This window comes from Streptomyces sp. NPDC025793, assembly GCF_055558375.1.
Map to the genome: position 1 here is coordinate 1 of NZ_JBVHMR010000006.1, position 55,994 is coordinate 55,994.

Annotated in this window: 51 protein-coding genes and 3 pseudogenes (1 of these 54 running past the window's edge); 16 read left to right on the forward strand and 38 right to left on the reverse strand. The window is 73.1% G+C overall.

The window, feature by feature from the left end; all coding sequences use genetic code 11:
* Together ACZ4MF_RS14310 and tatA are read left to right on the forward strand one after the other, a co-directional pair.
* Window positions 1–447: LytR C-terminal domain-containing protein (locus tag ACZ4MF_RS14310; protein ID WP_467492308.1), on the forward strand; the 447-nt coding region annotated here is incomplete at its 5' end.
* 83 nt (window positions 448–530) lie between these two features.
* Complete coding sequence (gene tatA, locus ACZ4MF_RS14315) at window positions 531–737, forward strand: Sec-independent protein translocase subunit TatA (protein ID WP_467492309.1); 207 nt, start codon at window positions 531–533, stop codon at window positions 735–737.
* Between the two features lie 20 nt (window positions 738–757).
* Here tatA and ACZ4MF_RS14320 read toward each other — a convergent pair whose 3' ends face one another.
* Window positions 758–991 carry a hypothetical protein gene (locus ACZ4MF_RS14320; protein WP_467492310.1) on the reverse strand — a complete coding sequence of 78 codons (234 nt, stop codon included), beginning with the start codon at window positions 989–991 and terminating at the stop codon, window positions 758–760.
* Between the two features lie 60 nt (window positions 992–1,051).
* Window positions 1,052–1,222: a twin-arginine translocase TatA/TatE family subunit gene (locus ACZ4MF_RS14325; RefSeq protein ID WP_467492311.1), complete on the reverse strand. Its 171-nt coding sequence runs from the start codon at window positions 1,220–1,222 to the stop codon at window positions 1,052–1,054.
* Window positions 1,223–1,455: 233 nt separating this feature from the next.
* On the opposite strand from ACZ4MF_RS14325, the gene ACZ4MF_RS14330 reads away from it, so the two are divergent.
* Window positions 1,456–2,520, forward strand: coding sequence for a LacI family DNA-binding transcriptional regulator (locus ACZ4MF_RS14330; RefSeq protein WP_467492568.1), 1,065 nt, complete (start codon window positions 1,456–1,458; stop codon window positions 2,518–2,520).
* Here the strand turns inward: ACZ4MF_RS14330 and ACZ4MF_RS14335 are convergent.
* From ACZ4MF_RS14335 to ACZ4MF_RS14350, 4 genes are read right to left on the reverse strand one after another with little or no spacing between them, the layout of a single operon-like run.
* On the reverse strand, window positions 2,483–3,868 hold the full coding sequence (locus ACZ4MF_RS14335) for a glycoside hydrolase family 32 protein (protein ID WP_467492312.1): 1,386 nt from the start codon (window positions 3,866–3,868) through the stop codon (window positions 2,483–2,485). The two genes, ACZ4MF_RS14330 and ACZ4MF_RS14335, sit on opposite strands and share 38 nt — an antisense overlap.
* The gene (locus ACZ4MF_RS14340) at window positions 3,865–4,719 is read right to left on the reverse strand and encodes a carbohydrate ABC transporter permease (RefSeq protein ID WP_467492313.1); all 855 of its coding nucleotides are present in this window, start codon (window positions 4,717–4,719) and stop codon (window positions 3,865–3,867) included. Before ACZ4MF_RS14340 ends, ACZ4MF_RS14335 begins: the two co-directional genes overlap by 4 nt.
* Before the next feature lie 14 nt (window positions 4,720–4,733).
* Window positions 4,734–5,681, reverse strand: coding sequence for a carbohydrate ABC transporter permease (locus tag ACZ4MF_RS14345; protein ID WP_467492314.1), 948 nt, complete (start codon window positions 5,679–5,681; stop codon window positions 4,734–4,736).
* Window positions 5,678–7,087 (reverse strand): extracellular solute-binding protein, encoded by a 1,410-nt coding sequence (locus tag ACZ4MF_RS14350; protein WP_467492315.1) that lies wholly within the window; start codon window positions 7,085–7,087, stop codon window positions 5,678–5,680. The genes ACZ4MF_RS14345 and ACZ4MF_RS14350 overlap by 4 nt, the downstream gene beginning before the upstream one ends.
* Before the next feature lie 159 nt (window positions 7,088–7,246).
* On the opposite strand from ACZ4MF_RS14350, the gene ACZ4MF_RS14355 reads away from it, so the two are divergent.
* A complete protein-coding gene (locus ACZ4MF_RS14355) occupies window positions 7,247–8,827 on the forward strand; it encodes a glycoside hydrolase family 32 protein (protein WP_467492316.1) in 1,581 nt (526 codons plus the stop codon).
* Here the strand turns inward: ACZ4MF_RS14355 and ACZ4MF_RS14360 are convergent.
* On the reverse strand, window positions 8,817–8,966 hold the full coding sequence (locus ACZ4MF_RS14360) for a hypothetical protein (protein ID WP_467492317.1): 150 nt from the start codon (window positions 8,964–8,966) through the stop codon (window positions 8,817–8,819). The two genes, ACZ4MF_RS14355 and ACZ4MF_RS14360, sit on opposite strands and share 11 nt — an antisense overlap.
* A gap of 368 nt (window positions 8,967–9,334) precedes the next feature.
* Between ACZ4MF_RS14360 and ACZ4MF_RS14365 the strand changes: the two genes are divergently transcribed.
* A complete protein-coding gene (locus tag ACZ4MF_RS14365; RefSeq protein WP_467492318.1) occupies window positions 9,335–9,895 on the forward strand; it encodes a hypothetical protein in 561 nt (186 codons plus the stop codon).
* A gap of 156 nt (window positions 9,896–10,051) precedes the next feature.
* Here the strand turns inward: ACZ4MF_RS14365 and ACZ4MF_RS14370 are convergent.
* Window positions 10,052–10,162, reverse strand: a pseudogene (locus ACZ4MF_RS14370) (cold-shock protein); the annotation flags it as partial.
* 7 nt (window positions 10,163–10,169) lie between these two features.
* Between ACZ4MF_RS14370 and ACZ4MF_RS14375 the strand changes: the two are divergent.
* Window positions 10,170–10,607 (forward strand): hypothetical protein, encoded by a 438-nt coding sequence (locus tag ACZ4MF_RS14375; RefSeq protein ID WP_467492580.1) that lies wholly within the window; start codon window positions 10,170–10,172, stop codon window positions 10,605–10,607.
* A gap of 292 nt (window positions 10,608–10,899) precedes the next feature.
* Here the strand turns inward: ACZ4MF_RS14375 and ACZ4MF_RS14380 are convergent, their stop codons facing one another.
* The 4 genes from ACZ4MF_RS14380 to ACZ4MF_RS14395 form a co-directional block, all read right to left on the reverse strand.
* Window positions 10,900–11,502, reverse strand: a complete 603-nt coding sequence (locus ACZ4MF_RS14380; RefSeq protein WP_467492319.1) for a GNAT family N-acetyltransferase — start codon at window positions 11,500–11,502, stop codon at window positions 10,900–10,902.
* Between the two features lie 45 nt (window positions 11,503–11,547).
* Window positions 11,548–12,417 (reverse strand): class II glutamine amidotransferase, encoded by an 870-nt coding sequence (locus ACZ4MF_RS14385; RefSeq protein WP_467492320.1) that lies wholly within the window; start codon window positions 12,415–12,417, stop codon window positions 11,548–11,550.
* A 166-nt stretch (window positions 12,418–12,583) separates the two neighbouring features.
* Window positions 12,584–13,498, reverse strand: a complete 915-nt coding sequence (locus ACZ4MF_RS14390; protein WP_467492321.1) for a TIGR01777 family oxidoreductase — start codon at window positions 13,496–13,498, stop codon at window positions 12,584–12,586.
* A 108-nt stretch (window positions 13,499–13,606) separates the two neighbouring features.
* On the reverse strand, window positions 13,607–14,554 hold the full coding sequence (locus tag ACZ4MF_RS14395) for a TIGR01777 family oxidoreductase (protein WP_467492322.1): 948 nt from the start codon (window positions 14,552–14,554) through the stop codon (window positions 13,607–13,609).
* A 169-nt stretch (window positions 14,555–14,723) separates the two neighbouring features.
* Here ACZ4MF_RS14395 and tpg point away from each other — a divergent pair, with 169 nt between their 5' ends.
* Complete coding sequence (gene tpg / locus ACZ4MF_RS14400) at window positions 14,724–15,278, forward strand: telomere-protecting terminal protein Tpg (protein WP_467492323.1); 555 nt, start codon at window positions 14,724–14,726, stop codon at window positions 15,276–15,278.
* 39 nt (window positions 15,279–15,317) lie between these two features.
* Here the strand turns inward: tpg and ACZ4MF_RS14405 are convergent, their stop codons facing one another.
* Entirely contained in the window at window positions 15,318–17,312 is a 1,995-nt protein-coding gene (locus tag ACZ4MF_RS14405) for a HEAT repeat domain-containing protein (protein WP_467492324.1), read from the reverse strand.
* A 129-nt stretch (window positions 17,313–17,441) separates the two neighbouring features.
* Entirely contained in the window at window positions 17,442–19,988 is a 2,547-nt protein-coding gene (locus ACZ4MF_RS14410) for a glycoside hydrolase family 127 protein (RefSeq protein ID WP_467492325.1), read from the reverse strand.
* A gap of 180 nt (window positions 19,989–20,168) precedes the next feature.
* Between ACZ4MF_RS14410 and ACZ4MF_RS14415 the strand changes: the two genes are divergently transcribed.
* On the forward strand, window positions 20,169–20,912 hold the full coding sequence (locus ACZ4MF_RS14415) for a class I SAM-dependent DNA methyltransferase (protein ID WP_467492326.1): 744 nt from the start codon (window positions 20,169–20,171) through the stop codon (window positions 20,910–20,912).
* Window positions 20,913–20,987: 75 nt separating this feature from the next.
* Here ACZ4MF_RS14415 and ACZ4MF_RS14420 read toward each other — a convergent pair whose 3' ends face one another.
* Complete coding sequence (locus tag ACZ4MF_RS14420) at window positions 20,988–22,154, reverse strand: PucR family transcriptional regulator (protein WP_467492327.1); 1,167 nt, start codon at window positions 22,152–22,154, stop codon at window positions 20,988–20,990.
* A 157-nt stretch (window positions 22,155–22,311) separates the two neighbouring features.
* On the opposite strand from ACZ4MF_RS14420, the gene ACZ4MF_RS14425 reads away from it, so the two are divergent.
* The gene (locus tag ACZ4MF_RS14425; RefSeq protein WP_467492328.1) at window positions 22,312–23,799 is read left to right on the forward strand and encodes a long-chain-fatty-acid--CoA ligase; all 1,488 of its coding nucleotides are present in this window, start codon (window positions 22,312–22,314) and stop codon (window positions 23,797–23,799) included.
* 90 nt (window positions 23,800–23,889) lie between these two features.
* Window positions 23,890–24,333: a DNA-binding protein gene (locus tag ACZ4MF_RS14430; RefSeq protein ID WP_467492329.1), complete on the forward strand. Its 444-nt coding sequence runs from the start codon at window positions 23,890–23,892 to the stop codon at window positions 24,331–24,333.
* Between the two features lie 47 nt (window positions 24,334–24,380).
* Here the strand turns inward: ACZ4MF_RS14430 and ACZ4MF_RS14435 are convergent, their stop codons facing one another.
* Window positions 24,381–27,536, reverse strand: coding sequence for an amidohydrolase family protein (locus ACZ4MF_RS14435; RefSeq protein WP_467492330.1), 3,156 nt, complete (start codon window positions 27,534–27,536; stop codon window positions 24,381–24,383).
* Window positions 27,537–27,703: 167 nt separating this feature from the next.
* Window positions 27,704–29,050: a hypothetical protein gene (locus ACZ4MF_RS14440; protein WP_467492569.1), complete on the reverse strand. Its 1,347-nt coding sequence runs from the start codon at window positions 29,048–29,050 to the stop codon at window positions 27,704–27,706.
* A 161-nt stretch (window positions 29,051–29,211) separates the two neighbouring features.
* On the opposite strand from ACZ4MF_RS14440, the gene ACZ4MF_RS14445 reads away from it, so the two are divergent.
* On the forward strand, window positions 29,212–30,444 hold the full coding sequence (locus ACZ4MF_RS14445; RefSeq protein ID WP_467492331.1) for a molybdopterin-dependent oxidoreductase: 1,233 nt from the start codon (window positions 29,212–29,214) through the stop codon (window positions 30,442–30,444).
* 328 nt (window positions 30,445–30,772) lie between these two features.
* Here ACZ4MF_RS14445 and ACZ4MF_RS14450 read toward each other — a convergent pair whose 3' ends face one another.
* From ACZ4MF_RS14450 to ACZ4MF_RS14460, 3 genes are all read right to left on the reverse strand, one after another.
* Entirely contained in the window at window positions 30,773–31,537 is a 765-nt protein-coding gene (locus ACZ4MF_RS14450) for a class I SAM-dependent methyltransferase (protein WP_467492332.1), read from the reverse strand.
* A gap of 136 nt (window positions 31,538–31,673) precedes the next feature.
* Complete coding sequence (locus tag ACZ4MF_RS14455) at window positions 31,674–32,291, reverse strand: TIGR04282 family arsenosugar biosynthesis glycosyltransferase (protein WP_467492333.1); 618 nt, start codon at window positions 32,289–32,291, stop codon at window positions 31,674–31,676.
* Window positions 32,288–32,989, reverse strand: a complete 702-nt coding sequence (locus ACZ4MF_RS14460) for a glycosyltransferase family 2 protein (RefSeq protein ID WP_467492334.1) — start codon at window positions 32,987–32,989, stop codon at window positions 32,288–32,290. Before ACZ4MF_RS14460 ends, ACZ4MF_RS14455 begins: the two co-directional genes overlap by 4 nt.
* A gap of 104 nt (window positions 32,990–33,093) precedes the next feature.
* Here ACZ4MF_RS14460 and ACZ4MF_RS14465 point away from each other — a divergent pair, with 104 nt between their 5' ends.
* The 3 genes and pseudogenes from ACZ4MF_RS14465 to ACZ4MF_RS14475 all read left to right on the forward strand — a co-directional run.
* Window positions 33,094–33,825: a response regulator transcription factor gene (locus tag ACZ4MF_RS14465; protein ID WP_467492335.1), complete on the forward strand. Its 732-nt coding sequence runs from the start codon at window positions 33,094–33,096 to the stop codon at window positions 33,823–33,825.
* 2 nt (window positions 33,826–33,827) lie between these two features.
* On the forward strand, window positions 33,828–34,940 hold the full coding sequence (locus tag ACZ4MF_RS14470; RefSeq protein ID WP_467492336.1) for a sensor histidine kinase: 1,113 nt from the start codon (window positions 33,828–33,830) through the stop codon (window positions 34,938–34,940).
* Between the two features lie 112 nt (window positions 34,941–35,052).
* Window positions 35,053–36,141, forward strand: a pseudogene (locus tag ACZ4MF_RS14475) (MFS transporter); the annotation flags it as partial.
* A 221-nt stretch (window positions 36,142–36,362) separates the two neighbouring features.
* Here ACZ4MF_RS14475 and ACZ4MF_RS14480 read toward each other — a convergent pair.
* Complete coding sequence (locus ACZ4MF_RS14480) at window positions 36,363–37,364, reverse strand: NAD-dependent epimerase/dehydratase family protein (protein ID WP_467492570.1); 1,002 nt, start codon at window positions 37,362–37,364, stop codon at window positions 36,363–36,365.
* 94 nt (window positions 37,365–37,458) lie between these two features.
* Window positions 37,459–39,300 carry a hypothetical protein gene (locus tag ACZ4MF_RS14485; RefSeq protein WP_467492337.1) on the reverse strand — a complete coding sequence of 614 codons (1,842 nt, stop codon included), beginning with the start codon at window positions 39,298–39,300 and terminating at the stop codon, window positions 37,459–37,461.
* A gap of 319 nt (window positions 39,301–39,619) precedes the next feature.
* Between ACZ4MF_RS14485 and ACZ4MF_RS14490 the strand changes: the two genes are divergently transcribed.
* Window positions 39,620–40,492 carry an SGNH/GDSL hydrolase family protein gene (locus ACZ4MF_RS14490; protein ID WP_467492338.1) on the forward strand — a complete coding sequence of 291 codons (873 nt, stop codon included), beginning with the start codon at window positions 39,620–39,622 and terminating at the stop codon, window positions 40,490–40,492.
* An 18-nt stretch (window positions 40,493–40,510) separates the two neighbouring features.
* Here ACZ4MF_RS14490 and ACZ4MF_RS14495 read toward each other — a convergent pair whose 3' ends face one another.
* Window positions 40,511–41,308 (reverse strand): SDR family NAD(P)-dependent oxidoreductase, encoded by a 798-nt coding sequence (locus ACZ4MF_RS14495; protein ID WP_467492339.1) that lies wholly within the window; start codon window positions 41,306–41,308, stop codon window positions 40,511–40,513.
* Between the two features lie 87 nt (window positions 41,309–41,395).
* On the opposite strand from ACZ4MF_RS14495, the gene ACZ4MF_RS14500 reads away from it, so the two are divergent.
* On the forward strand, window positions 41,396–42,247 hold the full coding sequence (locus tag ACZ4MF_RS14500; RefSeq protein WP_467492340.1) for a helix-turn-helix transcriptional regulator: 852 nt from the start codon (window positions 41,396–41,398) through the stop codon (window positions 42,245–42,247).
* 28 nt (window positions 42,248–42,275) lie between these two features.
* On the opposite strand, the gene ACZ4MF_RS14505 is transcribed toward ACZ4MF_RS14500, so the two are convergent.
* The 15 genes and pseudogenes from ACZ4MF_RS14505 to ACZ4MF_RS14575 all read right to left on the reverse strand — a co-directional run.
* Window positions 42,276–43,100, reverse strand: coding sequence for an NADase-type glycan-binding domain-containing protein (locus tag ACZ4MF_RS14505; RefSeq protein WP_467492571.1), 825 nt, complete (start codon window positions 43,098–43,100; stop codon window positions 42,276–42,278).
* Between the two features lie 552 nt (window positions 43,101–43,652).
* A pseudogene (locus ACZ4MF_RS14510) lies at window positions 43,653–43,778 on the reverse strand (zinc-ribbon domain-containing protein); the annotation flags it as partial.
* Window positions 43,723–44,286 (reverse strand): phage tail protein, encoded by a 564-nt coding sequence (locus tag ACZ4MF_RS14515; protein WP_356024055.1) that lies wholly within the window; start codon window positions 44,284–44,286, stop codon window positions 43,723–43,725. The pseudogene ACZ4MF_RS14510 and the gene ACZ4MF_RS14515, both read right to left, overlap by 56 nt.
* The gene (locus ACZ4MF_RS14520; protein ID WP_467492341.1) at window positions 44,283–46,244 is read right to left on the reverse strand and encodes a putative baseplate assembly protein; all 1,962 of its coding nucleotides are present in this window, start codon (window positions 46,242–46,244) and stop codon (window positions 44,283–44,285) included. The genes ACZ4MF_RS14515 and ACZ4MF_RS14520 overlap by 4 nt, the downstream gene beginning before the upstream one ends.
* The gene (locus ACZ4MF_RS14525) at window positions 46,244–46,666 is read right to left on the reverse strand and encodes a GPW/gp25 family protein (protein WP_356024060.1); all 423 of its coding nucleotides are present in this window, start codon (window positions 46,664–46,666) and stop codon (window positions 46,244–46,246) included. The genes ACZ4MF_RS14520 and ACZ4MF_RS14525 overlap by 1 nt, the downstream gene beginning before the upstream one ends.
* The gene (locus ACZ4MF_RS14530) at window positions 46,666–46,983 is read right to left on the reverse strand and encodes a PAAR domain-containing protein (RefSeq protein WP_467492342.1); all 318 of its coding nucleotides are present in this window, start codon (window positions 46,981–46,983) and stop codon (window positions 46,666–46,668) included. Before ACZ4MF_RS14530 ends, ACZ4MF_RS14525 begins: the two co-directional genes overlap by 1 nt.
* Before the next feature lie 77 nt (window positions 46,984–47,060).
* Window positions 47,061–48,884 carry a VgrG-related protein gene (locus ACZ4MF_RS14535; protein ID WP_467492343.1) on the reverse strand — a complete coding sequence of 608 codons (1,824 nt, stop codon included), beginning with the start codon at window positions 48,882–48,884 and terminating at the stop codon, window positions 47,061–47,063.
* Window positions 48,881–49,603, reverse strand: coding sequence for a CIS tube protein (locus tag ACZ4MF_RS14540; RefSeq protein ID WP_467492572.1), 723 nt, complete (start codon window positions 49,601–49,603; stop codon window positions 48,881–48,883). Before ACZ4MF_RS14540 ends, ACZ4MF_RS14535 begins: the two co-directional genes overlap by 4 nt.
* Window positions 49,600–50,025: a phage tail protein gene (locus ACZ4MF_RS14545; protein ID WP_358656505.1), complete on the reverse strand. Its 426-nt coding sequence runs from the start codon at window positions 50,023–50,025 to the stop codon at window positions 49,600–49,602. The genes ACZ4MF_RS14540 and ACZ4MF_RS14545 overlap by 4 nt, the downstream gene beginning before the upstream one ends.
* 24 nt (window positions 50,026–50,049) lie before the next feature.
* The gene (locus ACZ4MF_RS14550; protein ID WP_467492344.1) at window positions 50,050–52,902 is read right to left on the reverse strand and encodes a hypothetical protein; all 2,853 of its coding nucleotides are present in this window, start codon (window positions 52,900–52,902) and stop codon (window positions 50,050–50,052) included.
* A 118-nt stretch (window positions 52,903–53,020) separates the two neighbouring features.
* Window positions 53,021–53,179: a DUF6760 family protein gene (locus tag ACZ4MF_RS14555; protein ID WP_356024072.1), complete on the reverse strand. Its 159-nt coding sequence runs from the start codon at window positions 53,177–53,179 to the stop codon at window positions 53,021–53,023.
* Window positions 53,176–53,676, reverse strand: a complete 501-nt coding sequence (locus ACZ4MF_RS14560; protein WP_467492345.1) for a hypothetical protein — start codon at window positions 53,674–53,676, stop codon at window positions 53,176–53,178. The genes ACZ4MF_RS14555 and ACZ4MF_RS14560 overlap by 4 nt, the downstream gene beginning before the upstream one ends.
* A complete protein-coding gene (locus ACZ4MF_RS14565) occupies window positions 53,673–54,113 on the reverse strand; it encodes a phage tail protein (RefSeq protein WP_071376035.1) in 441 nt (146 codons plus the stop codon). The genes ACZ4MF_RS14560 and ACZ4MF_RS14565 overlap by 4 nt, the downstream gene beginning before the upstream one ends.
* Window positions 54,114–54,148: 35 nt before the next feature.
* On the reverse strand, window positions 54,149–55,708 hold the full coding sequence (locus ACZ4MF_RS14570) for a phage tail sheath family protein (protein ID WP_467492346.1): 1,560 nt from the start codon (window positions 55,706–55,708) through the stop codon (window positions 54,149–54,151).
* Window positions 55,709–55,918: 210 nt separating this feature from the next.
* A protein-coding gene (locus ACZ4MF_RS14575; RefSeq protein WP_467492347.1) for an ATP-binding protein crosses the window boundary here: on the reverse strand, window positions 55,919–55,994 show its end. Its footprint extends 2,006 nt past the window's final position; 76 of the gene's 2,082 nt are visible here — the last part of the coding sequence; its start codon lies beyond the right edge, outside the window; its stop codon occupies window positions 55,919–55,921.

Below are 55,994 nucleotides of genomic sequence, written 5' to 3' on the forward strand. Positions count from 1 at the left end.
AACGGCACCGCGGTGACCGGCCGCGCCTCGCAGATCGCGACCGCCCTGACCGACCAGGGCTTCAGCTCCGCCACCACCACCGCCAACGCGCCCAGTCTTGCGGCGACGACCACGCTGACGTACGGCGGCGGCGAGAAGGGCGAGGCACAGACAGCCGCCAAGGCGCTCGGCCTGTCCTCCGCGCACCTGAAGCAGGGCACCGGCACGGGCCTGACCTTGGTGATCGGATCGGACTGGCCCACCGGCACCTCCTTCCCCGGCGGCAGCTCCCGCCCCGCGCCCGCGGACACCCACGCCGCCGTCTCCAACGCCCACGCCTCCACCGCCGACGACTCCAAGACCTGCGCCAAGGTCAGCCAGTACAGGACGGTCAGTCTCAACGGTGTCTCGATGACGCCGGCGCAGGCGTACGCCGCGGCACGCGATGTCCCCGACTCCGACTCCTGATCGGCGCCGGGGGGACTTGCGCACGGTCGTATAGTTGCGCAAAACGGAAATCGGGAAAACGTATCTGGAGAGGGGCGGGCGTCATGCTGCGCAACGGACTGGAACCCTGGCACCTGCTGATCGTCGCGATCGTCATCATCGTGCTGTTCGGCTCGAAGAAGCTGCCGGAGGCGGCGCGCGGGCTGGGCAAGTCCATGCGCATCCTCAAGAGCGAGGCCAAGGCCATGAAGGACGACGGTGCGACTCAGCCGGCCACCGCCCCCGTCACCGAGGCGCGGCCGGCCGACTGAGCCATGCCCGCCCGCGCCGGTCAGGGACTGGCGATGTCGAAGCCGTACAGCAGGGGCTCGGCGGTCACGCCGTAGTCGCGGCGGTACAGGTACACGGCTTCCGCCCGTACGCCGTCGGGGGAGGCGGCCTCCACCTTGCAGGGGTACGTCACCTGGATCACACGGGGCCGGTCGGAGACCTTCATCCGCAGCCCGTCCGCCGGCCCGCCCGCGAGCACGGCGGTCTCCCAACCCGTCACTTCGGTAGTGTCCACGGCGCACAGTTTAGAGGTTGCGCAAGTTTTGATCCGGTGAGCCGGGTCACTCCGGTCTCGTCACCGATGCGTACGGCGCTCCGCTGTGTCCTCGCCCCTCAGCGCACTGGCCTCGCTCTTGAAGATCCGTGTCGCCTCGCCCGCCGACCGGGTCAGCTCCGGCAGCTTGCGTATCCCGACGATCACGGCCACGACCACCAGGATCACGGCCAGCTCGCTCAAGCCGAACATCAGGACTGCCTCCACACTCGATCTACAGGTCTGTAGAAGTATCGCTCGCTGGCGATCATCCGACAACCCCGCCGCCCGATCTCCCCGATCCGCAAGGTGTGACCTGGGAGAACGTGGTGTGCGTCGGGCTGCTGATCGCCACGGGACCTCCCTCGACTGTGTTGTACATCGTGCGTCACGGATAGGGTGAGCAGTGATCAACCGGACGGGCGGGGATGAGGGCAGCGCGCGGCATGGGCGGCACGGAGGAGAACCAGTCGACGGGGTCCGGGCGTCCCACGTCACGGGACGTCGCCCGGCTCGCCGGGGTGTCCCACACCGCTGTCTCCTTCGTGTTCAACGGGCGTGCCGAGGGCAATCTCTCGCCCGCCACCCAGGAGCGGATCCGCCAGGCGGCCGCCCAGCTCGGCTACCGCCCCGACCCCGTGGCCCGCGGCCTGCGTCGGCGTCGTACGGCCGTGATCGGCCTGGTCACCGACGAGATCGCGTCCTCACCCTTCGCGGGCCGGCTGCTGCGCGGCGCGATGGAGACCGCCTGGGACAGCGAGCACCTCGTCCTGACCGTGGACTCCGGCGGCGACCCGGCCAAGGAGGACGCCGCCGTCGCCGAACTCCTCGACCGACGCGTGGACGGCATCATCTACGCCGCCATGTCGCTACGACGGGTTCGCGTCCCCGAGGGACTGCACCGCACCCATTCCGTCCTCGCCAACTGCCTGCCCGAGGACGACTCCCTGCCCTCCGTCATCCCCGCCGAACGCGCCGGGGGTCGCACCGCCGCCCGGCTCCTGCTGGAGGAGGGGCACCATCGGGTCGCCGTGGTCGGTGGCCAGGACGACATCGCCTCCGTCGAGCGGCTGCGCGGCTACCGGGACGCCCTGCGCGTCGAGGGGATCACGGTCCCCAAGGAGTGGGTCCTGCGCACCGGGGGCGAGATCTCCGGCGGTTACGAGGGCGCGATGCGGATCCTCGACGGAGCGCCCGCAGATCGCCGCCCGACCGGGATCTTCTGCTACAACGACCGGGTCGCGGCGGGCGTCCTGCACGCCGCGACCGGCCTCGGCATCGCCGTCCCCGCCGACCTGTCCGTGGTCGGCTACGACGACCAGGAGCACATGGCCGAGTTCCTCACCCCGCCCCTGACCACGGTCGCGCTCCCACACCGCGCGATGGGCGAGGCTGCCGCCCGGCTCCTCCTCGACTCCATCGAAACCGGACGCACTCCGCCCGCCACCGCGCGGCGCATCGCCTGCCCGGTGATCAGTCGAGCGTCCGTGGGACCAGCGCCCATCCCATGACGGCGGTCGCCGCCCCCGACACGACGAGCTCGGGCACGTCGTCGGGGCGCAGGTAGACACGCTCGGTGATCGTGGCCCGATCGTCGACGAACAGCTCGAACAACGAACCGTCGACGAGCACCCGCAGCCGCTTGCCCGGCGTCCGCACCACGATCGGCGCCGACCCGTCGACAGGCGTACGCGGCCGGTCACCGCGATCCAGCGTCACGGTGCCCGCGTCCGGGTCCAGCCGCACCGTCACCCCCGCACCTGAGGCGGACCGCAGCAGGCTCACGGTGGTGGGTCCGTGTGCGGTGACGGTGAGGTCGTACGACTGCGGAAGCGATACCTGGCCGCCCGGTGCGGTGACGAACGGCTCGGGCGCGCGCAGCAGTTCGAGCTCCTTCGCCGGTACGACGCGCAGCGTGCCGTCCGGATGTACGTCCACCTCTCTCGGCGCGGTGAGGACACCGGCCCACCCGGCGAGGTCCACCTCGCCCTGCTCGCGAGCTTCCCAGGACCAGCCCCACATCAGGGCCCGGTCCGGCTCCTGGAGCACGGCGGGCGCGTAGAAGTCCCGCCCGTGGTCGAGCCGGCCGCCGGTCCGTACCTCGAAGCGCAACTCGCCGTCACCGTACTGCGATAGACGCCCCGTCAGATATCCTGTGGTCCACGGGTCCCCGTCCCACAGCGATACCACGAGCACCCGTTCCCCACTGGCCGTCGCGTACATCTGCGGGCATTCCCAGCCGACGGCCCGATCGCCGAACAACTCGGCCGCCACGGGGTCGTTGCCGTCGAGGAGCACTCCGGCGAACCGCCAGTCGGTCAGGTCGTCGCAGTCGTACAGCAGGACCGACGGTGTGCCGTCGGCGTGCCCCGCACCGACCAGCGCCCATCGCCGCCCGCCGTCGGTGAACACGAACGGGTCGCGGAACATCACGACGCCGAGGCCGGCCGGAGGACCGGCCGCCACGGGCGTCGGCAGTGGTTTCCAGTCGGTCAGCGTCTCGTCGTCGGGGACCACGGCCCGGGCCAGGCAGATGGAGCCGCGGCCGGTGTGGTGGCGGTCGACGCCGGTGTACACGGCGGTCGGTACGCCGTCGTCGTCGACCACGCAGCCGGACCAGCAGCCCGCCTCGTCCGGGCCGCCGGGTGTCGGGGTGAGCGCGATCGGGTGGTGCTCCCAGTGCGCCAGGTCGGGGCTGGAGGCGTGGCCCCAGTGGACGTTCGCGTGCACCGGGGCGTCGGGGTTGTGCTGGTAGAAGAGGTGGTAGCGGTCCCGCCAACGGAGTGGACCATTGGGGTCGTTCATCCAGCCGGCGGGCGGGCGGACCCTGAAACGCGGTGCGTTGGGGTCATGGTTCAACGGTTGACTCCTGCGGACGTGATGCCCTCGCGCAGAGGACGTTGGCCGACGACGAACACCGCGACGGCGGGAAGCATGGACAGGACGACACCGGCGAGGACGACGGAGATGGAACCGGTGCCGAGGTTGCCCTGGAGCGAGACCAGGCCCAGGGGCAGCGTGTAGTTCTGGCCGGAGGTCTCCAGGATCAGTGGCCGAAAGAACTCGTTCCAGTGGTAGTTGAAGGCCAGCACGCCGACGATCGCGAGGCCGGGAGCGGCCAGCGGCGCGTACACGGAGCGGAAGATCCGCCAGGGCCCGGCGCCGTCCAGCATGGCCGCCTCGCCCAGGTCCTTGGGCATGCCCAGGAAGTACTGGCGCATCAGGAAGGTGCCGAACGCGGTCGGGAAGGCCGGGATGATCAGGCCGAGCAGGGTGTCGGTCAGGCCCATCGACTTCAGCACCAGGAACACCGGCACGATGGTGACCTGCAGCGGCACCATCATCGTCGCCAGCACCAGCCCGAACAGGGGCTTCTTGAAACGGAATTCGAGGCGCGCGAACGCGTACCCGGCCAGTCCCGCCGTGATCATCTGGCCGATCGCGATCAGCGCGGTCACCAGGGTGGAGTTGAGGGCGAGCAGCCACACGTCGAGCTGGTCGAACACCCCGCGGTACGCGGCGGTCGTGGGATGCGTCGGGATGATCTTCGGGGGCAGGTCGAAGGACTGGGCCGGGGTGCGCAGCGAGGTCGACACGGTCCAGATGACCGGGCCGAGGGTCAGCAGCGCGCACACGGTCAGGGCGGCGATGCGTGCCCACGGCCCGAGCGTGTACCGGGCGCGGCTCGGGGGCAGGGTTGCTTGGCTCAAGGGACTCACCCGGCTCACTGGTAGTGGACGAAACGCCGGCTGAGCCGGAACTGGAGGGCGGTCACCGCCATGATCAGCACGAAGAGCAGCACGCCCACCGCGGACGCCTCGCCGAAGCGCAGCTGCTCGAACGCGGTCTCGTAGATGACCATCACGACGGTGCGGGTGGAGTCGCCGGGTCCGCCGTTCGTCAGCACGTACGGCTGCTCGAAGACCTGCAGCGCGTTGATCACGCCGACCACGGTCGCCACCAGCAGCGTCGGCGACAGCAGTGGCAGCGTGATGTGCAGGTGCCCCCGCAGACCGGTCGCGCCGTCGAGGGAGGCCGCCTCGTGGATCTCCTTGGGGATGTTGTTCAGGCCGCCGACGAACAGCAGGAACGAGAAGCCGAACTGCTGCCAGACGTAGACGATGACCACCGTCGCCATCGCCGCGTTCTCGGACGTCAGCCACGGCACCGGGGCGATCCCGACCAGCCCGATCAGCCAGTTCACCACCCCGAAGTCCTGGTTGAACAGGTACTTCATCACTACCGAGATCGATGCGGCGGACAGCACCAGGGGGAAGAAGAACGCCGAGCGGAACACCGAACGCAGCCACATCGGCATCCGCCCGTTCAGCGCGAGCGCCAGTGCCAGCGCGATGAGCAGTTGCAGGGCGACCGCGAACACCATGAACACGAGGGTGTTGCGGAAGGAGACCAGCACGGTCGAATTGCTGAAGACCTCACGGTAGTTGGCGGTCCCGGCGAAGCCGGGGGAGTCGATGACGTTCCAGCGGAACAGGCTGAGCACGACCGAGCCGACGATCGGTACGACCGTGAAGACGACGATGCCGACGATGGTGGGTGCCAGGAAGAGCGTGGCCAGCAGGCGGGTTCCGCGGTCTCGCGGGGACGTGCGCGGGGCGGGCGACGGACGGGCCGGCGTCCGCACGGGCGTGGTGAACTGAGTGCTCGTCATACCTCACGCTCCATGGCCTTCTCCAGGTCGCCCTGCATCCGGCGCAGCGCGGGCCGCACCGAGCGCGGGGAGGCCAGGGCGGTGCCGGTGTACTTCAGCAGGACCTCGGTCACCTCGGCGACCTGCGGCGGCGCCGGAATCGGCCCGGTGTCGGGGTACGTGTCGAGGGTGTCGTAGAAGACCGGCCAGCGTGCCGGGCCGGTTTCCTTGTAGCGTCCGGCGGTCAGCATCGAGCGGCGCGCCGGGGTCGTCTGGTTGGTGTCGAACAGCGCCGTGAGGGTGTCCTTGCGGGCGGCGTACTTGATGAACTCCCAGGCTTCGTCCTGCTTCCTGGAGGTGCGCAGCAGGGCGTAGCCGGCGGCGCCGAACTGCATGCGCTGGGTGCGCCAGCGCGGGAAGTACTGGACGTCGTAGGCGTCCGCCTTCATCCCGGCCAGGTGCAGTCCGCCCGCCCAGAAGCCGCCCGCGGGCGTGACGCCGACGCGGCCGGTGGAGAAGACGCCGACGAGGTTCTCGCCGTTGCCGCCCTCGGGGCGGGTGCAGAGGTTCTCCTGGATGAGGGAGGCGAGATAGTCGTACGCCTCCTCGACGCGGTCGTCCGTCGCCTGCGGGGTCGTCCAGCGGAAGCCGCCGCCGCGGCCCCTCCGTTCGGCGGCCGGATAGAAGGAGTCCCACAGCCAGGCGCCGCCGGGTGCCTTGGACTCGGCGAGGAGGTTGGTGCCGTTGTTGAACAGCCAGGGCACCACGCCGCCCCACAGCCGGTTGGTCCAGAAGTACGGGGTGAACTGGGAGCCGCTGGACTTCTTCATGGCCCGCAGCAGCGCGGTGAAGTCGTCGCGGGTCCAGTCCGGCGCCGGGAAGTCCGCGCCCGCCCGCCGCAGTACCTGCCGATTGAGGTACATGTCGGCCGCGTTGAACTCGACCGGCAGCTGGTAGAGATGCCCCTCGTACATCATCGACTCCACCAGCGAGGGGTGGACGTCGGCGAAGTACTCCTTCAGGTCCGCCGCGTCACGCTTCACCCAGGGGTCCAGCGGGACCCCGAGCCGCTGGGCGAACAGCTGGACGCCCTCGGTGGCGACGTAGACCAGGTCGGGGGCGGTGCCCGCCGCGATCTGGGTGAGGATCTTCGCGAAGAAGTCCGACCAGTCGACGGCCTGCACCGCGTTGATCCGGAGCCTGATGTCCGGGTGCGCTTTCCGGAAGCCCTCGGTGAGCGTGCGGATCGCCTCCGGCCCGTAGGCCGGGCCGAGGGTGGCGACGACGAGCGAGCCGTCGTCGCGGCCGGGTATGTCGGCCCCGGTGAGCCGGTCCCAGCTCGCGGCGGTGCCGGCCAGGGCGGCGGCTCCCGCCCCGTAGGCGCCGTACCGCAGCAGTGCGCGGCGGGTGAGGTGCGAGTCGGTCATCCAACGTGCCTAACTCGTGTTAGATCAGGGTTGATGCCCCAGATGATGTGAAGCGCGTCACGGCCGTGTCAAGAGTCCTGAACCCTTGACCTTTAACGAGTTAGGTCGCACAGTCCTGGTTCACATGAGCCACCGTTCTCACGAGAGGAACGATGTGTGATGCCTGAGATGTCCAGGAGAGCCCTGTTCGCAGGGTCGGCCGTAGGGGTGGCGGCCGCGATGCTGCCCGCGACGCGGGCAGCCGCCACGCCCACCGCCGCGCCGAGGCCCGCAAAGGCGCGGCCGAAGGCGGCGGCCGGCTGCGCCAGCTACCGCGCCGGGTACCACCACACGGTCCCCGACGGCTGGAAGAACGACCCGCAGCGCCCGGTCTGGATCAACGGCAAGTACCACTACTACTACCTGTACAACGCGGACTACTTCACCGGAGCCGTCGGCACGGCCTGGCGCCTGGCCACCAGCACCGATCTGGTGACCTTCCAGGACGGCGGCGTCGCCGTACCGAAGGACACGACCCCCAACGGCGACGTCTGGTCGGGCTCGGCGGTGGTCGACACGGACAACACCGCGGGATTCGGGGCGGGTGCGGTCGTCGTCATCGCCACCATGTCGCCCGGCGGCGGCACGGACCATCAGGAGCAGTTCCTGTACTACTCCACCGACCAGGGCCGTACCTTCACCAACCACGGCACCGATCCGGTGCTGCCCAGTCCGGGTGTGGGGGCCGACTTCCGCGACCCCAAGGTGATCCGCGACGGCGAGCGCGGCCGCTGGGTGATGGCCCTCGCCGAGGGCACCAAGGTGGGCTTCTACCACTCCGACGACCTGAAGAAGTGGACCTCCGTCAGTGACTTCGTCAAGGAGGGGCTCGGCGCGCTGGAGTGCCCGGACCTGTTCCGGATCACCAGCGCGGACGGCACCGCCAAGTGGGTGCTCGGGGTGAGCGCCAACGGCAAGGGTTCGGGGCTGCCGAACACGTACGCCTACTGGACCGGCAGCTTCGACGGCAGCACGTTCACCGCCGACGCCACCGACCCGCAGTGGCTCGACCACGGCTTCGACTGGTACGGCGCCGTCACCTTCGAGAAGCGTCTCGCCGACGGCTCGACCGACCCCGCCACCCGGTACGCGATGGGCTGGCTGAACAACTGGGACTACGCGGGCACCACGCCCACCATCGACTGCGACGGCTTCAACGGCACCGACTCGATCGTCCGCGAGGTCACGCTGAAGCGGACAGCCTCCGGCGCGTACTACCTCGCTTCACAACCCGTCGCCGCCCTGGACGACCACGTCTCACGCACGGTGAACCTCGGCGACATCGAGGTCAACGGCAGCCGCGTACTGGACTACACCGGCACCGCCTACGAGCTGACCTGCCGGATCACCTGGAACCAACTCACCGGCGCGGGCCTGCAACTGCGCCGCTCCGCCGACGGCAGCCGGCACATCGATGCCGGCATCTACAGCGACTTCGCATTCCTCAACCGGCGCGGCGCCGTCAACCCCGACACCTCCGGCAAGTGGCAGGAGAGCCACACACCGTTCGACCCGTCCGCAGGCATGGTGACGCTGCGGATCCTGGTGGACCGAACGTCCGTCGAGATGTTCGTGGACGACGGTCGGTACGTGCACTCCACGGAGGCGTTCCCCTATCTCGTCGACACCGGACTGGCGCTGTTCACCATCGGCGGAACGGCCGTCTTCCGGGACGTGGTGATACGGGAGTTCACCGTGTGAGGCAGCCGAGGTCCGGCCCGTAGTCGGGATCCTGCCGGTGATCGCCTGGACGGGGGTCGAGTTCGTGCAGTTGCCGGCGTATCCGGTTGGTGATGCGCGTGCGTTCGGCGACCAGGTCTTCGCGGTGGTCGACCAGCAAGCACAGTTCCCTGCTGGGCCCGGCCAGCCGGGCTGTGGGTAGGCCGGGTGCGGTGTAGGGGTTCGACCTGATCCGGGGGTTTGCTCCGGCGTCGGAGTGAGTGCCCGGATACAAAGACGCCCGCCTCCTGGTCTTCGGGACACCTGCGCTTCCCCGGTTCGCTGTGCACTCTGGCACCGGAACCCCCTCTTCACCGTGCAACTCGACACTCCACACCATGCGTTGATGAGCCTAGTTTCGCGATGGAACGCAACCCGCCCGCGGTTCCCCTGGCCGTCCGTGCACAGGCAGCTGCTGCGCGGACGAATGACGGGGACCGTCCAAGGCCCCTCACCAGGGCCTCCACTCACACAGGGGGAAGCACACCCATGCTGAAACTCGGGAAGGCCAAGCGCGCCGTCGCCCTCGGAGCCGCCACCGTCGCCCTCGCCGGCGTCGCCACCATCGGCCTCGGCGGCACCGCCGGCGCCGCCCAAACCCAGCCCAGGGCCGGCACCGCCTGCACCTCGTTCCAGGTCGGCGACAAGATGCCCTACGGCGCCAACGGGATGACCGCCGGCTGGATCTCGCAGTGGTACAGCACCTGCAATGGTTACACCTACGGCCGCTGGGACTGGAACACGAACTTCATGCTGGCACACCCCGGCCGCCAGGTCGTGTTCGGCGTGGAGTCGGACAGCATCGACGGGGGCCAGCCGCACTTCGGCGGCGTGCTGAACTCCACTCCTGGAAACCCTCTGTTCGCCTACTGGGGAAAGCCCCACACCGAAGCGTCGGACAACATCTGGCGCGCGGGCGCCGAGCTGGACAACAGCGGCTGCGTGGCGTGGAGCTCCGCGCACAACTACAACGATGGCGCCGAGGTGGCCGGGCCGTACGCAGGCTGCAACGACAGGAACTGGAGCCAGATCCCGTGGACTGCGCCCTGAGCCAGGTCGGAGACATCCGCGGAACGTCTGGCCGACGTGAATCCAAGGTCTGAAGGTTGTACGGGCCATCCGACGTCAGGACGACCACGGCGGACACAGCCGTCGAAGACGCATCCGGAGTCGGCCGAGCCGACCGAAGACGACTGAGGCCCGAACGAAGAGTGAGGCCCCGCTCGCGCGGAAGTGCACGAAGACGTCCGGGCCGCCGCCGTCCTGAGCGATGAAACCGAAGCCCTTGTCCCAGCAACGATCACCCGGAGGAGAAATGCGACGAATGCTCGGCACCAGGGCCGCAACCGTGACTCTGGCAAGCGCGGTCCTGCTCGGTGGGCCGGCCGCAGCGCCGAACGCCTCCGCCACCGACTGGGGAGGCTGCCGCGCGTGGGAACCCGTGGCTGCCGGCGTGACCCTGTCGCCCTGTGCCTATCCCACCATCGACGGTCGGCTCAACGGCTGGACCTACGTGAGCGATCCCACCGGGCTCAACATCGACGTCTGCGCCCAGGTTCTCCGAGTCAACCCGGATGGCTCCACAACGGAGGTGGCCGACCTCCATTGCGCCGGCTGGAGTAAGCAACCCTGGGCCTTCCAGCCGGGCTACCTCTCGATAGCTCCCGGCAAGTACGTCGTGCAGGCCGGCTTCTGGGCCACCATCAACGGCCACTACGGCTACCAGGGCTTCGTGCAGTCCCCGCGCGTCGACATACCCTGACGGACGCTGAGCGGGCCGGCACTGCGCGCGCGAGACTGTCCGGCGGGTCACCCGTGCAGCCATGGCCGGATCGCGGCGAGCGTGACTGCGCCAGGGAAGACATACGCTCGCTTGTCGTACCGGGTGGCCACGGCGCCTGACGGTTGCACGCCGATCCCGGCGCTCGGGGATCGCGTGGCGGATCTGCCGCTGGAGGCGGCCAAGCAGGAGCGGCTCGCCGTCGAGGCGGCGCAAGCCGCTGCGCTTCGAGGCGGGCGAGTGCAACTGCCGGGCCCCCGACGGGTGGGCCGGGCTAGAGCTCCGGTGCCGGTCGTTCCACGCGGCGGGACATGAAGAGGGCCACCTCGCCGGCGGACTCCGTGCCGTCGTAGAGCGAGGTGTCGAGCCCGCAGAAGGCGAAGCCCATGCGCAGGTAGGCGCCGACGGCGGGCGCGTTGACGTTGCTGACCTCCAGCCACATGTGCGCCGCCCCGCACTCCCGGGCGAAGCCGAGCGCGAGCCGCATCAGGTCCCGCCCGATCCCCTTGCCCCGCCACGCCGGTGCCACCTCGATGTCACGGATGGTCAGACGCGCGTTCCACGGCGCGAACGAGGCCGTGACGAACCCGCACACCTCGGTACCGGCGACGGCGACCATCGTGCGGCTCGGACCCGTGTCGTCGTCGGCATCGGGCTCGTCGGGTTCGTCGTCCGGGAAGGCCTTGTGGAGGGGAGGGGCGACGGGGATGCGCCGGAGCCCGAACCCACCTTCCGTGACGGTGACTTCGTACACGGAGTCCGTGGTGAAGGAGGAGTCGACGCCCGCCAGGGCATCGCGGTCGCCGGGCCGGGCCGGCCGGTAGACGACGGGGCCGGCCGTGCCGGGAACCGTCGTGCCCTCTCCAGTCGTGTGCATGCCCCGACCGTACGGGAGCCCGCGTGACGCCGGTGTGCGCCCGCGCTATGCGGGACGCTGCGAGGCGGCCGCGGTGGGCCGGAGATCGGCCAGGGTGAGGGGATGGGCCGGTGCGTCGGGCAGGGCGATCCGGCTCGTGGTGTGCAGGTCGGGGCCGACGTGGAGCAGTTCACCGGGATCCAGCAGGCGCCACAGCGGGCTCTCGTCCATCGGCTCGCTGGCCACGACGACGGAGGGGAGGGCGCCCAGCCGGGCCGAGCGGACCCGCAGATGGCCGTACCGGCCCGCGTGGTCTAGGTGCCGGGCGCCATGGTGACCGCCTGCCGGGCGGCGCAGCACGTACAGCTCGTGCGTGGCGGGATAGCGCAGGGCCCACAACTCGTCGGCGGTGGTGAGGACGACGTTGAGGGCGAACAGGGGAAGGCGTTCGGCGACCCAGCGCGCCGCGGCGGCGAGGCCCGCGGACACGTCGCCGCCGTGCGCCGCGGTCTCCCGGGTGACCAGGGCGAAGAAGCGCTCGGAGTCGGTGTCGCCGCGCACCAGGGACCGGTCCTCGCCCAGGTGGCGGTCGAGTTCGTCGAGCCCCTCGATCACCCCGTTGTGCGCGAACAGCCGCCCCTCCTGCTCGAAGGGGTGGGTGTTGCGCATGTCCAGGCCGCCGGTGGAGGCGTAGCGGATGTGCGCGAGGAAGGTGGCCGACTCGACCTCCTGGGCCTCCCGGGCGAAGGCGCGGTCCTCATAGGCGGCGATCGGGGCCTTGTGCACCTCCGGCGTCCCGTCGGCCTCGAAGTAGCCCAGCCCGGTGCCGTCGGGTTCGCGGTGGCTCTGTGCGCTGAGGCTGTCGGGGGCGTCCAGCAGCCAGAACGTGGCGTGTGTGCGGTGGGGGGAGCTGATCAGTCCGAACAGTCGGCACACGGCATCCTCCTTGTCGCCCTTGCCACCGGTCCTCCGCCGGGACCCGGCGCCGTACGGAGCGGGACGACCATGGTCCCGCGCGCCGGGCCTTCCCGCACGCGGCGCCGGTGAGGACATACCCGCCCGTGGCCGGAAACCCGCGTCGGGTTTGCGCCGATCCGGGGCCTCAACCGGCCGTGCGCAGCACCGAGCCGAGGGCTTCGCCGACCGTCGGGTGGGCGAAGGAGAAGCCCGCCTTCTCCAGGGCGCCCGGGACGACACGGGCGCTGCACGTGATGCTCGTGGCGAACTCGCCCAGCACCGCGCGCAGGGCGACGGCGGGGACCGCCGCGATCGCCGGGCGGTGCAGGGCGCGGCTCAGGGCCCGGGTCACCTCCCGGTTCGTGGGCGGCTCGGGGGCCGTGAGGTTGACGGGGCCGGACAGCTCTTCGGTGTCGAGGGCGAAGCGGAGCGCCGCGATGTGGTCGGTCAGCGAGATGACCGGCCAGTACTGGTCGCCGGAGCCGAGCCGCCCGCCGAGCCCGAGCCGGAAGAGCGGGAGGAGCCTGCCGAACGCGCCGCCCTCGGCGGAGACCACCAGCCCGGTGCGCGGGTGCACCACGCGGACGCCGGCCTGCCGGGCGAGGTCGGCGGCCGCCTCCCACGCGACGCAGACGGAGGCCAGGAAGTCGTCCCCGGCCGGCCCGCTCTCGTCGGTGGGCCGCTCCCCGGTGTCGCCGTAGTAGCCGGTCGCGGACGCGGACACCAGGACGCGGGGCGGGGCGGCGGCCGCGGCCACGGCACGCGCGAGGGCCGTGGTGCCCCGGACCCGGCTGTCGAGGATCTCCCGCTTGTGCCCCGAGGTCCACCGCTTGTCCCCGACGCCCGCGCCGGCCAGGTGCACGACGGCGTCGGCTCCGTCCAGCGCGCCGGGCTGGACCCGCTCCGCGACCGGGTCCCAGTGGGCGGTCTCGCTGCCGTCCCGAGGAGCGACGGCGGACCGGTCGCGGACGAGACGGACGACCTGGTGGCCGTCCGCGAGCAGCGAGCGGGTGAGAGCGGAGCCGATGAGTCCGGTGGACCCGGTGATCGCGACGCGCATGGCGTCCTCCCGAGCAGGCGTGGGCGGTTCGCATGATTCAAATTTGAATCATGAGGGACCCTACACCTGATGCTTGTAGGTTCAAGTAAAGCCTGTGGGTGTGCGGATTCACCGGGGCCGCCCCGGTATCCGCTGGACGAGGTCCATGGCGGCGGAGTCCCAGGTGGGATGTGTGAAGGTGAAACCGGCCTCGCGCAGCCGCCCCGGCGTCACGCGGCGGCTCTTGAGGAGCAGTTCGGTGTCCGAGCGGAACGCGAACGCGCCCAGTTCCGCCATCCAGCGCGTCGCGGGCAGTCCGAACGGGACGCCCCAGGCCGCGCGCAGGGTGCGCATGAACTCCCGGTGGGGGAGGGGGCCGGGGGAGGCGAGGTTCACCGGTCCGTCGATGTCCTGCCGGTCGACCAGGAACTCCACCGCGCGGACGAAGTCCTCGTCGTGGATCCATGAGACGTACTGCGCACCTCCCGCGACGGGCCCGCCCAGTCCCAGCCGGGCGAGGCCCAGCAGGACGTCGAAGACCCCACCGTGGTCCGGGCTCATCACCATCGCCGCGCGCAGCGCCACCTTCCGGGTCGCGGGCGTCGACGCCTCGCGCTGTGCCCGCTCCCAGTTCTCGGCGATCTGCACGCTGTAGGCCCAGTAGTCCGGCACGCCCGGCTCGGAGCCGCCGATCACGCCGGTCGCCTCGTCGTGCGCCGCGTCGAAGCGGTGGGCGTAGATCGTCGCCGTGCTCATCTGCAGCCACACCCGCGGTGGCCGCGCGGCCACCGCGATCGCCTCGCCCACCACGCGCGCGGATTCCACCCGGGAGTCCATCATGGCCCGCAGGTTCGCGGGGGTGTAGCGGCACGAGACGCTGCGCCCGGCCAGATTGACGACGACGTCGCAGCCGTCGATCGCCTCGGCCCACGGCCCGAGCGTGCCCCCGTCCCAGCCGATCTGACGTGCTCGCCGCGGATGTCTGGTCAGCACGGTGACCTCATGGCCGGCAGCCGTCAGCGCGCGGTCGAGAATCGTGCCCACCTGTCCGGTACCCCCGGGCAGAACCACCTTCATCGCGCCCCCTCCGTTCGTGTCGGACACAGCGTAGCCCTGGAATTGAACGTGTTCAAAACCGTAGCGGGTGTGTATGCCCCTCGGCTGTCCCGCAGCGTTCGCTCCGTCGCATAGGCTGACCTGCGAGACGGCCGACGCCAGGTCGTTTCGAGGTGGAGAGGAGCAGCCCGTGGACACCGTGGGGGAGAGCCTGGACCGGGCGCTGGAAGGGGCGTTCACCCGCCCCGTCCCCAAGTCCGCGCAGGCTCAGATGAAATACCTGGTCAAGCAACTCAAGGGCACACGGCCGGCCGCCGAACTGCTGGGCGTCTCGCAGCGCACCGTCGAGCGGTACGTCGTCGGCACGCTCCGGCATCCCCGCAAGGATCTCGCCGCGCGACTGGAGCGCGAGGTCAGGCAGCGCTGGCAGCCGCAGGTGCGGGCGCGGGCCAGGGACCGGGCCGCCACGGCGGAGGGCATCGTCGTCTCGGCGCGCGCCCGGTTCGGCTTCACCGCGGCGCCGGGCACCACGGACGACGCCCGGCTCCGCCACATCACCCAGGCCCTGCCGCCCCGTTGGGCCGAGCGCCTGTTCGCCGCCCGCGACCGGGGCGCCACCGAGGCCCAGTTGCAGGACATCGCCGCCCAGGGCCTGGGCGAGATGTACTTCCGCGACGCCGGACGCCGCGCCCAGGGCCTGCTGGTGGAGTTCACCGACGTCGAGGACATCGACATCTCCCTGTGAACCAGGGCCTGTCGGCCGGCACCGGCCGACAGGCCCTGGTCACGGCAGGGCGAGCACGTCGTCGATCGCGGACCGGATCTCCTCGTCCTCCAGGAAGGCCCGGTAGTCCCGGTACGTCGACAGCCGCCGGTCGGACCCCCGCACCGCACGCAGGGTTGCCCGCGCCGCCGGAGAGACCGTGCCGATCCTGGCGAGGGCGCGCAGCGCGTCGAGGAAGAGGCCGTAGGCGTCGCCGCCGCCGGCGACGGGATGGACGTACGCCTCCAGGACGGATCCGGTCGGCTCCGGCTCGCCGGTGATCGACCACAGCGCGACCGCCGCGCGCAGCCGCACCCAGCTGTCACCGTGCTCCATGACATGCCGCACCCGGTCGGCGTAGCCCGCGGCCGCAGGTCCGAAGTCGCCGAGGAGGCCGACGGGACCGTAGAGCGGCGCCTCCCCGGTCAGCACCGCCTCCCCGATGAGCCGCAGTGCCGCGTCGCGGTCGCCGCCCAGGCGCCAGGCCGCCCACGCCACCTTGTGATGGTTGCCGGGGAAGTCGAGGACCGTGCAGCGGCGCACGGCGGGCTCGGCCGAGTTCGCGGCCGGTCCCATCGCCACCAGCGCGTCGAGTGCGTGCAGCGAGTACCGGGTGTCGTCCAGCAGGGCCGCCACGTCCGGCAGCGCGGGCGCCGCGGCCGGCCCCCACGCGGTGAGGACTTCCAGGAAGCAGCAGGTCAGCGAGCCGCCCACCCCGTCGTCCCGGAGCAGTTTGCGCACCGCGGGCAGCAGGGCCTGCGCGTGCGCCCGCAGGGGGATCAGGACGTCCTCGACCTCCGGCAGGCGCGGGTCGCCCGAGACGTACGCGCGTGAGTACTGGCCCCCGTACGGCGCGTACAGCCGCTCGACGAGCCCCGGCAGGGCCCGCTCCTCGCCGATGCGGGTCAGCGCCCAGCGGGCGTGGTCACCGACGGTGCCCTCAAGAAACCCGGCCTCGCCCGGGTCGTCGAGGAGGGCGGCCAGCTCGTCGGCGTACGGCGCCGCCCGCGGCCCCAGCACGGCCAGCAGGTGGGCCGCCCGGTACCGTACGCCGTCGTCCGGATCGGCGAGCAACGCCCCCGCGAGCGGCACCAGCGACGATGCCGCGGACGGCCGGACCACCAAGAGCCGCCACCCCTCGTCCAGCGCGGCCCGGCACAGCAGCGTGTCCCCGTTCCGGCGCGCCGCGCCGATGAGCCGGACGACGAAGGCGAGTCCCGTCCGCGGCGCGCCCTCGAACAGGCGGGCCGTCCAGGAGACGACATCCTCACGGGTGAAGCCGTCGTCGACGTCCGGGACGTACCAGATCGCCTCGAACTGCGGGCGGACATCCGGGTCGGACAGCACGTCCACCAGCAGGTCCAGCTCCCGGACCGCCGCCCGGGCGTCGAACGAGGCCCAGGCGTACACGGCCGCGACCCGCATGACGGGACCCTCCGTACGCAGCGCCCGGGCCACCACCGCCCGCACCCGATCCACCGGGTGCGCGTCGGCGCAGTCGGCTGCGGCGGTGCCCAGCGCGAGCAGCACAGGCAGCCGCACCGTCGGGTCCGTCTCGGCGTGCCACCGCTCCAGCAGCATGCCGATCCCCTCGCCGAGGGGCAGGGCCTCCCGCCGCACCTCGGGCAGCGGGTCCGCGAGCAGCGCCCGGAACCGGGGGCGCTGGGCCCGCCATGCCTCGTGCCACCCCGCGTCCACCCGGCCCGGGTCGGCTTCGGCCGCCGCCTCGGACAAACTCGCCAACAGCCGGACCAGCGTGACCCGGGCGCCCATGCCCGGATCGCCGGCGAGGGCGACGACGAACGGCAGCGCGGCGGTCGCGACGGCGGCCACGTGTCCGGTGCCCAGCGCGAAGCAGCCGAACAGGGGGTAGCAGTCTTCCTCGGTCGCCGCTCCGCCCTTGAGCGCCAGGCGACGCAGGGCTCCCCCCATCTCCTTGGCCGGGTGGTGCCCGAGCGCCGACTCCAGCCGCTCCCACGGCACCTCGTCCAGCGCCTCCAGCGCCATGCCTGCCACGCCATCTCCCCCTGTGACCGCGAATGGGCGTTCCGACGGACACTCTGTCATCGAATGGCGGCCGAATGGCGGCCTCCGCGGGATCGCCGGACGGGCCCGGGCTCTCGTGACGCCCCCGCCGGCGAGGGCCTACGCGTGGGCGAGGGCCGTGACCTCCGCCGCGGTCAGTGTCCTTCCGTAGACCCTGAAGTCGTCGACCGCCGCCTTCAGGTACGGGTCCGGGTACTGCGACCTGCCGATGTAGGCGGCCCGGATGTGGTTGCCGAAGTCGCGGGGCTCGACGGCGACCGCCGTGTTCCGGCCCACCTCACGGCCGTCGGCGTAGAGCACGGCCGTGCCGGATCCGTAGGTGACGGCCACATGCACCCAGCGGTCCGTCGGCAGCGGGTCGGCGTCGATGCGCTGCTCGGCTCCGGCGCCGCTCGTGGTGATCGCGTAGCGCAGGGTCCCCGCGTCGCTCAGCGGGGTGAGGAACATGTTGGCGCCGACCCCGGTGCCGAAGTCGAAGATCCGGCTCCAGGTGGCGGGCCGCCCGGCGAGGTTCACCCAGGTGGCCACCGAGTAGGCGGACGCGCCCGCCAACAGGTCGGCGGCCACGGCGACATGACCGTCCGTGCCGTCCAGCGCGACGGCGCCCGCGAGATGCCCCTGGGCCCAGGTGGCACCGCCGGTCAAGGTCGCCGTCCGCCCGTTGCCGGTGGCGTCGGCGGCGCTGGTGCCGGAGGCCTCGTCGAAGCGGTACCAGGCGGCGAACGCCGGGGGCGGGGACGGGGGCCGGCCGGTCAGCCAGTAGACGTTGTAGTACTGGTGGTGGACGCGGGCGACGGGCAGCAGCGTCACCGTCTCCTGGCCGGCCGTCGCGCTGAACCGCAGCGGGTCGGCCGATGTCTGCCGGATCGTGCCCGTGTCCAGCCGGGGCATCGAGCGGCTCTGCGTGGTGCCGTACGCCCCGGCGAGCACCACCGGACCGTGCAGCACGGCCTGGACGTCCGGGTCGTCGGGAGTGGCTTCGAGGGTCGTGCGCATCGGCAGGGCGACCTCGACCTGGTCGCCGGTCTTCCACGCACGGTCGAGGCTCAGCCAACTACCCGCCTCCAGGCGGTCTTTGAGGGTACGGCCGTTCAGCTTCACGCGCGCGCCGCAGGCCCAGGCCGGGATGCGCACCAGCAGCTCGTGCCGCGCGCTCCCGGCGGTGACCCTGAGCACAGTCGAGGCGGTGTCGGGCAGCCGGGTGGTCTGCCGCCAGGTGATCCCCTGCTCCTGCCAGTGCACCTCGGACGGGATGAACAGGTTGACCAGCAGCCGCCGTTCGTCGTGCGTGTAGATCGTGTCCGCGAACTTCGCCTGTGTCTCCATGCCGGTGCCGTGGTCGCAGGAGAAGTTGTCGTAGTCGGTGGAGTACGCGTTCGGGTCCGTGCCCATGAAGGACGGCTGCCGCTTGAAGGAGCCGGGGCCGAGGCCCGTGTAGTAGATGTCGAAGCCGTGCGCCGAGTCCGGATCCTGCTCGCCGAGCATCTGGTTGAACAGGGTGCGCTCGTAGTGGTCGAGCAGGTCGGTGCGGTCCGGGGCCTCGAAGTGCAGCAGCCGGGTCAGCTTGAGCATGTTGTAGCTGTTGCAGTTCTCGCAGGTGCCGTTGGACAACTGGGCGGCGATGGCGTCCGGTTCGTGGAAGGCCTCGCCGTTGCTGTTGCCGCCGATGACGTACGAGTGGTGGGCGGTGACGATCTGCCAGAAGTTCTGCGCGATGGTGCGGTAGCGGTCGGCCAGACCTTCCTGCCACAGCCGCATCGCGCCGACCATCTTCGGGATCTGGGTGTTGGCGTGCAGCCCGGCCAGCCGGTCCTCGCCGGCGGCCAGGGGGTCGAAGACCCGGGCGTGGGTGAAACGCTGGGCGACGTCCAGCCAGACCGTGTCCCCGGTGATCGCGTGCAGATCGGCGAGGACGTCGTTCATCCCGCCGAACTCGGTCTCCAGCACCTGCTGCATCTTGGCGTAACTCAGTTTCCCCGTGCGGGTGTTGACCCACTCGCCGAGCTGCAGCACCACGTCGCGGGCCTGGGCGTTCCCGGCCAGCCGGTACTGATCGACCAGCCCCGCCATGATCTTGTGGATCGTGTAGTACGGCGCCCAGACGCCCGTCCCGGCCTCCAGCCGGTCGAAGAAGCTCTCCGGGAACGCCGACAGATAGCCCTTGCCGTACCCGGCCGAGGGCGACGCGGCCTGGCAGGCGGCCAGGGCCGCGACGAGGCTGCGGCCCTTGTCGCGCAGCGCGGTGTCTCCGGTGTTCGCGTAGGTGAGCGCGAGACCGGAGAGCAGATGACCGGTGGAGTGCCCGCGCAGCTCCACGCCCGGTGCCTCCCAGCCGCCGCAGGGCTGGGCGCCGGAGGGCAGGCCGACGTTCAGCCGGAAGGTGTGCAGCAGCCGGTCGATGTCGACGAAGCGCAGATAGGCGGTGTTGCGGTGCTGGTTGTCCTGGAACGGTCCGGCCAGCAGCGTCACCGCGGTCAGCGGGAACGGCTGGACGCGAGCGGCCTGCCGGCGCGGTGCCGAGGCGTGGTGCGGTGCCGAGGCGTGGTGCGGCGCTGCCTGGGCGGGGCCCGTGTCGGTCACCGTCAGGGCCGCCGCGGTCGCGCCGGCCGCCGTGAGGAAGGACCGTCTGCCGAGGGATGGGGTCACGAAGTCCTCCGCATGTCGAAGGCATGAGTGGTGCGTTCGAAATATCGAAGGCTGTGCGACATGCTGCGCGGGGATCTACCGTAGAGGACTGGCTCCCGGTGTCAATGGCACGGAAGAGACGGGTGCGCCGGGCCGAAACAGACTCGACAACTCATGTGCGAGCGACCAGGGTTGGGTGCCATGGAACAGCAGAACCTCTGGGATGCGGCCACCGCCCGGCGCTACGACACCCCCGGGACCGGCATGTTCGCGCCGCAGGTGCTGGAGCCCGCCGTGACGCGCCTCGCCGAGCTGGCGGACGGCGGGGCGGCACTGGAGTTCGCGATCGGGACGGGCCGGGTCGCCGTCCCGCTCGCCGAGCGCGGCGTGCCCGTCACCGGCATCGAGCTGTCCGAACCGATGGTGGAGCAACTGCGCACCAAGGCCGACGAGGCGACGATCCCCGTGGTCATCGGCGACATGGCGACGACCGCCGCCCCGGGGACGTACCGCCTCGTCTATCTCGTCTACAACACGATCTCCAACCTGCTCACGCAGGCCGAACAGGTCGAGTGCTTCCGCAACGCCGCCCGCCATCTCGGTCCCGGCGGCCGGTTCGTGATCGAGCTGTGGGTGCCCGAGCTGCGCTCGCTCCCGCCGGGGGCCGCCGCCACCGTCTGGCACTCCGAGCCCGGATACCTCGGCCTGGACACCTACGACGTGCTCGACCAGCGCGTCGTGTCCCACCACTTCCACTTCGACGACACCGAGCGGGCCGAGCTGCATCGCAGCCCGCACCGCTACATCTGGCCCGCCGAACTCGACCTCATGGCTCAACTGGCCGGATTCGAGCGGGAGTTGCGACATGCGGACTGGACGGGGACCCCGTTCACGGCCGAGTCCCGCTCCCATGTGTCGGTGTACCGGATCCCGGCGGAGCGCTGACCGGGCGGCGCACCCCGGGACATGCGCGGCGTACGGCCAGCCCCACTGACGGGCCCCGGCCGAAGTCCGCGGTGCTCAGGACGGCAGCAGGCGCAAGGCGTGCAGCGCGGCGCCCAGGTCGGCCAGCGCGGCCGGGTCCGAAAGGGAGCGGCCCGTCAACTCCTCGACGCGGCGCAGCCGGTAGCGCACCGTGTTGGGATGGACGAAGAGGCGGTCCGCGGCCTCGGCCGCCGCGCCGCCCGAGGTGAACCAGTGGCCCAGGGTGCGCAGGAGCCGGGCACGCTCCGCCTCCGGGAGCCGGAGCACCGGTCCCAGGGCGACCTCGACCAGCCGGCTCGCCTCCGCCGGGGCCGCCGCGACCAGCATGGCCAGCGGGTTGTCGTCGAAGCGCGTGACCCCCGGCCCGTCGCCGGGCAGCCCGGCCAGGGCCAGCCGGGCGAACCGCAGCGCCTGCGGGGTCTCGCGCAGCGAGTCGAAGCGGGGGCTGACCCCGACCCGGGCGCGCCGCCGGCGCAGCGCCCGCACACTCACCGTCTCCGCGTCCCGGTGCGCGAGCGAGACCAGCCCGATCTGCTGGTCGGGCAGCAGCCGCCAGACCGACGACACCCCGGAGCGGCGCAGCGCCGCCTCGATGCCGGGCAGCGGCTCCTCGCCGGGATCCGGCACGGCGGCGGCCACGACCGCGTACGGGCCCCGCTCCGGCAGACCGAGCTGCCGGGCCGCCTCCCACGGCGTCGTACGGTCCGCGAGCGCGCCCGTGAACAGGGCCTCGGCCAGCGCCGAGCGCCGCGATTCGCGTTGCAGCGCCAGCTCCGCGCTGGCCTCCCGGTAGGCGGCCGCCACCGCCTCCGCGTAGCGGCCGAACAAGGCCCAGATCTCCGACGAACCGGCGACCAGCTCGGCGTCCGTGACCTCCGGATGCCGGTGCGCCTCGTCGACCATCTCCGACCAGAGCAGCTCGAAACCGACCCGGTAGGCGTGCAGTGTGTCCGCGAGGGGCACTCCCTGCTCCGCGCGCAGCCGCCCGGTCTGCCGCGCCGCTCCCACGTCCGGCTCGGCGCCGAACGCGAAACGGCCGAGCAGCAGATCGGCGTTGTCCGCGCAGGACAAGCGGAGCGACTCGAACGGGATGAGGGCGTCGTCCGCGTACGACTCGACGTCCGCCCGGATCCGCTCCGTCATCCGCACGCCCAGCTCCGGAAGCCGCTCGCGCAACGCCGCGCCCACTTTCTCCAGCCCCATACCCGCAGCGTACGGCGGTCTGTTTGGTTCCGGGAACAACTGCGGGAGGCGCGGTCTGTGGGCGCGGCCATGGACGGCCGCCGGCCCCCGGGTGATCATGCCGTGAGCGTCGGCGGCGGGACCCGTGGGCGCCGGAGCAGGGGTGCGAGGAGGCATCATGGCCAATCTGGCGGACTTTCTGGTGGACACGGCGCGGCGCCTGCCCGACCGGCCGGCGCTGCGCCTGGGAACGACCACGACGACCTACGCCGAGCTGGACCGGCTGAGCGCCCAAGCCGCCGCCCTGCTGCGCACCGAGGGCCTGCGCACCGGAGACCGGGTCGCGCTGATGCTCCCGAACGTGCCCGAGTTCGTGATCCTTTACTACGCCGTCCTGCGCGCCGGCGGCATCGTCGTCCCGATGAACCCGCTGTTCAAGGAGCGCGAGACCGCCTACCACCTGCGGGACTCCGGTGCCGTGCTGCTCTTCGAGTGGCATCGGGCGCCGGGCGAGGGCGGCGCGGGCGCGGCCGCCGCCGGGGTACGGCACCTGGTGGTCGAGCCCGCCGCGTTTGCCGCCGAACTGGCGCGTCTGGAGCCGCAGTTCGACGTCACGCCCGCCGCGGGCGACGACATCGCCGTGCTGCTCTACACCTCCGGCACCACCGGCCGCCCCAAGGGTGCCGCGCTCACCCACGCCGGACTGCGCCACAACACCGAGGTCAATGTCACCGAGGTCCAGCGGCTGACCTCCGAGGACGTGATCGTCGGCTGTCTGCCGCTGTTCCACATCTTCGGGCAGACCTGCACGATGAACGTCGCCGTCCGCAGCGGCGCCGCGCTCACCCTCGTGTCCCGTTTCGATCCGGGCGCGGTCCTCGACGCCATCGCCCGCGACCGGGCCACCGTCTTCGAGGGCGTGCCCACCATGTACGCCGCCCTCCTCCAGCACCCCGCCGACGCCGACGTGTCCAGCCTGCGCATGTGCGTCTCGGGCGGCGCCTCCCTGCCGGTGGAGGTGCTGCACGGCTTCGAGCGGCGTTTCGGATGCATGGTGCTGGAGGGCTTCGGCATGTCCGAGACCAGCCCGGTCGTCTCCTTCAACCACCCCGACCGGCCGCGCAAACCCGGCTCCGTCGGCACGCCGATCCGCGACGTCGAGGTCCGGCTGCTGGACGAGAGGGGCGAAGACGCCGCACCGGGCGAGGTCGGCGAACTGGCCGTGCGCGGGCCGAACGTGATGAAGGAGTACTGGAACCGTCCCGAGGACACGGCCGCCACCCTTCCCGACGGCTGGCTGCGCACCGGCGACCTGGCCCGGCAGGACGAGGACGGCTACCTCTTCATCGTGGACCGCAAGAAGGACCTGATCATCCGCGGCGGGTACAACGTCTACCCGCGCGAGATCGAGGAGGTCCTGCACGAGCACCCCGCCGTCGCCCTCGCCGCGGTGCTCGGCGTGCCGGACGAGCGGCTCGGCGAGGAGGTCGCGGCCGCGGTGGTGCTGCGCCCCGGCGCCCGGGCGGACGCCGAGGAGTTGCAGCAGTTCGTCCGCGACCGGGTCGCCGCCTACAAGTACCCGCGCCGCGTCTGGCTGACGGACACCCTGCCGATGGGCCCGAGCGGAAAGATACTCAAGCGCGAGATCACCGCACCGGCGTCGTGACACATGCGCCGGGGAGGCATGCGGGCGGATGAACAAGTTGTTCACAATAATCGGTTGACGCCATGTCGTGTGGAAGCTCATGCTTGCCCCATGTCATCGACCACCGACCCCGCCGACCCCTTCCTCCCCCCGCACCCGGAGCAGGCGCGCGCCGGGCGGGTCCCCGCCTCGCTCTTCCGCATCGCCGAGCGGCACGCGGCGACGGACGAGCAACGGCGCCGCCAGACACACCCGTTCGTCCTCGCACCGCACGAGGCCGTGCGGCTCGTGGCGTTCCTGCTCAGCGGGGCCGCGCTGCTGGAGGACGGGGAGCCGGAGGTGGACCACGCCGACATCACGGCCGCGCTGAGCCTCGTCCCCACCGTGCGGGCGGAGCTGGACGAACTGGAGGCCGGGCTCCTGGAGATGGCCCGCGGCCGGGGCCTGACCTGGCCCGAGATCGCCTTCGGCCTCGGCCTCGGCACCCCGCAGGCCGCCCGGCAGCGCTCCGAGCGGCTGGCCAGCCGCACCGCCACCGACGACGCGGACGCCTGACGGCCGCACCCCGGTCGAGAACGGAACCGCCCTCCACCGCCCGCGCCCTATCCGTTCGCGCCGGGGTGACAGCACGACCCCTCGCGAAGCCGGTGCGCCACCTCCAGCCACGACCTGCCTTGGGGCGGCTCGGGTGCCGTCGCGGCGCGGTGGGCGGACGTCAAGTCGCCCTGGGCGTGCGGGACTCCCTCGCGCACCACGACCGGGATGTCGACGAGCGTGGCGAAGTCGGCGAACGGGTCGCCGTCGACGATCGTCAGATCGGCGATCTTGCCCTCCTCCACCGTCCCGAGGTCGGTGTCGAGGCCGAAGAGCCGGGCCGGTTCGGCGGTCGCGGTGTGCAGGGCCTCGGCCGCCGAGAACCCGTGCGCGCGCAGGGCGCGCAGGCCCAGGTGCAGGGAGAGCCCGACCGGGACCAGGGGCGCGTCGGTGCCCAGGGAGATGCGGGTGCCGTGCGACACGAGCCTGCGGTAGTCGGCCATCTCCCGCTCCAGGGCCAGCCGATCGTGATCCGTCGGCGCGGCGCCCGCCTCCTTGCGCACGGCGGCCACGTCCCACGGCGGCATGAGCGCGGTCACGCGCGGGTCGTCCGCCAGACCGGGGTCGGCCGCGAGCAGGATACGCGCGTGGAACGGCGTGATGATCATCGCGAAGGAGCCGTCGGCGTACTGCTGCACCAGGTCCTGGTTCACCCGGCCGAGCGGCGTCGTGGCATGCCCGTAGTCGAGGCGCTGGGTGGCCTGGAGATGGGTGGTCAGGTCCTGGCCCGCCGAACGGCCGGGCGCGCACAGATGGCTGCCGCTCGGCACACCCAGCGCGTGTGCCGTCTCGGCCGCCATGGCCATCGTCTCGCCCGGGGCGCGCACGTACGTCTTGACGAAGTCGACCTCCAGGGCGGCGACCCGCCGCAGCGAACGCCGCACGCCGTCCCGGGTGCGGTGGGCGCGGCCCATGGCGTACGCGGTGCGCGCGCCGTCGAGCAGTTCGGCGCAGGCGAGTTGGCGCGGACCGAGCAGGGCGCCGGACCCGGCCGCCTCGCGCAGCCGGACCGCGTCGTACAGCGGACTGCCGAGACAGAACGTGGTCGTGATGCCGTAGGCGAGCGTGGTCAGGCTCTGACGCGCGCCGTACGTGGCCGTGTACGGGTGGGTGTGGCTGTCGACGAGTCCGGGGACGACGGTCCGTTCGGAGGCGTCGAGGGTGCGATGCCCCGGGCGGCGGGCGCGATGGGGCTCGATCGCGGTGATCCGCTTGCCGGTGACGAGGATGTCGACGTCGTGCCGCGGCGGCGCGCCGGTGGCGTCCCACAACTGCCCGGCGTGGATGCGCAGCGGCTCCGGCCGCGGGCCGCCGCCCCAGGTCAGCCGGAGCGGGAGGGTGCGCGTCCGGGAGGCGCCGACGGCGAGGCCGCGCAGCCGGCCCTCCGAGAGGTACAGGATCGTGCCGGAGTCCGCCGACCAGCTGGGGTGGTCGGCCGGCTCGTCGGTGAGCCGCCGGGCGGGCCCGGACGGGGTGCCGTCGGCCGTCACCGGCAGCAGCCACAGCGCCGACTCGGCGACCAGCGCCATCCCGCGGCCGTCCGGAGACCACACCGGTCCGCAGGCCACGCGGTCGGACAACGACTGGTGCTCGGCGGGCAGATGGCGGCGTTCTCGGCCGGTGCGGGTGTCGATCACCCGGATGAGGTTGTAGCCCTCGCGGAAGCGCTGGTTGAGCCGGTTGCGGTCGCAGAACGCGACGTACCGCCCGTCGGGCGACCAGGTGGGCGCGCCCGGCGGACCGTCGACCGCCAGCGGCTTGGCCAGCGTCCGCTCCTCGCCCGTGGCCAGGGTGCGCAGCAGCAGGTTCCCGGTCACGTCCTGGCAGGCCAGCCGGGTGCCGTCCGGCGACAGCGCGGGGAACAGCCGTCCACCGCCGGTCACGGCCTCGTCGGTGCCGTCGTGCAGGTGGTACCGGCGCACGGCGACCAGCCCGTCCCGGTCGGTGCAGTACAGCAGGCTGCGCCCGTCCGGCGCCCACGCGGGCATCTGCACCCAGTGGACGTCGGCCTCCTGGACGAGCTTGCGGGGCGTGCCGTCGACCGGCATCAGCCACAGGGCGCCCAGTGCGGCGAACGCCACGCTGCGACCGTCCGGGGCCAGGACCGGCCGGTGCACGCCGCGCACGCGGGCCGGTTCCTCCGGGGCGAGCGGGCGCCGGCGCCCGCGCCGGGACGGCTCCGGCACCGGCGTCCGCGCGGTGAACGGCACCTCCCGCACGGAGGGGTCGGCCAGGGAGCGGATACGGATGCGCCCGTCACCGACGTACAGCAGCTCGTCCTCGCTCAGCCAGCACAGCGGTGCGGCCGCCAGGTCCTCGTCGGCCGTGACGACCTCGCCGTCCACCATCAGCGCCGCAGTGTCGGCCGAATCCCCGGCGGTGGACGGCCCGTTGAGGTGCACATAGGCGATCCGGCCGGCCGGTGAGACGGACGGACACAGCAGCCGCCCCCCGGTCACCGTGCGCACCACCTGCGCCTCGCCCCCCGCGGCGGGGACGCGGACCAGGGACAGACCGCCGTCGTTGCCGCCGCCGGAGACATGCGCGGCGCGCACGCACACGAGCGACCGCCCGTCCGGCGACCAGGCCGGATCGTAGTCCTCGAAGTCCCCGCCGCTGAGCCGCCGGGGCTGTCCGCCGGCCGCGTCCACGACCCACAGCCCGTAGGAACCGCCCGCCGTCGCGTCGCCGCCGCGCTCGGAGGAGAAGGCCAGCCGGGTGCCGTCCGGCGACCAGGCCGCCCCGCGGTCGTCCCACGGCCCGTCGGTCAACTGCCGCAGTCCGCCGCCGTCCGGCCGCAGCGTCCACAGGTGGAAGCCACCGCCGCGATAGCCGCACACGGCCAGCGTCCTGCCGTCCGGGGACAGCGCGGGGCGGGTCGCCTCCAGCGTCCAGTCCGTCACCTGCTCCGCCACGCCGCCGGCACGCGGAATCCGCCACAGCACGCCCTGCACCTCGGCGATCAGCTCACCGTCCGGCCCGACGGCGGTGACCGAACCCCCGGTCAGCTCCGTGAAGGTGACGACCCGCCCCGCCGGGCCGGTCGGCGTGGCGGCCGTGTCCGGCGGTTCGGCCGCCGTCGCCGCGCGCGTGGACGCGACGGTGACCAGCCCGGCCGCCGCCGTCCCAAGGAACCCGCGCCGATTGAACCTGCCGACGTCCATCCGCTGTCCTTCCTGCCGTTCTCGGTCATCGCTCAGCGAAGTCGCACCGGTGCCTCTCGCACCAGGGGGCCGTTTCAGCCACTGCGGCCCCGTCCCACGCCCAGGGCAACGCCCGTTCGCGTACGTCGGTCACGCGCGGTCACTCCGGTGAACGACCTGATGCAATGTCACCAGCCCGTGAACAGAAGGTGGTTGAGCAGCAGGGCGAGCACGGCCTGGGCGGCGAGCCAGGCGCGGGGCCGGGAGAGCAGGGCGCAGGCCGGGAGCAGCCACAGGGCGAAGGGCAGCCAGATGCGCTCCGTCTCCGCCTTGCTCATGCCGGACAGGTCGGCGATCAGCAGGGCGAGCAGGGCCGCCGACACGAGGAACGCGAGGCGGATACGGCCGGGACCGGGCCGCGTGGGCCGGGGACCGCGGCCGCGCAGCAGTACGGCGGTCGTGCGGCGCAGGCCCGCCGCCGTGGCCGGGCCGGTGATGAGCGCGGTGCAGGCGAGGTTGGCCCACACCCAGTACCCGTACGGGCGGGTGCCGCCCACACCCTGGTAGTAGCGCGTGACGAGCAGGTGGTAGCCCTCCCACCAGTCGAACCCGGCGAGCGCGAACACCGCCGGGAACACGGCCAGTCCGGCGAGCACGGCCGGCAGCAGGGCGGGACGCTCGCGCAGGCCGGCCCGGCCGAGCACGAGCACCGCCGCGCCGATCAGCGCGACGAGCGTGAGGCCGTAGGAGAGATAGCAGGTCAGACCGAACAGCAGACCGGCGGCCGCCCCGCACCACAGGGACCGGCGGGTCAGGGCGAGGGCGAACAGGGCCAGTGACCAGGCGGCGACGGCGGCGAAGTAGCCGTCCGCCGAGACGCCCTGCCACACCGCCGCCGGGGCCAGCACCAGGAACGGCGCGGCCCGGCGCGCGAGCTTCTCGCCGGTCAGCGCGCGCAGCGCGACCAGCACGGCCACGCACCCCGTCGCCCCCACGACGATGACCCACATCCCGGCCCAGCCGCCGCCCCGCAGCCCGATCCGGTCCAGCAGGACGAAGGTCAGCGTCGCGGCCGGCGGATGACCGGCGATGTGCGCGGGCCAGGGGCCGGGGGTGCCGTCGACGATGTGGTGGGTGAAGTCGCGGAGCGTCGCCGGGATGTCGTGGAAGCGGTCGATGACCCGCAGATACTCGTTGGCCGTGGTCAGCCGGCCGGCGATGCCCCGCTGCCAGCCGTCGATCCACGCGAGGGAGAAGATCCAGGCCAGCGCGGTCGCCCAGGACGCCGCGAGCAGTCGGCGCCAGGGCAGTCGGGCCGCGAGTGCGGGGCCGTACGCCACCGTGGCCGCCGCCACCGCCAGGGCCGCCGGGGTGCCGGGGCCGAGGTGCGGGTCCCAGTCGGCGAACACCGGCGGCCAGTGCACGAACAGGGTGTGGCGGGTGTCCTGGATGTGCCGCCCGACCAGGACGGCCACCGTGACGAGGAGGACGGCGGCGAGCACGGCGTACAGATCGCGGCGCGAGGACCGGGACACAGGGTGGCGGACGGGGCGGGGCTCGGCGGGGAGGAGTTCGCGGATCACACCGGAACGCTAGGCCGGGGGAGCCGCACATGGCCGCCGGCCAGGCCGGACGTCAGCGTTTCGTCATGGGTCGCGCACCCTTTTCCGGGCGTTCCGCGGCCTACGGTCGGGACATGCGCGACCAATCCCGGCTTCCCACCTCACCAGGTTTCTGGCGCAGCCCGCTGCGCGGCACCTGGTTCACCTCCGTGCTCGGCCTCGTCCTGCTCGTCGGCATCACCGTGCTGTTCGTGACCGGCCTGGTGTCGTACGCCGCCTACAACCCGGACCTGTCCCGGGTGAACGACATGACTCCGGACAAGGGCGTCCTGGGCTTCTACCTCTTCGCCTGGCCGTCCGGCCCGGTCTGGCTGTACCGCTTCACCCAGGGCCTGCACGTCACCCTCGGCGTCACCCTGATCCCGGTGCTGCTGGCCAAGCTCTGGTCGGTGGTGCCGAAGCTGTTCACCCTGCCCCCGGCCCGCTCCGTCACGCACGCGCTGGAGCGGATCTCGCTGCTGTTGCTGGTCGGCGGCGGGCTGTTCGAGTTCACGACCGGGGTGCTCAACGTCCAGCTGGACTACGTCTTCCCCGGCTCCTTCTACCCGCTGCACTTCTACGGCGCCTGGGTGTTCTTCGCCGCCTTCGTGACCCACGCCGTGCTGAAGACGCCGACCGCGCTGCGTGCCGTGCGGCACCGGCTGCGCGACGAGAGCGAGCTGGCCGCCCCGCGTCCCGACGCGCCCACCGTGTCCCGGCGCGGCGCGCTCGGGCTGGTCGGCGGAGGCTCCCTGCTGCTGTTCCTGACCACGGTCGGGCAGAGCCTCGGCGGCCCCTTTCGGCGTACGGCCCTGCTCGCGCCGCACGGCGCGGTCGATCCCGGCGGCGGCCCGAACGGCTTCCAGATCAACAAGACCGCCGCCTACGCCGGGATCACCGCGGCCGACACCCACGAGGACAGCTGGCGCCTCGTCGTCACCGGCCGCACCGGAACCGTCCGCCTCAGCCGCGCCCGGCTTCTCCGGCTTCCCTTGCACAGCTCGTCGTTGCCCATCGCCTGCGTGGAGGGCTGGTCGACCGCCGACCAGTGGTGGCGCGGGGTGCGGCTGCGCGACCTCGCGGCGCTCGTCGGGTACGACGGCGATCCGCCGGACGTGCTCGTGGAGTCCCTGCAGCGCCACGGCGCCTTCCGCCGCGCGGCCCTGCGTGCCAACCAGGTGGCCGACGGCCGCTCCCTGCTCGCCCTGTACGTCAACGGCGAGGAACTGTCCCCCGACCACGGCCACCCGGCACGGATCATCGTGCCCGCGGCCCCCGGAGTGCTCAACACCAAGTGGGTGGCCCGGCTGACCTTCGGAGACCTGTGATGCCGCGACCTGTGATGCCGCGCCGCCTCCCTCTCGGCAGCCCGTTCCAACTGCTGCTGCTCGCCTGTTCGTTCGCGCTCGCCACGTACGCCGGTCTGCGACTGCTCGCCGGCGACTGGTTCGGGGTGGCGCTGTGGATCGTCGGCGCGGCTCTGCTGCACGACCTCGTCCTGGTGCCGCTCTACGGGCTGGCGGACCGCATGGTCGTGCGCGGGCTCGGGGCGGTCGGACAGCGCGGCCGGACCCCGTACGTGCGGGTCCCGGCCGCGCTGTCCCTGCTCCTCCTGCTCGTGTGGTTCCCGCTGATCAGCGGGATGACCGCCCAGCGCTACCAGCTGGCCACCGGGCTCTGTCCGGACGGCTTCCTCACCCGCTGGCTGCTGATCACGGCCTGCCTGTTCGGCGGCTCGGCGCTGCTCCTGGCGCTGCGCGTGCGCAGGGCCGCGAAGCAGCGGCCGCCCGCCTCCCACTGAGCCACGGGCCGCCAGCCCGTGCGGCGCGCGTGCCGCAGCAGGGCGGGGGTGCCGAGGCGCGCCCAGGGAAAGGCGTCGGCGTCACCCGGAGCCGAGGTGGCCGTACCGACCACCTCGACCCGGGCGCGCTCGTCGACATCGGCCGGCACGGTCTCGGCGATCAGCAGGCCGCCCGGCCGCAGCAGCCCGGCCGTCCGCTCCAGCAGGGCGGCCGGGTCGCCGCCGATGCCTAGGTTGCCGTCCATGAGCAGCACGGTGTCCCAGCGACCCTCACCGGGCAGCGGCTCGAAGACCGAGCGGCGCAGCACGGGCCCGCCGAGCCGCTCCGCGTGCTCGACGGCGGCCTCGCTGACGTCGACGCCGAGGACGGTACGGCCCCGGGCGGCGAGTTCCGCGACCAGCCGGCCCGGCCCGCAGCCGACGTCCAGCACGGCGCCCTCGCAGCGGTCGAGCACCGCCAGGTCGACGCGATCGGCCCGGCCGCACCAGCGCTCCACCTCCAGCGGCAGCAGCCAGCCGTCGGCACGGCGCAGGAACAGCGGGCCCCGGCCGGAGCGCAGCGCGGCGGCGTAGGGGTCGGCCGTGGCCCAGGGGGCGCGGGCGGCGTGAGTGCCGTTCATCGTGGGCCGCCCGGTGTGCGCCGGGTGGGGCGCTTCGTGAGCCGGCCGTGTGCGGCGGGCGCGGTGACAGCGGGGGAGCCGACGGCGGCCGAGGTGTCCGGGACTGCCCTGGCGGCCTGGGCGCCGTACGCGCCGCTCATCGCGAGCCGACCGGGGTGCACCGGGCCAGTTGCGTCGCGAACCGGCCGTGCGGGGCCAGCGCGGCGACGGCACGGGCGTCGGCGGCGGTGTCGACGTCCCGCAGCCGGGGCAGATCGCGCACCCGCAGCCCGGCCGCCAGCAGCCGCTCCCGCTGGACGGCCCCGGTCTGCGGGGTCGACATCGGCACGCCCCGCAGCAGCGCGGGATCGGGCGCCGTGAGCCCGAGGGCCCAGAAGCCGCCGTCCTGCGCCGGGCCGAACCAGGCGTCGCAGCCCGTGAAATCCACGGTGAGCAGCTCCGGTGTGACCTGCGGGGTGTCCATGCCGATGAGCAGCGCCGGGCCCGCGCAGTGCGCGAAGGCGTCCGCCAGCCGCTCGTCCAGCCCGCCCGCGCACTGTGGCAGCACCTCGAAGCCGGACGGCAGCCAGTCGCCGGGCGTGCCGTCCAGGACCAGGATCCGCCGGGTCGCCGGGGTGGCGGCCACGGTGTGCAGGGTGTCGGCGAGCGCCGCCTCCGCGAGGTGTGCGGCCTCCCACGGCGTGAACGGCGGGGTGAGCCGGGTCTTGACCCGGCCCGGCAGCGGCTCCTTGGCGATGACGAGGAGGGTGGTCATCGGACGGCCTCCCGGTCGGCCGGGGACTCGGCCAGTACACGGCTCATGTCCCGCACCGCCTGCCAGGTGCCGCGCCAGGTGCCCGTCACCTTGGAGACGCCGGTGCGCGGCCGGTAGGGCACGTCGTGCTCGCTGATGCGCCAGCCGGCGTCGGCCGCGCGGACCACCATCTGGAGCGGGTAGCCGCTGCGCCGGTCGGTGAGGTCCAGCGCGAGCAGCGCTTCGCGCCGGGCGGCGCGCAGCGGGCCCAGGTCGTGCAGGCGCAGCCCGGTGCGCCGGCGCAGCATCCGGGCCAGCGCGAGGTTGCCCGCCCGGGCGTGGGCGGGCCAGGCGCCGCGGCCCTGCGGCCGGCGCCGGCCGAGGACCAGGTCGGCCGCGCCGCCCCGGACCTCCCGTACGAAGGGTTCGAGCAGGGCGGGATCGAGCGAGGCGTCGCAGTCGCAGAAGCACACGATGTCGCCGGTGGCCGCGGCCAGCCCGGCGTGGCAGGCGGCGCCGAAGCCGCGCCGCGGCTCGTGCACCACCGTGGCGCCGAGCGCGCGGGCGATGTCGGGGGAGCCGTCGGTGGAACCGTTGTCGACGACGAGAGCGCGCCAGCCGGCCGGAATCCGGCCGAGCACCCAGGGCAGGGCCTCGGCCTCGTCCAGGCAGGGCAGCACCACGTCGACGTCCGTGGAAGTGGTCGTCACGGGTTTCACCCTACGAACGTCAATCGGGCATTTCGGACTTCGGGACCTTACGAAACGCGGACGCCCGCACCGCTGCCCCGACGGCGCCGACCTGCGGGTGCGAGGCTGGAGACATGCAATCGCCGTACCCGCCCCACGGGGCCGAAGCCACCGGTGAGGCGGCCCGGGTCCTCGTCGTCGACGACGACCCGACCGTCGCCGAGGTCGTCACCGGATACCTGCACCGCGCCGGCTACGTGGTCGACCGCGCCGACGACGGCCCCACGGCCCTGACCCGCGCCGCCGCCCACCGGCCCGACCTCGTGGTGCTCGACCTCATGCTGCCCGGCATGGACGGCCTGGAGGTGTGCCGGCGGATGCGGCACGACGGCCCCGTGCCGGTCATCATGCTCACCGCCCGCGGTGACGAGGACGACCGCATCCTCGGCCTGGAGGTCGGCGCCGACGACTACGTCACCAAGCCCTTCAGCCCCCGCGAACTGGTCCTGCGCGTGGAGTCCGTCCTGCGCCGCAGCCGCCCCGCCGCCGCGGGACACCGGCTGGCCGCGGCCGGACTCACCGTCGACCCGCACGCCCGCCGGGCCACCAAGAACGGCGCCGAACTCGCCCTGACCCTGCGGGAGTTCGACCTGCTGGCCTTCTTCCTGCGGCACCCGGGCCGGGCCTACAGTCGCGAGGACCTGATGCGGGAGGTCTGGGGCTGGGACTTCGGCGATCTGTCGACGGTCACCGTCCATGTGCGCCGGCTGCGCGGCAAGGTGGAGGACGACCCGGCCCGCCCCCGGCTGATCCAGACGGTCTGGGGCGTCGGCTACCGCTTCGAGCCGGCCGGGGCGGTGGCCTGACCATGCGCGACACCCTTCTCATCGCCCTCTACGCCTTCGCCGGGGCCGCCGCCGCGGGGGTCGCGGGAGCGGCCGTGCTGCGCCTGATCCGGCGGCGCTCGCTGACCGCCTCCGTCGCCGTGGTCGCCGCGGTCGGCGTCGGCGCCATGCTGGCCGGCACGCTCGCCGTGGCCTGGGCCATGTTCCTCTCCTCGCACGACCTGACCGTGGTCACCACCGTCGTCGCGATGGCGGCCGTGGTCTCCCTGGCCACCGCCCTGCTCCTGGGCCGCTGGGTCGTCGCCCGCAGCCGCGAACTCGCCGACGCCGCCCGCTCGTTCGGCGACGCCGGCGCCTTCGCCGCCCCGCACCGCCCGGCCACCGCCGAACTGGACGCCCTCGGCCGCGAGCTGGCCGCCACCAGCGCACGGCTCGCCGAGTCCCGCGAGCGGGAGAGGGCGTTGGAGAAGTCACGGCGCGAGCTGGTGGCCTGGATCTCCCACGACCTGCGCACCCCGCTGGCCGGACTGCGCGCCATGTCCGAGGCGCTGGAGGACGGCGTGGCCACGGATCCCGACCGGTACCTCAAGCAGATCCGCACCGAGGTGGAACGCCTCAACGACATGGTCGGCGACCTCTTCGAACTCTCCCGCATCCACGCGGGCACCCTGCCGCTGCACCCCTCCCGGATCTCCCTGTACGACCTCGTCGGCGACGCGCTGGCGGGAGCCGATCCGCTCGCCCGGGAACACGGCGTACGGCTGGTCGGCGACGGCGTCGCGCCCGTACCGGTCGAGGTCGACGCCAAGGAGATGACCCGCGTCCTCGGCAACCTCCTGATCAACGCCATCCGCCGCACCCCGCCGGACGGCACGGTGGCGATCGCCGCCGAACGTACCCAGGACGGCGTGTTGCTGTCCGTCACCGACGGCTGCGGAGGCATCCCCGAGGAGGACCTGCCCCGTGTCTTCGACACCGGCTGGCGCGGCACCGACGCGCGCACCCCCCCGGCGGGCGCGGGGCTCGGCCTGGCCATCGTCCGCGGCATCGTGGAGGCCCACCAGGGCCGGGCGAGCGTCCACAACATCCCCGGCGGCTGCCGCTTCGAAGTGACTCTGCCCCTTCCAACGCCCTGAGCCACCACGATCGTTCCCGAATCCGCTGTGACTCTTCCCTTGCAGGTCAGGCCTGTTCCGAGCACCGCTGAGCGCCGCATACTCCCTCGTCGGCCAAGTGATGGGGGAAATCATGTCGGTGGAGCACGGAAACTCCTGGCTCGTCGCGCGCGGCATTCTGTTCGAACCGGGTCCGCGGCGCACCCTCGCGACGGCGAGCTTCGTCAACATGCTCGGCAGCGGGGTGTTCATGCTGAGCGCCGCCGTCTTCTTCACCCGCTCCGTGGGGCTCTCCGTGGCGCAGGTCGGACTCGGCATGGGCGTGGGTGCCGTCGTGGGGCTGCTGTCCGGGGTGCCCGTCGGGCGGCTCGCCGACCGGCGCGGGCCCCGCGAGGTCTACCTGGCCACCCTCACCGTGCAGGCGGCGGCCATGGCGATGCTCGTCCTCGTCCACTCCTTCTGGCTGTTCACGGCGGTGGTCTGCCTCACCCAACTCGCCGGATCCGCGAGCCAGGCGGCCCGAGGCCCGATCGTGCGCGGACTCTCGGGCCAGCGGCCCGCCCGGTTCCGCGCGTATCTTCGCGCCACGGCGAATCTGGCGGGCAGCATCGGTGCGCTGCTCGCCGCGCTGGTCATCCAGGCGGACTCCCGCGCCGGATACCTCTGCCTCGTCCTCGGCAACGCCCTGAGCTTCGTGGCGGCCGCCGTCATCGTCAGCCGGCTGCCCTCCCTGCCACCGGTGCCCGCACCGCGGACCGGCGGACGCCGGCCGGCGCTCAAGGACTTCCGCTACCTGGTGGTCACGGCCCTCGACGGCATTCTGTCGATCAACGGCTCCGTCCTGGTCTTCGCCCTGCCGCTGTGGATCGTCGGACACACGCACGCACCGCGCTGGTTCGCCGGGACCAGCGCGCTCGTCAACACCGTCATGGTGATCTTCTTGCAGGTCAGGACGGGACGCGGCATCGACACCGGCATCGCCGCCGCACGCGCCTGGCGCCGGGCGGGCTGCGCCTTCCTGGCCGGGACGACCCTGATCGGCCTCGCCTCGGGACGCTCGACCTGGGGTGCCGTCGCGCTGATCCTGCTCGGCGTGGGAGTGATCACCCTCGGTGAACTCCTCTACGCGGCCGGGTCGTTCGAGCTGCGGTACAGCCTCGCCCCCGCACACGCGCAGGGCGAGTACACAGGCGTCTTCCGCTTCGGCAGCGGCCTCGCGAGCGTGGCGGCCCCCTCCGTGCTGGCGTCGCTCTGCCTGAACGGCGGCACGCGCGGCTGGATGCTGATGGGGGCGGTCTTCCTGAGCGTGGGGTGCGTGGCGCCGTCGGCGGTGCGGTGGGCGGCACGCGGGTCCCGGGAGCAGGCGGTGGTGTCGCCCCGGCCGACACCCCCCAAGTGGCCCTGTGCCGGGCTAGGTTCACCCGGCACAGGCGCCCGGTGCGGTCAGTCCTCGCGCAGTTCCGCCCGCGCGAACTCCCGCATCCCCTCCGCGAACCCGACCTGCGGCTTCCACCCCAGTTCCGCGCGCAGCCGGGAGGAGTCCGCGGTGATGTGCCGCACGTCCCCCAGCCGGTACTCCCCGGTGACCACGGGTTCCCGCCCGCCGTGGGCGTCGGCCAGTGCCCGGGCCATCTCGCCGACGGTACGCGGCTCGCCGCTGCCGGTGTTGTACGCGCGGAGGGCGCCCGGGGCCGCATCCGCTTCCAGCGCGGCCACGTTCGCCTCCGCCACGTCCCGGACGTGGACGAAGTCCCGCCGCTGCCGCCCGTCCTCGAACACCCGGGGGGCTTCCCCCCGGGCCAGCGCCGAGCGGAAGAAGGAGGCGACCCCGGCGTACGGGGTGTCCCGCGGCATCCGGGGACCGTACACGTTGTGGTACCGCAGGGACACCGCCGACCCGCCGGTGCTGCGGGCCCACGCGGCGGCCAGGTGCTCCTGCGCCAGCTTGGTCGCCGCGTACACGTTCCGGGGATCGGCCGGGGCGTCCTCGCCGACCAGCTCCGGGCTCAACTCCGCCCCGCAGCGCGGGCACGCGGGCTCGAACCGGCCCGCGTCGAGGTCGGCGACGCCGCGGGGACCGGGCCGTACGACGCCGTGCCGCGGACACGCGTAGCGGCCCTCCCCGTACACCACCATGGAGCCGGCCAGCACGAGGCGCCGGACGCCCGCCTCCGCCATGGCCGCGACCAGCACGGCGGTGCCGAGATCGTTGCGCGAGACGTACTCCGCCGCGTCGGCGACGCCGTTGCCGAGCCCGACCATCGCCGCCTGGTGGCAGACGGCGTCCACGCCCGTCAGCGCGTGGGCGACCGCCGCCGGATTGCGCACATCGGCGCCGGGATCCTCCCGGACGTCGTACACGACCGGCTCGTGCCCGCTCGCTCCGAGGGCCTCGACGACATGGGACCCGATGAACCCGGCACCGCCGGTGACCAGTACACGCATACGGCCACGCTAGCCGCGCACCGGCCCGGGGCCCGGCGACGCGGCCCGTACGTCACGACTCCGTAAGAGGTGGCCGGTGCGACGAGGAGCGCGGTCACGTCCGCCTGCCGCGCTCCCGGCGCCGCAGTTCCCGCCGCGACTGCCGCTCCGCCTTGTCCTCCGCCCGCCTGGCCTGCTGGTACATGCGGGCGAGTACGGCCTGGGAACGCGGCAGCGACGCGGGCCGGGCCTGCTCCAGCAGGGTGTACAGCTCGCGGGTGGCGAGAGCGGCGCGGGCGGGATCGACGTCCGCCTCCGGCGTGCGCAGGCCCTCGGCGATCCAGGGATCCGCCCGCTCGGGACGCGCGAGCACCCCGGCACTGCGCAGGGCGTCGTAGCCGTGCGCCCACGGGTGGCGCGCGACGTACCGGCGCAGGTTCCCGCCGGCCTCGGGGAAGTCCTCGCAGGCCCGGCACAGCAGGCCCGCCAGATGCTCGGAGCGGCGCGCGTCCAGCCCGGACTGAAGCCGGTCGAACAGCTCCGGGTCGGCGCGCAGGCGCGTGGTGAGAAACCAGTTGGCGAAGGATTCCGGTCCGATCCAGGGCTCCGCCATGTGTGCGGCGATCGGTGTGCCGCCGTGCAGGGCGAGGGCCCACCTCACCCAGGCGGACGTCTCACTGCGGGCCCGGTCCCTTTCCAGCCCCGCGAACGCGGGGAGCCGTTCGAGCACGTGTGCGGCGGCGACGTACTCCCGGTGGCTGGTCAAAAGCAGTGCCAGCATGGCGAGTTCGGGCAGGGCGGGCTGCTCGGACAGCCGGGGGAGCGCGGGGATGCCGGGGGCGCTGAAGGACTCGGCGTGGTGCCGCCAGCGCCGGCGCTCGTGCGTGAAGAGGATCTCGGCGATGTCCTCGAAGCGTCGGGGGACCTCGGTCGAGGGCTCGTCGGTCAGCGCGGTGACGAGGGCCCGGGCATGCAGGTCCAGGGGTGTCCGGCCGGGCCCGGTGGGGGTGAGGTCCGCCCGCTCGGCGGCGGGGGCCCGGCCGAGAGCGGTCGTGAGGGCGGCGACGGCCTCCGCGTGGCGCTCGGCCAGGGCGGCGCGGTCGAGCACGGGCGGCGCCAGGTTCAGCACGGGAGCCTCGTCGACGAGACGGCGGGCCTCGGGGCTGTCGCGATGGGCGAGTTCCTCGCAGACCACCGCGCGGAAGCGCTCCGCGTGCCGCACGACGAACAGCAGCCGCACCGGCGGCGCGCCCTGCGCAGGGCTCCGGAACGCCCGGAGCAGCGGGACCACGTCCGCACGCACCCGGGAGTGCAGATGGCTGTCCGTGTCGGAGCGGCTGTCCGCCTCGTCCACGACGACCAGCGCGGGCCTGCCCCGGTCGCGCAGCGCCGGGAACAGCGCCGGACCGGTGCCGCGCAGCAGCCGCCCGGCGGTCCACTCCCCGCCGAGTGCCCGGGCCAGCTCCAGCGCCAGCCGCGAGGTGCCGACCCCACGGTCACCGGCGAGCAGCAGCACCGGGTGCGGGTCCGCCTCGTCCGCGCACCAGCGTCGCAGCCGGGCCAGCTCGTCCTCGCGATCGCGGAAGGGCACGGGGCTGTGCAGCGGCGACAGCAGCCGGAACACTGCGGGCTCCGAACCCGGGTCCACGGCCACCGGGTTCGGGTTCTCCAGGACCTTCCGGTACGCGAGGAAGCGTTCGGCCCGCCGGATGTGCGCCTCGATCCCGTGGTCGATCACGTATCCGGCGAGCCCTGCGACGATCAGCGTGCCGATCTGCCACCACGGCACGTGCCACAGCCGGGGCCGGGCCACCCGCACGATGATCCCGGCGAAGCCGGCGATCACCAGGGCCGGGCCGCCCCATCCGGCCACGTCCGCCGCGATCCGCAGGCCTCGGCCCGGCCCCGGATCGTCCCATCCGCCCCGCCCCGCACCCCGGCGCCCCACCGCACCCATGGCATCCTCCCCGTCCGCGCCCGAGCCCGAGCCCGAGCCCCCATGATCACGCGGCAAGTCCCGTCCGGCAACGCCCCGTTGATCAGGGGCGGCGGGGCAGGGCGCGGTTCCGTGAGCGTTTCAAGAATCTCTGTCAACAACGTTGACTCCCACGTGCGGCGCCCTCACATTACTTTTCAGTAGTACCTAGCGGTAACCCCCACGCTTCACGGCACTCCCCTTGCTCTGAGCCGCCACTTTCTCGCGCACCAGCACCCGTGCGGGCTCTCTCGTGCCCGCCGGCTCCGTGTCCCCCACCCGAGAAGAGGGAGCACCTGCCATGCCCACGCCTGCCCTGCGCCGCGTCGTCGCCGCGGCATCCGCACTCGCCGGAACCCTGGCCCTCGGCCTCACCGCCACGCCCGCCCAGGCCGCCACCCCCCTGAACTACGCGGCCCTCGGCGACAGTTACAGCGCCGCCTCCGGCGTCCTGCCCGTCGACCTCGGCAACCTGCTGTGCCTGCGCTCCACGGCCAACTACCCCCACGTCCTCGCCGCCCGCACCGGCGCCCGGCTGACGGACGTCACCTGCGGAGCCGCCCAGACCAAGGACTTCACCGCGTCGCAGTACCCCGGGATCGCCCCGCAGGCAGACGCCGTCACCTCGGACACCGACCTGGTGACGCTGACCATCGGCGGCAACGACAACGGCACCTTCATCAACGCCGTCCTGGACTGCGGCACCGCGGGGATCCTCAGCGCCGGCCAGGGCAGCCCCTGCGAGGACAGGTACGGCACGTCCTTCGAGGACGCCATCGACGCCAACACCTACCCCGCGCTGAAGAGCGCGCTGGGCGCCGTACGGGCCAAGGCGCCCGACGCCCGCGTGGCGGTGCTCGGCTACCCGTGGATCACGCCCGCCACCGCCGACCCGTCCTGCTTCGCCCAACTGCCCATCGCCGAGGGCGACGTGCCGTACCTGCACGCCATCCAGGCCCACCTCAACGCCGTCGTGGAGCGCGCCGCCGAGGAGAGCGGAGCCACATACGTCGACTTCTCCCAGGCCTCCGCGGGGCACGACGCCTGCAAGCCGATCGGCACCCGGTGGATCGAGCCGCTGCTCTTCGGGACGAACATCGTGCCCGTCCACCCCAACGCGCTCGGCGAACAGCGCATGGCCGAGCAGACCATGAGCGTCCTCGGCCTCGACTGACCGCAACGCGGCGGGAGTTCAGGCCCCTGCGCCGCCGTCGACCTTCAGCACCGCCCCGCTCACGTAGGAGGCACGGTCGCTCAGCAGCCACGCGGCGGCCTCGGCGATCTCCCCGGGGTCGGCCGCACGGCCCAGCGGGGTGCGGGCCTTGAGCCGGTCGCGGAGACCGGGGGACCGCTCCTCCCAGGTCCGGATCATCTGCGTCAGCGTGCCGCCCGGCGCGACGGCGTTCACCCGGATCCCCTCCGGGCCGTACGTCACGGCGGCCGACTCGGTCAGGCTGTTCACCGCCCGCTTCATCGCGGCGTACGCGGGCAGTTCGGGATTGGCCCGATGGCTGCCGACGGACGAGTTGTTGACGATGGCACCGGTCCCCGCCGTCGCCCGGATCGCGTCGACCTCGGCGACCATGGCCAGCCAGACGCCCTTCAGGTTCACCGCGTAGACATGGTCGAAGTCGGCCTCCGGCAGCCCGTCCATGGGGCCGGGCGGCTGGATCGTCGCACCGTTGTTGAAGGCGACGTCGAGACGGCCGTACACCTCGACGGTACGGTCCACCGCCGCCCGCACGCTCCGCGCGTCGGCCAGCTCGCACACCACGTGGTCCGCTCTGCCGCCCGCCGCCCGGATCTCCTCGGCCACGGTCTTCAACTGCTCCTCCGTACGGGCCGCCAGCATCACCCGGGCCCCCTCCCGGGCGAAGAGCCGGGCCGCCGCGGCGCCGATCCCGCGCCCGGCGCCGGTGACGAAGGCGACCTTGCCCGCCAGGAGGCCGGGAGCGGCGGCGGTCGGGAAAAGGGTGTGTGTGTTCTCCATGGCACCGAGCCTGCGGCCGTGCGCGGGGCACATCCAGGCACCGGGAGTACCTGGATCGGCCGCGCGGCCCCCGCGCACACTGGAGAGGTGGACAGAGCGGAACTCGCGGCCTTCCTGCGCAGCCGGCGCGAGCGGATCGGCCCCGCCGACGTGGGCCTGCCCGCCGGGCCCCGCCGTCGCACACCGGGGCTGCGGCGCGAGGAGGTGGCGCAGCTGGCGTACATCTCGACGGAGTACTACACCCGGCTGGAGCAGGCCCGCGGCCCGCGCCCCTCGCGCGAGGTGCTGAGCGGGCTGGCCCGGGCCCTGCGCCTGACGGACGCCGAGCGCGACCATCTCCACCTCCTCGCCGGCGCCCCGCCCGGCCCGCCGCCCGGACCCTCCCGCGAGGTGCCGCGGAGCATCCTCGACCTGGTGCACCGGCTGCCGCACTCCGCCGCCTTCGTCACCTCCGCCCTGCTGGAGGTGCTCGCCTGGAACGACCTGGCGGCCGCCCTCATGGAGGACTTCTCGGCCCTGCCCCGGCGCGAGCGCAACCTCGCCCGCCGCGCCTTCCTCGGCCCGCGCCCCGAGGGACGCAGGCTGTACGGCGTCTGCGACGCGGACGCCTTCGCCCGGCATGCGGCCCGGCGCCTGCGCACCGCCGCCGCCCGCTACCCCGACGACCCCGAGGTGAGCGCACTGATCCGCGAACTCCTCGACGGCAGCGAGGAGTTCGCCCGGCTCTGGGCGTCCCACGACGTGGCGGTGACACCCACCCTGCGCAAGACGTTCCGGCACCCGGTCGTCGGGCCGGTCACCGTCAACTGCGACGCGCTCGACCTCACCGACCGGGACCAGCAGGTCGTGATCTACACCGCCGTCCCGGGCTCGTCCTCCGAGGAGGCGCTGCGGCTGCTGTCGGTCATCGGCACCCAGCGCATGGACGCGCCCCGCTGAACCGGACGGCCCCGGACGGCGGCACGGATCAGCTCCGCTGGAAGAACTCGACCTCGGCGAGGGCGACATGACGGCTTCCGGTGAGCCCCGTGACCGAGCCCAGCGTCAGCCGTACCTTCACCACGTCGTCGATCCCGGTCGTGACGGTCGTGTCGCCGGCCTTGTCGGCGAGGTCGATCTCCTTGTGGTGCACCGAGCCGTCCGCCGACGTGACCTCCATGTCCATCCGGAGCGCCCGCGCCTCCCGGTCGTACTGCTCCGGCTTCCTCGACGCGCCGTTGGTGATGATGAGGTCCACCATCCGGAACGGCTTGCCGAAGGTGTACGTGATCGAGGCTCCCGCCCCGGGCACGGCCCAATAGCGGTTGCTGAGCCCGTCCGTGGTGTTCTTCGCCGGATGCCCGGGCTCCTCGGCACTCGCGCGCACGTCCACCGGGCTGACGGCCTTGACGCCGCTGAGCTTGTCCCGGGTGTCCTCGAACAGGGCGCGCCCCGCGGGCAGGAGGAAGAAGCAGCCCGCGCACAGGGCCACGACCACGGCCAGGATCACCAGGAACCGGATCCACCGCCCGGACCCCGCCCGTACGCGGCGCCGCAGCGGCCAGATCGTCCGCCACCAGGGCAGCGGAGCCCGCTGCGCCGTCGGATCCAGCGGACTGGCACAGCGGCGGCAGAACCGGCGGCCGGGCGGATTGGGCGTGCCGCACACCGGGCACGGCACCCCGGACACCTCCTCCTGCGCCGCCACCGGCCGTACGACCGGCCGCGGCGCGACCGGCTTCGCGGGCGCCACGGGTCCGATGGCCTCGGGCTCGGGCTCGGCCGGGGGTGCGGGTGTGGGTTCCGGGCGCACCGGGGGAACGGCGGGAACAGGCGTCGCAGGCGGGGCGGACGGTACGGGTGCGGACGGTGGGGCATCGGCTGCCGTGCCTGCCGCCTCATCTGCCCCGTCGTCGGGCGTACGGGGCGTACGGCCTTCGGCCTCCCGAGCCGGGCGCTCCGCGTCACCGGTTCCGGCGTCGGCGGCCGAACTCCCACCCGTGCGCGGCGGGTTGACCACCTCTGGCGAGGCGCCCTCGGGCGACGCACCGCCCGGGCGCCCCGCTTCCCGCCGGGTCCGGCCCGTCAGCCTGGACCGCAGGGACGACGACGGGCGGACCGACGACGTGGAAGGCTCCCCGTCGTCTGAAGCCGCGGCGGCCGGTGGGGGCGTGGAGGTCGTGGAGGCCGGAGCGGGCGCCGGGGCGGGCGGTGCCGCGGACTCAGGCGCGGCGGCCGGAGCCGGGGCGGACGCGGACGCGGACCCTGGCTCGGGCCCGGACCCGGACCCGGACCCGGACCCGGAGGTGGCCCCGGACTCGGACGGGCCCTGCGGTGCGGCCTCCTCGGACCACCCCAGGTACGACCCGCAGTTGGAGCAGAAGTCGTCATCGGGCTCGTTGGACGCTCCGCACACGGGACAGGCGCGCACGGCGTCACCTCCCTTCGTCGGCGGGCGGGCCGGGCAGGATCTCCACCCGGCAGGAGACATGCACGGGGCACAGGGCCCGGACGGCCTCGCGGACCCGGCCCTCGTCCACCTCCGGGTCGCGGCCCGGCCACACCCGGACCAGCACCTCACCGGCCGGCGCGGGCGGCGGCTCGGTGCCCGGCGTGCGCGACCACACCGCCGCGCCGTCGCCGCTGACCTCGGCGTTCACCCCGAGGGTGAGCCGCAGCCGCTCCACCAGGCCGCGCCGGGTGCCGCGCCAGCGGTGCAGCTCCATCGCCCGCACCACCGCCTCGCGGCGCAGTTCCGCGGACCACTCCGGGTCGTCGGCGGCGCCCACCCACGACGCCAGCCAGGCCACGAAGTCGAGCGGCGCGACGCGCGGGTCGAGGTAGGCGGGCAGGCTGTCGAGGGTCGTGAACACCGGGGCGAGGACGGTGTCCAGACCGGCGGTGAACCGCTGGGCGAAGTCGTCGTCGGCGTAGAGCGCGGGCAGCAGCCCGCCGATCGGGTGCCGGCTCGGCAGGCCGGGGACGGCGGCGCGGCTCATGCCGTACCTCCCGGCTGCTGCATCGGCTGTACGACGACCTGGTGCTGGTACGAGAACACCAGCGCGCCCGCGGCCACGTCGACACGGTCCGCCGGGGTGCCCCGCCGGCCCGTGATCGGGTCGGCGGCGAACAGCCGGATCTCCTCCACCAGCGCGTTGCCCGTTGCGCGTTGCAGCAGGCCGAAGATCTCGCCGTACTGCACGGGCCGCCCGAACGGCCACCCGGTGCCGTCCGGTCCGCCGTGCAGCGGATTGAGGTACCGGAACAGCGCGGCGAGGGCCGCGTCCCGTACCCGGTCGGTGTCCTCGGGGGCCGTCGCGAGCCGGGCGACGACCGTGACGCCCTGGTAGACCGGCGGCTCCACCACCAGCCGGGTCCCGAGCAGCCGCCGCTCGTCCAGGCTCTCGGTGATCGCGGCGAGCACCTGGTCCGAGGGGATGAGCTGCTCGAAGCGGAGCCGGTCGCCGTCGTCGGCCACGGCGTCCGGCACCACCAACACCCGTACGGCGCCCGCCCCTTCGGCCGTCGGCAGACAGCGCACCCGGTGCACCGAGGGCGCCGCCTGCCGGGCGATGATCTCGTAGTCCTCGACCGTCACCGCCCGCTCCTGCATCCGCAGCGCGTCCGGCGCCCGCAGCTTGGCGTTGGCGACGGTCTCGCCGTCCACCCCGCCGCGCGCCGCCTCCCGGTTGACGACCCGGGCGATGTACGGCACGGAGCTGCGCAGCACCGAGATCGCGCCCCGGGCCACATTGCCGGCCGGGCCGCCGCCGGTGCGATAGCGGGACACCCGGATCTGGGCGCCCTTCTCCGGCACCGCCCCGCACAGGCGCACCGTCCCGTTTGGCTCGCGCAGCGCGGGCGGGAAGGTGAACTGGCCGGTGGTCGCGTCTACTTGGACGTGCCGGTCGGCGGGGCCGGAGCGGCCGAAGTGCTCCACGACGTCCCAGCGGAGCCAGCCGTCGGCCGAGGAGACCTCCACCACCGGGGGCTCGCCGTCCAGCAGCACCGGCGGCCGGCCGAGCCGGAACGTCTGGCCCGGCACCCCCTCCGACGTGCCGAGCGGTACGTCCGTGACCGTCTCCGCGTGCTCGACGGTGCCGGTGCCGCCGACCGTGAAGGCCGTCGCCTCGCGCACAGTCGGTGACTCCGAGTAGAACGGCTGGCCCGGCTGCGCCTCGGTGACCCGGCAGCGCAGCCAGCCCGCGCGGGCCCCGCCGATCACCGAGGCCGTGTGCCCGGCCGGGACGTACACGATGACCTCGCCGGGCCGGTTCAGGCCGCCCGTGGTGTCCGAGCCGGTCTCGCACACCTGCCAGCGGGCGCCGTCCCACGCCTCCCACACCAGCGGCGGCTGGCGCGGGTCGACGCCGACGCCCTCCACCCGGCTGTCCAGCCGGACGGCGACGATGCACCGCGGCACGGCCGCGGGCAGCCCGAACAGCAGCGCGTCCCCCGGCTCGGGCGCCGGCTGGAAGCACCGCACGTCGCGGCCCTCGCCCAGCTCACGCGTCCTGTCGGTCTGCTCACCGGTGCGCGGGGCGGTCACCAGACGGGTCAACTCGCTCGGCACGATGCGCAGTTCATCCGTGGTGGCGAACACCACGGGCTCCTCCGCCTCGCCGTCCGCCGTGGTCACCTCGGTCCCGGCGTGCAGCGTCACCGCGTCGGGCTGCGGTGCCGACAGCCAGAAGTCGACCTCGGCGCTCGCCGCCGCCGGCGGGAACAACCGGATTCCCAACAGGTCCAGGAAGGCGGTGTAGTTCTTGTCCGGCACCCGGTTCAGCCGGTACAGCAGCTGGTCGACAATGTAGGCGAACGTCTCGATCAGGGTGACACCCGGATCGGAGACGTTGTGGTCGGTCCACTCCGGCGCGCGCTGCTGCACGTACCGCTTCGCCTCGTCGACGAGTTGCTGGAACCGCCGGTCGTCCAGGTTGGGGGAGGGCAGGGCCATCAGTCCGCGACCGCTTCCTCGGCCCCCTCCTCGGAGGGGATCGTGTAGAAGGGAAACACCAGGTTGCGCCGGTCGTTGGTGGAACGCACCGTGTAGCGCACGTCGATGTAGAGGGTTCCGTCGTCCACCGCGTCGAAGGCCACCACCACGTCGTCCACCGTGATCCGCGGCTCCCAGCGCTCCAGCGCCGTGCGCACCTCCTGCGCGATCCGGCCGGCGGTGGCGCCGTCGCCGGGCGCGAAGACGTACTCGTGGATGCCGCAGCCGAACTCCGGCCGCATCGGGCGCTCGCCGGGCGCGGTCCCCAGGATCAGCCGGATCGCCTCCTCGATCTCCCGCTCCCGCTCCACCATGGCGATCCCGCCGGTCGGCCCGACCCGCAGCGGGAACGCCCAGCCGCGGCCGATGAACCGTTCGCTCATCACACCCCTCCGATCTGGACGTTCAGGGCGCCGAGCTGAACGGTCGCGCCACACGTGGTGGAATCGCCCATCCGGGCCGCCGGCAACCCGCCGATGAGCACCTGGCCCGAGACGAGCGAGGCCGGATTGGGCATGATCACATTGCCCGGGCCGAGGGCCGCGTGCGGGGGCACCACACAGGTGTGCAGACTGCCCACGACGGCGGCGGGCCTGCCGCCGATCAGCACGCGCGCCACCGCCGCGGCGGCGCCGGGCGGCGGGGTGGCGATCACACCCCCGTGGTTGGTGGGGTCGCCGGTACGGGCTGCGGCGGGCATGCCGGGCTCCTCGGAATCCAGGGTGTTCATGGCCTCAACGGCCTTGGGAAAAGGGTGAACCGTGTCGATGGTGATCGTCAGTTGATGCGCACGAGATCCGCCTTCAGTACGCCGAGCAGGCCGCCGTCGAGCGTGAGTTCCGTCTGCCCGGAGACCGTCACCGAACGGCCCCCGACCTTGACCGAGTTGGTGCCTTCGATCTCCACGCTGCCGCCCTTCACACTGACCTTGCCGGTCTTCGCGTCGAGCGTGATGCCCCGGCCGTCCAGCACCACCGAGGACAGCGCCCGCCGGCCGCCGGCCGCGTACACGGTCAGCTCCAGCCGGTTGTTGCGGTCGTCCAGCAGCACCTCCAGCCGCTCGTCCGCGGTGCGCAGCCGCACCCCGGACGGTCCCGTCGCAGGATCCAGCAGTTCGAGCCGATGCCCCGAACGCGACACCACCGAGCGGCGGTTGACCTTCCCGCTGGTCCGGTCGATCAGCGGCACGTCGTGTTTCGAGGGCCGGTCCACACCGTTGTACAGGCCGCCGATGACGTACGGGCTGTCCAGCAGGCCCTGTTCGAAACCGACCAGCACCTCGTCGTTGACCTCGGGGCTCACCACACCCCCGCCGCCCTTGCCGCCCCACTGCACCGTACGCACCCAGTCGGTGACGTACGTGTCGTCCAGCCAGGGGAACCTGAGCCGGACACCGCCGCTCTGCGCACCGCCCGGCTCACGCACGTCCGTCACCACGCCGATCGCCAGCCCCGGCATGCGCGGGCCGCGCCCGGGCGCGTTCGCGCCGGTCACCAGGCCCGCCAGGGACCGGTCCGGACTGGCGCTCACCCACACCGTCGTCCGGTAGCCGCCGTGCGGGTCCAGACTGTGCTGCACCGCCGTGGCCGTGTACCGGCCGGAGAACGCGGGCCCCACGTTGCCGAGCGCGACCGGCACGCCCGCCCGCAACCGCGGACTTCCCTCGACCAGCGCCTCCACCTCGCCGAAGCCGGCACCGACCTGAGCGGCCAGCGCACCCGCGACGGCCGTCGTCTCGGCCTGCGTGCGGTACGGCGTGTCCGTCACCGTCAGCTTCGCCGACTTCCCGAACCGGGCGCCCAACGCCGGTGCCAGACCAGGCAGTACGGTGTCGCTGGTCACCGACTGCTGCCGGGCCACCAGCGCCGTCTTGGTGGTGACGTCCCAGCCGCGCACCTCGACCTGCGACGCCCCGTCCGCACCCGACAGCGCGGCCCGCAGCGCCAGCAGGTTGCGCCCGTACTCCAGCACCATCGGGCTCTGCGTGGCCGGTGTCGACGGCGCGGGCGCCGCGGAGGCCTTCTCGGGCTCGGTGAACTGCAGCACGCCCTTGTCGTCCACCCGCACCTGCGCACCGCTCTCGCCCGCCAGGTACTGGAGGAAGTCCCAGTCGGAGACGTTGGCTTGTGACAACTGCTTGTACGTGACCGGCGCGGCTTCGACCTTCCCGACGGGGAGCCCCGCCCCGGCGGCCACCTTGCGGACGATCGCGGCGGCCGTCATGTTCCGGTACGCCACCACCTTCCGGCCCCGCTGGAGCCGGTGCGCGACGGAATAGGCGCGCACCACCGTGAACGACCCGGTCGAGTCCCGGTCGATCTCCACGGCCGTGACCTCGCCGTTGAACAGCCGCTCACGGGCCTGCCCGGAGACCGTCACGACCGACACCCGCAGCGGCGTACCGAGGGTGATGCCGGTCGACTTCAGGAACTCGTGGTCGGGATCGCGGTACGTGAGCACCGCGGTGTCCGGCAGGCCCACGTTCTCGTCCACGACACAGCTCACCAGCTGCGCCGCCCAGATCCGCGGCAGCTCACCGGGCGCCTCCACGACGGGGTCCGCCGCGAACGACCGGCCGCCGCGTGCCTCGGGTGTGCTCACCGTTCCTCCTCACCGCCCACGTCCCCGAGCGCCGGCACCACCAGTTCGGCACCGGGCGCGAGAGCCATCGGGTCGTCGATCCCGTTCGCCTCCGCGATGACCCGCCAGGCCGTCGCGTCGCCGTACTCCCGCCACGCCAGCAGCGGCAGACTGTCCCCGGCCACCACGGTGTGCGTGCTGCGGGCCGTACGCGCGCCGGAGGTCGGGTTCTGCCCCGGCGGGTCGACGCTCGCCTCCTCGATCGACAGCGAGCAGGTCGCGCGCAGCGGCTTGCCGTCCACGTCGAACAGCGAGTACGTCACCGACAGGCTCGACAGCACCCCGTCGAACGACGTCGTACGGGCCGAACCCCACTCGAAGCGCACCCACGGACTGGCGGGCTTCTTCCGGGCGAGGCTCGCCGGGGTCGGCACGCACCCCTTCATCAGCTTCTCGACCGCCTGCTCGACCGAGTCGTCGTGCTTCGAGGTGGCGTCGAGGAAGACCTCCAGGCTCAGCTCGCGCGGGCCGCTGCCCACGAACTCCGGCAGCGCCGACTCCCCGGCCATCCGCGACGGGGTACGGCGCCACTCGGTGGACTTGCGCAGCTGAAGGCTGTTGGGGTTGAACTGGAGGTTCAGCCGCGCGATCGTCCCGCCGGGCTTGGCGCCCACCGCCGCCGGGGGTTCCTTCAGGGTCAGCTGGGCCCTCGCCACACTGGCGCGAACGGCGGCCATCAGGAAGGCCTCAGTCCCTCGTGGGCGATCTCCAGCGTCTCCACCGCCGCCTGCGAGGTGGCGGGATCGAACGACGGCCCCTGCCAGCGCACCGGCACGATGCCGAGCACCTGCCAGCTGATGATCTTGCTCAGATCCGGCCGCAGCGCCACGATCTCCCCGTCCTTCGGCTCCACTCGCCGCAGTGTCTCGTCCAGCCAGCGCGCGATCTTCGCCGTGTCGGCGGTGACCGGCCGGGTGAGCGTGATGTTCGACCAGGTCACCCGGCCGGGCAACTGCCAGGTGAAGCCGTTGTTGCCGCCCTCGGCGTACGTCTCCATCTCCACCTCCGCCCCCATGCCGGAGCAGGTGTGGAAGGCCCCCAGGTCGTTGCCGCCGATCGCGAGCCGGAAGAACACGCTCGTCGCGAAGATGTTGTCGGTCATCCGTAGGTCATCCGTTCCCTGTCCTCAGCGCCGTCCGTCATACGGCCGGCCCGCACGTTCCCGCCCCCGCCGCAGATCGGCCCGCAACAGCCGCGCCATCGGCTCCAGCAGCCGCCGCGCCAGCTCGTCCAGGTCGATCCCGGGGTCCCGCGCGGCCTCGGCCGACCGGACCGGGTGCGAGCCCGTGGCCCTCCCGGTCGCCGTCCCCGCGGACGGCGACCGCTGCACCGTCCCCGCGGGCACGGCGGCCACCGGCACACCGGGAGGTACGAGACCGGCGCCGGTGGGGGTGCCGGTGGGGGCGTTGGCCACGGCCCGCTGGACGACGGGAATCGGCGGGGCGGGCCGCGGATCCGGGCCCGCCGGGCGGTCCCGCACCGGGGCCGCCTGCGGATCGGTCACGGGCAGCGGCTGTGGCCGCAGTGGTGTGGCGCGCTGGACGGGTGGATTCGGCCGTACGACGGGGACGGCGCGGCGAGGCTGCGCCGAACCGAACTCGCGGGAAGGCGAGTTGTACGACGCGGTCGACCCCGGGATGCCCCCGACGCTGCGCTGCAGCTGCGTTGCCGGTGCCGGTGCCGGTGCCGGTGCCTGCGCCCGTGCCGGTGCTTGTGCCGGTGTCTGCGTCCCGGTCGGTTCGCGTCGCCAGGACGCGGTCACGACCGGACGCTCGGCGGCGCGGGCGACGGCGGGCGGCGCGATGCCGTCCGGGACCCGGGTGTTGACCGTGAGCGGGCGAGTGGCGAGCAGGGAAAGGCTGCGCTGGGCCGTCCCGTGCGAGGCCGTGAAGGTGTGTGCCGCGAGGGGGGCAGAGGAGGTGACGGCCCGGGCGATGACGACCGGCGGGGTTCCACCGGGGCGCGTCCGGGGCGGTGCTCCGGTGCTGCTCGCGGACACCGTCCGGGTCTCCGATGCGGGCGTGGGCCGCGCCGGGCCGGTGCCGGGTTCGGGTGTGGCGGAGGGCGTGGGCCGAGGGCCGCCCGGAGTGACGAGGGGGGTGGCGGTGGTCGGAGCGGGGTTCGCAGATGACGGTGGATCTCCCTTGTCCGCAAGGGAGTTGGTGTCGATGCTCGCGGTGTCTGTCGTGCCCAGCAGGGGGGCGGTGCCCGTGTGGGGGCCGGATACGGACCGGTCCGCGTGTGCGGGGGTGCGCTGGACGTGCGGAGTGACCGGGCCGACCGAGGTGTGCGGCCGACGACCGGGACCGGCGGAACCCGGCACGTCCGCCGTCGCCGGCATCGACGGCAGCGGCGCCCCCAGGCCGCCACGGGCCCGGACACCGGACGCGCCGGTGGCAGACGGGCGTGCGTCGGACGGGCGGGGCGGGGCGGGAGCGGCAGCCGGGCTGGACTCCCGTCCCTCGGCCCTGGGCGCCGCCGGACCGCTTACGTGCGAACCCGGCGCGGGAACAGGAGTGTCCACCTGACGCTGCACGATCGGCAGCGCCGGTCCGTCTGCCGGTCGAGCGGTGCCTGTGGCGTCGTCCGTCAGTGGCCGTGCGGTGGAAGGGAGTTCGGTCAGGGGTGCGCCCAGCGGCGGCCTGGTGTCGGGGCGGGCGGGGGCGGCGGCGCGCTGCACGGTGGGCGTGTCCGGTGCCAATGGCCCTGCAGTTGGGGGAAGTTCAGGCATGGATTCGCCCAGCGGCGGCCTGGTGTCGGGGCGGGCGGGGGCGGCGGCGCGCTGCAGGGTGGGCGTGGGCTCGGGAGCGGGGGCGTCCAGCTGGCGTTGGACGATCGGCAGTGCCGGACCGTCCGCCGGGTGTGCGTCCTCCGCCGGTCGGGTCGCGCCCGTGGCGTCGGGTGCCAATGGCCGTGCGGCGGAGGGGAGTTCGGTCAGCGGTTCGCCCAGCGGCCGCCTGGTGCCGGGTCGGGCGGCGGCGCGCTGCACGGTGGGTGTCGGTCCTGCGGGTGTGGTCCGGGGACCCTCACCCGTGAGGGGGACCGGCGCCGCGTCCGCATGGGTGGCAGTGGGGGAAGGGGGCACCTCTGTCGCTCGGACGGTGGGCCGTAGCGCCGTGATCCGTCGTACCGGCGTGGCCACGCGCCGGGCGACGGTCAGCGAGGGGCCCGGAGTCGTAGGGCGCACGGGACTGTTCGCCGCCCGCTCCCGCGATGTGGGGCGTCCGGCCTCCGGTGCCGTACGGCGGACGGCAGGAGCCCCGGGCGCGGCGGAGACACGCGAGGCGTCCGGCACCACGGCGATGCGCCGTACCACCGGAATCTCCGGTCCCGGTGCCGGGCGGCCGGGATCGTCGGGCCGCACCACACGGGCACCCGGGCCCGCGCCCGTCTTCGAGTCGGCGCCCGGCCCCCCGGTCCGCTGAACCCGCGTCCTCGGCGCGGTCGTCGGGACGAGAGGGGCCGAGGCCACCGGGCGTTGGACGGAAGCGGTATCGGCCGCGGGCGTCTGCCGGGTCCGGTCCGGCCCGGTTCCGTGTGACGGCACCGAGGTCCGCGAACGGTCAGCGGTGTCGTTCCCCTTGCCGCTGCCCTTGGCGTCCCTGCGGTTCTCCTCGGCGGCCGGCGCCGTACCCTCGTGCGCGGCGCCGGATTCGCCGCCCTCGCCCTCCCCGGCGTCCGTCCGCAGCGCGCGCAGCAGCAGCGGTCCGCCGTCGGCGTACGTCCCGCCGGTGGCGGGCGGGCCCGTCACCCCGCGGACCAGGCCGACCGGCGCGGACGGCAGGACGGCGTGTCCGAGACCGGTGTCGAAGGACGGGTCCTGCCACGAGGCGAGGCCCGCGCGGAAGGTGAGGCCGTCACTGACGCCGAGCGGGGCGCGGGCCACGGTCGGCGCCGGCGGCGAGGTGCGGCGCCAGCCGCCGTCCCAGTCGCCGGGCAGGGACGTGCCCTGCGCACCCGGCACGGAGGTACCCGGCACGGACGCACCCGGTACCGATGGATCCGCCGCACCGGACGCGGACGTGCGCGCGGCGGAGCCCGGCGCGGCAGTCCGCGCCGCGGCCCGGCGGCGCAGTCTGTCCCGCCATGCCATGTGTTCAACCGCCTTCGTTCACACGGGTGTTGATACGGGCGATCTCGGTCACCCACTGCTGCCGCTCGGCGTGGGTGAGGTCGAGGATCTCCTCGCGCTGCCAGTGGAAGTGGTAGGCGATGTACGCGATCTCCTCCCGCAGCCGGGGGAGTGCGTACGTCACGATTCCCCCAGGCGCCCACCCGAGAGGTCGACCTCGAAGGCGCCCTCGCAGTGCGGGCAGGTCACCGCCGCGCGGGTGTGTCCCTCGCTGTTGACGCGGCGGTAGAAGTCCTGGAGGAACGCGACGTCGGTGGCGTACATCCGCTCCACGATCCCCGCGTGCACGTCGGTGATCGTGCCGAGCCGGGTGATCACCTGGCTCAGCAGCACCACGCTCAGATAGGCCGGGTTCTCCTTGACCCGCAGGTCGATCTGCGGGCGCAGTTCGTCGCGGGCGGTGGCCAGGCGCATCGAGCCGTGCCGGTGGAGTGTGCCCGCCTCGTCCACGTACCCGCGCGGCAGCTCGAACTCGAACTCCGTGCGCAGCCCGTGGTCCTGGGCCGGTGCGGGGCGGGCGGCCGGGGCCTGGGGCTCCTCGGCCGCCGCTGCCTCGGCGGCGGGCGCCGTCGCCTCCAGGAACTCCTCCAGGTTGCCCGCCGTGACGGTACGGCGCCTCATTCGACGACGATCTCCTCGAACACGATCGTGACGCTCTCGGTGGCCGCGGCGGACTCACCGGCCTTGAGGGAGGGCCCCTCCCACTTGGAGGCCCAGCCGTTCATCAGCTGGATGCGCCGTACCGTCTCGCCCTTGGTGTCCTTGATCTCGATGGTCAGGTTCTGCCGGGCGGTGTCGACGGCACCGTTGTTGAGGGTCTCCTTGATCCACTTGGTGAACTCGCTGCTCTTGTCGAGTCCCCGGGTGATCGTGATCTCACCGGCCTGGCGCGCGCCGGGCTGCTTGCGGATGATCTGCTTGCCCGTCGAGGTCACCTGCCTGACCTCGACGACCTCTTCCTCGACGGAGAACCCGCTGATCTCCTGGATCGACTCGACCATGTAGCCGCCGAGCTGCACGCCGAAGACGTGGGTGGAAAGAGCATCGCCCTCTGCCATGACTGTCTGTCACCTTTCCTTGGCCGACCCGCGGGTCACTCGTCGATGAGGCTGGTGCTGTCGGAGAACTGGGCCAGCCGGAACACCACGAACTCGGCGGGCTTGACCGGGGAGACACCGATCTCGCAGACGACGCGACCCTGGTCGATCGAGGTCTGCGGGTTGTTGTCGCGGTCGCACTTGACGTAGAACGCCTCCTCGGCGGTGCGGCCGAAGAGCGCGCCCCGACGCCATTCCTCGGTGAGGAACGCGGTGACGTTGCGCCGGATGCTCGACCACAGCCGGTCGTCGTTCGGCTCGAAGACCACCCACTGGGTGCCCAACAGGATCGACTCTTCGAGGTAGTTGAACAGGCGGCGCACGTTCAGGTAGCGCCAGGCCGGGTCGGAGGACAGGGTGCGGGCGCCCCAGATCCGGATGCCACGGCCGGGGAAGGCACGGACGCAGTTCACGCCGATCGGGTTGAGCAGGTCCTGCTCGCCCTTGCTGAGCCGGATGTCCAGGTCCACTGCGCCGCGGATCACCTCGTTGGCGGGCGCCTTGTGCACCCCGCGCTCGGCGTCGCTGCGCGCCCACACACCGGCGATGTGACCGCTCGGCGGGACCGTGGTGTTGCGCCCGGCCGCCGGGTCGAAGACGCGCACCCACGGGTAGTAGAGGGTGGCGTACCGGGAGTCGTAGCCCGCCTCCTCGTTGCGCCAGTGGCGCACCTGCTGGGCGTTCAGGCCGGGCGGGCTGTCCAGGACCGCGACCCGGTCGCCCATCTGCTCGCAGTGCGAGATGACCGCGAGCTGGACGGTGCGCACGCCCTCGGCGTCGATGTCGCCCCGCTGGTAGGCGCCCATCAGGTCGGGGACGGCGACCATGGTGATCTCGTCGATGGACTCCAGCCCGGCGAACCCGGTGCGGGCGGCCGCGTCACCGACGTACTCGGCCGGGTCGAGCCGGTTCGCCGCGCCGGAGCCGGGCGCCGCGGGGGCGGCCGGCGCGTCGGGCACGGCCACCGTCTGGCCGGCGGGCCGGGTCTGGCCGGCGTCGCGCTGCTCGGTGACCTCGATCAGCTTCGAGGCGCGCAGCTGGGTGACGACATAGCCCTTGACGTTCTTGCGGGTGGAGACGTCGTACGTCTCGACGACCTGGTCGCCCTGGCGCACCAGCAGCTTGAAGCGGTCCTCGGGCGGGTTCTCGCCGTCCGCGTCGGCGATCTCCACCGAGACCCCGGAGGCGCCGGGCCTGGCGGCGATATGGAATCCGCCGAGCGCGACCGGCTCGGCCGCCCGGACCTGCCGGGAGGCCTGGCCACCGCCGGCTCCGGCGGAGGCGCCGTCGGCGGGGCCGCCGATGCGCACCACGTAGGCCGCGCCGCCGCCGTTCGAGAAGTAGCCGTAGACGGCGTGCGCGAGGTAGGTGCCCTCGGTGAAGCCGCCGAACAGCTGGGTGTACTGGTCCCAGTTGGTGACCAGGGTCGGTTCGTGGAAGGGCCCGTTCTGGGCGAACCCGACGAACGCGGCGACGGCGGTGCCGACCCCTTCGATCGGGCGGGCACCGGACTGCACCTCCTCCACGTACACGCCCGGGGTGAGGTACGTCGGCATGCTCGCTCCTTCACGTTCCTATCGGGTCACACCTGCGTCGATGCCCTGGGGGCTGTCGTTTGGATCATCCCGGCGTCGGGGGTCGGGTCGGCCGGTCCGCACTGCTCGTGACGGCCGGCCTGATCCAAACGACACCCCCCAGTCTCCGAGGCGGAGGAGGCCCGGCGACAGGGGCGTTGGTACCTTGCCGGGGGCAACTGCGCTGCCTTTTCAGGCTTCGAGGGCGGCCGCCAGGTACGGCCCGAACTCGCTCTCCAGCACCAGCCGGCCGAGCTTGCGGTACTCC

Bases quoted from the DNA above. Each gene is read 5' to 3' on its own strand.
- ACZ4MF_RS14445 (WP_467492331.1), top strand. From the start codon at position 29,212: ATGCGCGACCAATCCCGGCTTCCCACCTCACCAGGTTTCTGGCGCAGC.
- ACZ4MF_RS14420 (WP_467492327.1), bottom strand. From the start codon at position 22,154: ATGGGGCTGGAGAAAGTGGGCGCGGCGTTGCGCGAGCGGCTTCCGGAG.
- ACZ4MF_RS14355 (WP_467492316.1), top strand. From the start codon at position 7,247: ATGCCTGAGATGTCCAGGAGAGCCCTGTTCGCAGGGTCGGCCGTAGGG.
- ACZ4MF_RS14565 (WP_071376035.1), bottom strand. From the start codon at position 54,113: ATGGCAGAGGGCGATGCTCTTTCCACCCACGTCTTCGGCGTGCAGCTC.
- ACZ4MF_RS14415 (WP_467492326.1), top strand. From the start codon at position 20,169: ATGGAACAGCAGAACCTCTGGGATGCGGCCACCGCCCGGCGCTACGAC.
- ACZ4MF_RS14350 (WP_467492315.1), bottom strand. From the start codon at position 7,087: ATGACCGACTCGCACCTCACCCGCCGCGCACTGCTGCGGTACGGCGCC.
- ACZ4MF_RS14525 (WP_356024060.1), bottom strand. From the start codon at position 46,666: ATGAGCGAACGGTTCATCGGCCGCGGCTGGGCGTTCCCGCTGCGGGTC.
- ACZ4MF_RS14560 (WP_467492345.1), bottom strand. From the start codon at position 53,676: ATGAGGCGCCGTACCGTCACGGCGGGCAACCTGGAGGAGTTCCTGGAG.
- ACZ4MF_RS14345 (WP_467492314.1), bottom strand. From the start codon at position 5,681: ATGACGAGCACTCAGTTCACCACGCCCGTGCGGACGCCGGCCCGTCCG.
- ACZ4MF_RS14490 (WP_467492338.1), top strand. From the start codon at position 39,620: ATGCCCACGCCTGCCCTGCGCCGCGTCGTCGCCGCGGCATCCGCACTC.
- tatA (WP_467492309.1), top strand. From the start codon at position 531: ATGCTGCGCAACGGACTGGAACCCTGGCACCTGCTGATCGTCGCGATC.
- ACZ4MF_RS14480 (WP_467492570.1), bottom strand. From the start codon at position 37,364: ATGCGTGTACTGGTCACCGGCGGTGCCGGGTTCATCGGGTCCCATGTC.
- ACZ4MF_RS14455 (WP_467492333.1), bottom strand. From the start codon at position 32,291: ATGACCACCCTCCTCGTCATCGCCAAGGAGCCGCTGCCGGGCCGGGTC.
- ACZ4MF_RS14395 (WP_467492322.1), bottom strand. From the start codon at position 14,554: ATGAAGGTGGTTCTGCCCGGGGGTACCGGACAGGTGGGCACGATTCTC.
- ACZ4MF_RS14520 (WP_467492341.1), bottom strand. From the start codon at position 46,244: ATGGCCCTGCCCTCCCCCAACCTGGACGACCGGCGGTTCCAGCAACTC.
- ACZ4MF_RS14470 (WP_467492336.1), top strand. From the start codon at position 33,828: ATGCGCGACACCCTTCTCATCGCCCTCTACGCCTTCGCCGGGGCCGCC.
- ACZ4MF_RS14380 (WP_467492319.1), bottom strand. From the start codon at position 11,502: ATGCACACGACTGGAGAGGGCACGACGGTTCCCGGCACGGCCGGCCCC.
- ACZ4MF_RS14325 (WP_467492311.1), bottom strand. From the start codon at position 1,222: ATGTTCGGCTTGAGCGAGCTGGCCGTGATCCTGGTGGTCGTGGCCGTG.
- ACZ4MF_RS14495 (WP_467492339.1), bottom strand. From the start codon at position 41,308: ATGGAGAACACACACACCCTTTTCCCGACCGCCGCCGCTCCCGGCCTC.
- ACZ4MF_RS14435 (WP_467492330.1), bottom strand. From the start codon at position 27,536: ATGGACGTCGGCAGGTTCAATCGGCGCGGGTTCCTTGGGACGGCGGCG.
- ACZ4MF_RS14365 (WP_467492318.1), top strand. From the start codon at position 9,335: ATGCTGAAACTCGGGAAGGCCAAGCGCGCCGTCGCCCTCGGAGCCGCC.
- ACZ4MF_RS14465 (WP_467492335.1), top strand. From the start codon at position 33,094: ATGCAATCGCCGTACCCGCCCCACGGGGCCGAAGCCACCGGTGAGGCG.
- ACZ4MF_RS14375 (WP_467492580.1), top strand. From the start codon at position 10,170: ATGCTCGGCACCAGGGCCGCAACCGTGACTCTGGCAAGCGCGGTCCTG.
- ACZ4MF_RS14485 (WP_467492337.1), bottom strand. From the start codon at position 39,300: ATGGGTGCGGTGGGGCGCCGGGGTGCGGGGCGGGGCGGATGGGACGAT.
- ACZ4MF_RS14450 (WP_467492332.1), bottom strand. From the start codon at position 31,537: ATGAACGGCACTCACGCCGCCCGCGCCCCCTGGGCCACGGCCGACCCC.
- ACZ4MF_RS14530 (WP_467492342.1), bottom strand. From the start codon at position 46,983: ATGCCCGCCGCAGCCCGTACCGGCGACCCCACCAACCACGGGGGTGTG.
- ACZ4MF_RS14425 (WP_467492328.1), top strand. From the start codon at position 22,312: ATGGCCAATCTGGCGGACTTTCTGGTGGACACGGCGCGGCGCCTGCCC.
- ACZ4MF_RS14545 (WP_358656505.1), bottom strand. From the start codon at position 50,025: ATGACCGACAACATCTTCGCGACGAGCGTGTTCTTCCGGCTCGCGATC.
- ACZ4MF_RS14390 (WP_467492321.1), bottom strand. From the start codon at position 13,498: ATGCGCGTCGCGATCACCGGGTCCACCGGACTCATCGGCTCCGCTCTC.
- ACZ4MF_RS14330 (WP_467492568.1), top strand. From the start codon at position 1,456: ATGGGCGGCACGGAGGAGAACCAGTCGACGGGGTCCGGGCGTCCCACG.
- ACZ4MF_RS14515 (WP_356024055.1), bottom strand. From the start codon at position 44,286: ATGAGCCGCGCCGCCGTCCCCGGCCTGCCGAGCCGGCACCCGATCGGC.
- ACZ4MF_RS14570 (WP_467492346.1), bottom strand. From the start codon at position 55,708: ATGCCGACGTACCTCACCCCGGGCGTGTACGTGGAGGAGGTGCAGTCC.
- ACZ4MF_RS14430 (WP_467492329.1), top strand. From the start codon at position 23,890: ATGTCATCGACCACCGACCCCGCCGACCCCTTCCTCCCCCCGCACCCG.